The organism is Phenylobacterium sp. (assembly GCF_031984885.1).
In the GTDB taxonomy this organism is placed as follows: Bacteria; Pseudomonadota; Alphaproteobacteria; order Caulobacterales; family Caulobacteraceae; genus Phenylobacterium.
Window position 1 is genome coordinate 115,344 of record NZ_DAMABV010000005.1, and the last position, 54,670, is coordinate 170,013.

The following is a 54,670-nucleotide window of genomic DNA, read 5'->3' on the forward strand; positions in this document are numbered from 1 at the left end:
CCCTGCTGGCGCCCAAGCACCAGTGCATGTTCGACGTCTTCGCCCAGTTCGCCTTCATGCCCGACGCCTGCTTCGTCATGAAGAAGGAGCTGATGTGGATTCCGTTCTTTAGCTGGTACGCGATCAAGGCCAGGATGATCGTCGTCGACCGCGAGGGCCACTCCGCGGCCCTGCGCAAGCTGGTGAAGGACAGCCAGGAACGCTTCGCCGACAACCGCCAGGTGATCATCGCCCCGGAAGGCACCCGCACCGCCCCCGGCGCGCCGCCCGACTACAAGCCCGGCATCGCCGCGCTCTACCGCGAGATCGACGTTCCCGTGCATCCGGTGGCCACCAACGCCGGCGTCCACTGGCCCAAGCACGGCTTCACCCGCAAGCCGGGGACCATCGTCTTCGAGTACCTGGAACCCATCCAGCCCGGCCTCAAGCGCGCCGAGTTCATGCGCACCCTGCAGGACCGCACCGAAACCGCCTCGAACAAGCTGCTGACGCTGTAGCCCGAGACAGGCGAAGACTCGCCCTTCTCCCCTCAGCGCCCCGCCAGCTCGCGCGCCTCGACCATGCCCAGCAGCTTCTCCATCACCGGGTCGTGCACGCCCATCTCGCAGAGGTGGACCACCAGGTCGCGCAGATAGTCGACATTGCGTCCCGACAGGCCATGCGCCCCGGCGATCAGCTCCGCCTGCTTCTCCAGCGACAGCGCCCCGGCCCACTGCGGATGATGCACGTCGGACAGGAAGACCAGCGTCTCGACCCGGTGGCCGTTGGCCAGCCGGATATTGGCCTTGGCCTCGACATAGGTCTCGGTCGGCTGCTCGCGCTCGCGCAGATAGGCGTAGGTTTCGGGCCAGTTCTCCTCGGCCACCCGATAGGCCGCCCCGCGCACCGCGCCACCGGGGGCCAGGCCCAGCACCAGGCCCGGCCGCTGGTAGGTGCCGCGGTGGTGCACCGAATAGATGCAGAAGGCGCGCCGCCGCCCGTGTAGGGTGGCGCCCTGGCGCTCGATGAACTCGAACCCCGGACGCCACATCAGCGACCCGTAACCGAAGACCCAACGCTCAACCGACATGGCCCGCCGCGATAAATCCGCCCCGCCTTCCTCCCCTGTGCCCGATCCCGCGCATCACCGCAAACCCCGACGCATCGCGCTCTATGCGCCCTTCGTCATCGCCGGCGTCGCGGCGCTCGCCTGGAGCGGCCTCTGGGTCCACGCCCGCGGCGAGGCGGCCAAGCGGCTGGACGCCGGCGCCGAGCGGCTGCGCAAGGCCGGCTACGACGTTAGCTGGGGCGAGCGGAAGATCTACGGCTATCCCTTCCGGCTGAACGTCCAGCTCGCCGACGCCCGCATCCGCGAGCCGTCCGGCTGGGCGCTCGCTACGCCCCGGCTCGAGGGCCAGGCCTTCCTGCACGGCCTGTCGACCTGGGTGATCGCCGCCCCACAGGGCGCGACCTTCACCCGACCGGTCGGGGGGGCGGTGAACGTCAGCGGCGAGGTGATCCACGCCAGCCTCTCGGAGCTGGACAAGCCGCTGCCCAACTTCTCGTTCGAGGGGATCAAGCTCCGCTTCGCCCCCGCCGCCGGCGCCCAGCCGTTCGCCCTGTCGGCCGCCGACAAGGTCGAGTTCCACCTGCGTCCCGGCCCCGACGACCAGGCCGCCCTGTTCTTCAAGGTCGACGCCGGCCAGGCCCAGCTCTCGGGGCTGCTGGCCCGCATCGCCGACGGCAAGCCGGTCTCGATCTCCTGGGATTCGCTCCTTTCCAAGGTCAGCGCCTTCAGGGGCGCCGACTGGCCCGAAGCGGTCCGCGGCTGGACCACGGCGGGCGGCCGCATGACCGTGCGCCAGGCCGGGATCACCGCCGGCGAGGCGGTGCTCGGCGCGCAGTCGGGCGTCCTGAGCGTCGGCTATGACGGCCGCCTCAACGGCGCGCTGGACGTGACCCTGCGCGAGGCGCCCAAGGCCCTGGGCGCCATGGCCCAGACCGGCGCGATCCGTCCCGAGGCGGCGATGGCCGCCTCCGCCGTCGCCGCCGCGCGCCAGGGAAACGACAACGTCGCCCGCGCCAACGTCACCTTCCAGGCCGGCCAGACCACGCTCGGCCCCGTGGCCATCGGCCCGGCGCCCAAGGTCTACTAGCACCCGACGTATCATCCCGGTTTGCGCAGCAAGACCGGGACCCATGAACACCAGATGGACCAGAACCCGGCTCGGCCGCGCCCCATCGCCGCTTTCCGGGATGACGCCTCGTGATCAAGCTACGCGCAGGAACGACCCCGCCAGTTCCGCCGCGCACATGGCCCGGAACCGCTCCAGGCCCTCGGCGTGCTCGGGGTGCAGCGCGCTCAGCACCTCGACCGTGAAGGTCACCGGGGCCGAGCCGGCGGCCGTCACCAGCGTCCCGTCGCGCACCGCCGCGGGCGTGTCGACATAGAGGTCCCAGGCGCGATAGCCGCTGGCGTTCTCCTGCACGAAGTCCAGGGCGTTGGAGGTGTGCCGGCGGCTGTCCAGCAGGCCCGCCCGCCCCGCCGCCAGCGTCCCGGCGCAGATCGCCCCCACCACCTTGCCGGCCTCGTCGGCCGCCTGCAGCGCCGCCGAGACGTCGGGCGCGTCCGCGCCGATCCAGGCCGCCGAGCCGACCACCACCAGCGCGTCATAGGCGTCCGGCCTCAGGTCCTCGACCGCGTTCCCGGGGGCGATGGTCATGCCGCCCATCGAGGTCACCGGCTTGCCGCCCGGCGTGTGGAACGAGGTCGAGCCGTCGAAATAGGTGCGCACCGCCGCGCTCAGGTGGGCGGGCTCCCAGTCGGCGAAATCGTCGATGACGATGAAGGCGATGTGCTTGCCCATGAGAATGCTCCTGCTCGGCTTTGACTGAAACGCACCATGCCCCCGGCCGGCGCCCGAACGTGTCAGCAGCTTGGCGCGCTCCGAACGGCCCTCCGCCCCGCCGCCGCTGCGGCAACCGGTTTCCCGTGCAACTTTTTTGCGGCGAAGGGGCCTATTGCGCCTTCGGCTGCGATGACCTATGCGCCGAACCTTCGTTTTCGGGGGAAAGTATGGCCAAGGCCGATCCCAAGACCGCCGCGCCCAGCCTGGAAGCCGTCCGTGCGCGCATCGACGCGATCGACGCCCAGCTCCTGGCCCTGGTCGACGAGCGGGCGGGCCTGGCCGTGCAGGTCGCCGCCGCCAAGGCCGCGGCCGGCGACTCGGGCAAGTTCGCCCTGCGCCCGGGCCGCGAGGCCCAACTCCTGCGCGCCCTGCTCGACACGCCGCGCAACGCCGCCCGCCCCAGCCTGGTGGTCCGCGTCTGGCGCGAGCTGATCGGCGACAGCCTCTCGCGCCAGGGGCCGTTCCACATCTCCGTCTATGGCGGCCGCGAGTCCGGCCGCGCGGTCGAGGGCGCACGCCTGCGCTTCGGCGCCGCCCCGGCCCTGCGCCAGGTCGCCAAGCCGGAAGAAGCGATCGCGGCGGCCAGGACGCTCGGCGGCGTCGCGGTGCTGGCGCTCTCGTCCGAGACGCCCTGGTGGGGCCGCCTGCTGGCCGAGCCGAAGCTGAAGATCTTCGCCGCCCTGCCCTGCCTCTCGGCCTGGGGCCCGCTCGCGGCCCTCGCCGTGGCCGAGGTCGAGGTCGAGCCGACCGGCGCCGACGTCACCTATTGGGTCACCGACGCCCCCGGTTCGGTGCAGGCGATCGAGGACGCGCTGGGCCGCGACGGCGTCGCCGGCGACCTGATCGCCGACGTCGGCGGCCTCAAGCTGTTCGCCCTCATGGGCTTCTACCAGCCGAACGACGAGCGCCTGGCCCGTGCGCCCGGCCGGCTCAGCGGCGTCATCGGGGCTGCGCCGGCGCCGATGGACGTGTAAGACGGCGCCTCCTCCCATCGCCGCCGAGCCCATGTCCGACACCGTTCTCGACCGCGCCGCCGCGCCCCGCCCCACGCCCAAGCCGGGCATCCTCGACATCGCCCCCTATGTGCCGGGCAAGTCGCAGGTCGAGGGCGTCGAGCATCCGCTGAAGCTGTCGGCCAACGAGAACATCCTCGGCTCCAGCCCACGGGCGCGCGAAGCCTTCTCCACCGCCTTCGACCAGTTGCAGATGTATCCCGACGGCCGCAGCACCCTGCTGCGCGAGGCGATCTGCGCCAGGTACGGCCTGGAGCCCGAACGCCTGCTGTTCGGCTGCGGCTCGGACGAGATCTTCCAGTTGCTCAACCAGACCTTCCTCGAGCCGGGCGACAACATCGTCCAGGGCGAGTTCGGCTTCGGCGCCTACGCCATCGGCGCCCGCGCCTGCCAGGCGCAGGTGCGCATGGCGCCCGAGCCCGGCTACCGCATCGACGTGGACGAGTTGCTCAAGCTGGTCGACGAGCGCACCCGCATCGTCTTCGTCGCCAACCCGGCCAACCCGACCGGGACCTGGAACTCGGGCGAGGAGATCCGCCGCCTGCACGCCGGCCTGCCGCCCAGCGTCGTCCTCTGCCTCGACGGCGCCTATGCCGAGTTCTGCGACGACCCGGCCTATGAGGACGGCATGTCGATGGTCCGCGAGTTCGAGAACGTCGTCGTCACCCGCACGTTCTCCAAGCTGCACGGCCTGGCGGCGCTGCGCGTCGGCTGGGCCTACATGCCGCCCGAGATGGCCGCCGCGGTCGACCGCATCCGCCTGCCGTTCAACGTCAACATCCCGGCCCAGCTCGCCGCCGTCGCCGCCCTGGGCGACGACGACTTCCAGCGCCGCTCGCTCGACCTGGTCAACCGGTGGCGTCCCTGGCTGGCCCAGCAGCTCGGCGGCCTTGGCCTCCAGCCCCTGCCCTCGGCCGCCAACTTCGTGCTGGTCGGCTTCCCGGCCACGCCCGGCAGGACGGCGAAAGAGGCCGACGCCTTCCTCAGCGCCCGCGGCCTGATCACCCGCTACGTGGCCGGCTATGGCCTGCCCAACCACCTGCGCATCACCATCGGCCTGGAAGAGCACAACCGCGCCGTGGTCGACGCCCTCGCCGAATTCATGAATGGAGCCGCCGCATGAGCGTGATCTATCCGCGCATGGCGGTGATCGGCTGCGGCCTGATCGGCTCCTCGGTGATCCGCGCCGCCCGCGAGGCCGGCGTGGTCGGCCACGTCTTCGTCGCCGACGCCAGCGAGGCGCACCGCGCCCGCATCATCGAGCTCGGCTACGCCGACGAGGTCACCGGCGACATCGCCCAGGCCGTGAAGGACGCCGACCTCGTGGTCCTCGCCGTCCCGGTCCTGGCGATGGGCGAGGCCGCCCGGGCCGCCGCCGGCGCCCTGAACCCGGGCGCCACGGTCACCGACGTCGGCTCGGTCAAGGGCAGCGTCGCCGACGCCCTGGCCAAGGCCCTGCCCGAAAACGTCTTCGTCGTCCCCGGCCACCCGATCGCCGGCACCGAGCATTCGGGTCCGGACGCGGGCCTGGCCGAACTCTTCCAGAACCGCTGGGTGATCCTGACGCCCCAGGCCCGCGACGACGACGCCTATGTCGAGGCCACCGGCCGGCTGGCCGAGTTCTGGCGCGCGCTGGGCGCCAATGTCGAGCAGATGGACGCCGGCCACCACGACCTGGTCCTGGCCGTCACCAGCCACCTGCCCCACCTGATCGCCTACAACATCGTCGGCACCGCCGCCGACATGGAGGAGGTCACCCAGGCCGAGGTGATGAAGTATTCGGCCGGCGGCTTCCGCGACTTCACCCGCATCGCCGCCTCCGACCCGACCATGTGGCGCGACGTGTTCGTGGCCAACAAGGACGCGGTGCTGGAAATCCTCGGCCGCTTCACCGAGGACCTCCAGGCCCTTTCGCGCGCCATCCGCTGGGGCGAGGCCGACAAGCTCTACGACCTCTTCAGCCGCACCCGCGACATCCGCCGCGGCATCATCGCCGCCGGCCAGGAAAGCGCCGAACCCAACTTCGGCCGCGACCGCGGCAAGCATTAGCTAGGGTGTCATCCCGGTTTGCGGAGCAAGACCGGGATCCATGAACACCCGATGGTTCAGGCCCTGGCGCGGCCGCGCCTCATTCGTCAGGCGCGGCGCGAATGGGTCCCGGACAGGCGCTCCGCGCCTTCCGGGATGACACCAATTGGGTCCTTGTCCCCTAACCCGCGTGCTGCTCGCCCTTCGCCACCTGCTCGGCCAGTTTCCCGGGCAGCTCGGCCATGTGGTCGAACTCGGCGGTGAACTCGCCCAGGCCCTGGGTCAGGCCGCGCAGCTCCATGATCAGGTCCTGGCGCTCGGCCCGGGGCAGGCAGACCTCGATCTCGTCCCAGCCGCTCCAGCCCTCGCGCGGCTGGAAGCCGAGGATCTGGCCGCGCCGCGCCGACACCGCCTGGGTGATCTTCGAGGTCGAGGCCTGCGGCGCATGGATGGTCAGCTTCTCGACCGGCTCCAGCAGATAGGGCGCGGCGGCCCGCAGGCCCTCGCTCATCGCCAGCCGCCCGGCCGCCCGGAAGCTCATCTCCGAGGAGTCGACGCTGTGGTACGAGCCGTCGACCAGCACCACCTCGACGTCGGTCACCGGGAACCCGAAGGCCCCGCGCTCCATGGCGTCGCGCACCCCCTGCTCGACCGAGGGGATCCACTGCTTGGGCACCACCCCGCCGGTGATCTTCTGCGAGAAGGAAAAGCCCTCGCCCCGCGGCCGCGGCCGGATCTCCAGCACCACGTCGCCGAACTGGCCATGGCCGCCGGTCTGCTTCTTGTGCCGCCCGCGCTGGGTGACCGGCTTGCGGAGCGATTCCTGGTAGGAGACCTTGGGCCGGCCCGTCGCCGCCTCCACCCCGAACCGCCGCTTCAGCCGCTCCAGCAGCACCTGCAGGTGGGCCTCGCCGCGGCCGGAGACGATGGTCTCCTGGGTCGCCGGGTCCTGGGCGATGACGATGGCCGGGTCCTCCTCGGCCAGCTTGCTCAGCGCCGCCGACAGCCGCACGTCGTCCTTGCGGTCCCTGGCCGAGATCGACATCGAATAGAGCGTCGCCGGCGGGAAGGCCGGATCGGCCAGCCGCCGCGCCTTGCCGTCCATCGACGCCACCATGCCCGGCATCGCCGCCTCCAGCTTGCCGATGGCGACCACCTCGCCCTCGCCGGCCCTGTCGGTCTTGCGGCCGGCGGGCGAGGAATAGGTGGTCAGGCCGCCGGCCCGGGCCTTGTCGCCCTCGCCCAGCGTCAGCTCCTGGCCGTCGGCCAGCTCGCCCTGCATCACGCGGGCATAGGCGATCTTGCCCGCCTGCCCGGCGTAGGAGGTCTTGAAGACATAGGCGCAGGGCCCGTCCAGCCCCATCCGCGCCGCCGCGGCCATCACGTCCGGCGTCTCGTGGCGCAGCGCCTTCAGCAGCCGCCGGATCCCGAAGCCGTTCAGCGCCGAGCCGAAGAACACCGGGGTGATCAGCCCCTGGGCCAGGTCCGCCACCAGGTCGGCGAACACCGCGTCCTGGCTGGGGCTGAGGTCCGACAATAGCTGCTCCATCAGTTCGTCGTCGAAGTCGGCCAGTTGCTCCAGCATGTGGAACCGCGCATCGGCCTCCAGCGCCGCGACGTCGCCGCTGAGGTCGACCTGCTGGCTCGGCTGACCCGGCCGGTAGACGAAGGCCCGCTCCAGCGCCAGGTCCACGAACCCGGTCACGTGCTCCTTCTCGACCAGCGGGATCTGCCGCGCCACCAGCCGGTTCCCCGACGCCGGGGCCAGGGCCGCCATCAGTTCGTCCAGCCCGCCACGCGCCTGGTCGATCTTGTTGACGAACACCGCATGCGGCGTGCGCCGCGCCTCCAGCTCCTTGAAGATCGGCTGCAGCAGGTGCGCGCGCGTCGGGTTCGGATCGGCGACGATGATCGCCAGGTCCACCGCCGGCAGCACATAGTCCTCGGTCCCAGCGAACTCCGGCGATCCGGGACAGTCGATCACCGCATAGCGGTCGCCCATAAACTCGAAGCCCGCGACGTTGAACTCGATGGACTGGCCGCGCGACCGCGCCTCGGGGCTGGCGTCGCCGACGCTGGCGGCGCCCACCTCGCCCTGGCGCGGAATGGCGCCGGCGGCGAACAGCATGGCTTCCATGAGGGTTGTCTTACCGGCTCCCGCCGCGCCGACGAGGGCGATGGCGCGTGCGGCGCCGGAACCTGGTCTGCCCATTGCAGGCCCTCCCAAACGTGAGGGCGCCCGCCTCTTGGCAGCGGGCGCTTGTGACCCCGACCGCCTATATGCTTCCACCCGCCTTGCGATCAGCACAAGCGCCGAGTTCGATGGGGAGTTGGGATGAACGGTTATGCGTGGCTGGGCCTGGCCATCGTCGCGGAGGTGATCGCCACCACCGCCCTGAAGGCCTCCGACAGCTTCTCCCGGCTCGGGCCTTCGGTGATCACCACGGTCGGCTACGGCTTGGCCTTCTGGTGCCTGTCGCACTCGATGAAGACGGTGCCGGTCGGCGTCGGCTACGCGATCTGGTCGGGGGTCGGCATCGTGCTGATCACCGCCATCGCCTGGGTGCTGTTCAAGCAGCGCCTCGACGCCCCGGCCCTGCTCGGCATGGGCCTGATCCTGGCCGGGGTGCTGGTGATCAACATCTTCTCCAGGAGCGCGGGGCGCTGACCCTGACGGTCAGTGCGGAGCCCCTCCGGTCTCCAGGTCCAGGGCCAGCCGGTCCAGCCCCTCCCTGGTCCCGCGGATGCGTTCCTGCAGGTCGTCATGGCCGTCGAAATAGGCCAGTTGCTCGGTCAGCCGCATGAAGGTCGCCTCGCCCTCGGCGCTGAACTCCACCGTCACCAGCGAGGCGGACAATCGCTTGCCGCCGACCTCGATGTCGTAGGCGAAGACGATCCGCTCATTCCAGACGATGTCGAAGAACACCTTCTCGACGCTCTGCCGCACCCCGCCCTCCAGCACCGCGCGATAGCTCTCGCGGCCGCCGGGGCGGAAATCCATGGTCAGCTCCGTCTGTCCCTCGTCGGTATGGCAGTCCGACCAGCGGCGCTTGGCCTCGATGTCGGCCCAGGCGCCGAACACCGCCGCCGGCGGCGCGGCGAACCGGCGCTCGATCACGAAACTGGTATGGCTCGCCGAGGTCATTGGTCGTCTCCGCTCTTGGTCTGGGCCAGATAGGCGTCCAGCAGATCGAACTGCGCGCTCCAGGCCTGCTTGCGCTTGGCCACCCAGGCCTCCAGCGCCGCGAAGGCGCCGGGCGCCAGCCGATAGGTGCGCACCCGCCCGGCCTTCTGCGAGCTGACCATGCCGCTGGCCTCCAGCACCGCCAGGTGCTTCATCGCCGAGGGCAGCGCCAGGGTCAGCGGCCGGGCCAGCTCGCTGGCCGAGGCCGGCCCCTGCGCCAGCCGGTCGATCATCGCCCGGCGGCCCGGATCCGCCAGCGCCGTGAACACCCGGTCCAGCCCCTCGCCGGCCGCGTTCACGCCTCCTCCAGGAAGCGCGCGGGCATCAGCTCGCGATAGGGGAAGTATTCGAAGAACGGCCGCGCCTCCTCGATCGCCCGGCTCACCGAGGGCCGCGCCAGCAGCCGCTCGAAATAGGCGCCCAGCTCGCCCTGGTCCTCGCCCCACGGCTCGACGATCCCGGCATAGAACAGCGCCGGCGCCGCGGCGCAGTCGGCCAGGCTGAAGGCCTCGCCCGCCGCCCAGGTCCGGCCTGCCATGTGCCGCTCGATCAGGCCATAGGCCATCACCAGCATCTCGCGGGCGTTCTCCACCCCGCGCGGGTCCTTCTCGCCCTCGCCCCGCAGCCGGTCGGCGACGATCTCCTGCATCGGCGTCATCACGTACTGGTCGAACAGGCGGTCCCACAGCCGCGCCTCCAGCCGCGCCTCGGGATCGGCCGGCAGCATCGGCGGCCCCGGATAATGCGCGTCCAGGTATTCGAGCATGATGCTGGTCTCGGGCACGGCCCGCTCGCCGTCCACCAGCAGCGGGATCTTCGCCGTCGGCCACAGCGCCTCGAGGTCGGCCCGGACCTGCGGCTGCGAGAAATCGACCACCCGCGCCTCGAACGGCGTCCCGCGCTCATAGAGCCCGATCAGCACCTTGTGGCAGTAGGACGACAGCGGATGGAAATGCAGCACCAGGCTCATCGGCTCGGCTCCCCGGAAACAATACTTTCCGCAATAGCTAACTATCCCGCAGCGCGTTTGGCAAGCAAAAACTTTCCGCCAGAGCTAAGTATCGTCCGCATCAGAGCTTGGCCTTCAGGAACCGCACCACCTCTTCGTTGAACCGAAGGTGGAAGGCGGCGCGGTCGAACCCCGGCGTCGGCGCGCAGACCTCTGGCGCCGCGGCGGCCAGTTGCGGCGTGCATGGCCGCAGGAAGTCGAAATGGCCGGCCCCCTCGACCCGATGAAACTCCGGCGCCGTCGGCAGGGCCTGGCGGACAGGCTCGACGTACCAGGGCGCCGGCAGCACCTCGTCGCCCGCCGCCTGCCAGAGCTGGACCGGCTGCGCCACCGCGTCCAGCCGCCCGGGCGTAAAGGCGAATCCCAGGGCCGGCGCCGCCACCACCAAGGCCTTGATGCGCGCGTCATGGGTCCAGCGGGGACTTTCCGGCCCGACCGGGCGGGCGGCGATCAGGCGGCAGTCGTAGAAGCCGGGATGGGCGCGGCAATGCCCTTCGATGCGCGAAAGGTCCGCCTCGCCCCCCGCCGCGGTCAGCACCGTGAACCCGCCGGCCGAGAACCCGAACGCGCCGACGCGCTCGGGATCGATGACGGCCCGCCCGTCCCAGTCCGCCAGCATGTAGTCGATCAGCACCGACAGTTGCCGGGGACGACCGGCCACGTCGGTCGCCCGGCTCTGGTCGCGCCAGTTGTCGCCGGTATGAGTCAGGGCCGCGACCACGAATCCCGCGGCGGCCAGGGCCTGCGCCGTATCCTCATGACTTCGGAAGTCGCCGCCGTTGCCATGCGAGATCACCACCAGCGGCAAGCGCCCCGCCACGCCGGGCGGCGACCACACCCCGGCCTCAATGGCCGGCCCCTCGCCGTCGGGTACGACCAGCCGCGAGAAGGCGACCGCGTCGGCGGGCTTCGCCGCCGGGGCCGGCGCAGGCGTCCGGGCGGCTTCGGGCGAGGCGGAGGACAGGGCCGCCAGGGCGGCGATCAGGGGCAGCAGGGACATCTGTAGGCGCTCTCCAGGGGATGTTGCGAGACCGCCGATTGCCGCCAGCCTCTTCCCCCCGCCAGCGCTTCTGCGTGAACGGGCGAACGGGTTCGCCAACGGGCGAGCCGCTGCGGCGCAGGCCCGCCTTTGCTAGGGTCGGCGCATGGAATCGGCGGGCGACAACAAGCAGGCGAAATGGCGATCGGCGGCGACGGGCTTCGCCGCGGCGACCGCCGTCGGGCTGTCTCTCGGCGCGATCGGCCCCTTCGGCAGCTACCTGAACGGAACGCCGCCGGTGCGCATGGCCTACTGGGTCGCCTGCCTGTGGGCGGGCTGGCTGGCCTTCGGGTTCAGCCTGCCGCGCCTGTCGGCCTGGGCCGCCCAGCGCCGCGCGCCGCTCTGGCTGTGGGCGCCGCCGGCGGTCGCCCTGCTGGCCGTGCCGCCCGCCGTGATCAGCCGGATGCTGGCCGTGCGCCTCTGGCCGATCGTCGGCGGGGTCCACTGGCTGGAATGGTACGCCCAGTGCCTGCTGATCAGCGCCCTGATCACCGCCGGCGTCCTCTGGGCGACGCGCCCGCGCGATCCGGCCCAGGGCCGCAACCCGGCCTCGGCCGATCCGCGCGACCGCCTGCCCCCGCGCCTGGGCCGCGCGGTCCTGTGCCTGAAGATGGAGGACCACTACGTCCGGGTGCACACGACCCAGGGGTCGGCCCTGGTGCTGATGTCCCTGTCCCAGGCGATGGACGGCCTGAAGGACCTGGAGGGCGTCCAGACGCACCGCTCGTGGTGGGTCGCCCGCTCGGCCATCACCGGCGTGGTCGAGGATGGCCGCAACCTGCGCCTCAGCCTCAAGGGCGGCCTGCAGGCCCCCGTCTCCCGCGCCCGCGTCGGCCGGCTGCGCGAAGAGGGCTGGCTCGCCGCCGGCGGCTGACGCAGCCATCTCCTCTCCCCTCGGGGAGGGGAACCCGAGCTACTCCCCCGGACCCTGGGCCGGTGGCCCCAGGAACTCCGTCACCGCCTCGATCACCTCGACCAGGCCCAGCCGGTCCACCCGCACGCCTTCGGGCAGGCCCGAGAACAGCCGCGTCGGGGCGGCGGCGTCCAGCATCACGAACACGCCCTTGTCGTCGGCGCGGCGGATCAGCCGGCCGAAGGCCTGGGATATGCGGGCGCGGGCGACGTTGTCGTCATAGACCTTGCCCCCGAACCGGGTGCGGCGGGCCTTGTGCAGGATGTCGGGCCGCGGCCAGGGCACGCGGTCGAAGGCCAGCAGCCGCAGCGAGCGGCCCGGCACGTCCACCCCGTCCCGCACCGCATCCGTGCCCAGCAGGCAGGCGTCCTCCTCGGCGCGGAAGATGTCGACCAGGGCGCCGACCTCCAGCGGGTCGACATGCTGGGCGTAGAGCGCCAGCCCCTTGTCGGCCAGCGGCGCGGCGATCTTCTCGTGCACCGCGCGCAATCGCCGGATGGCGGTGAACAGGCCAAGCCCCCCGCCCCCGGCCGCCAGGAACAGCTCGCGCATCGCCGCGGCCACCTGGCGCGGATCGTCGCGGCCGATGTCGGTGACCACATAGGCCCGGGCATTGGCGGCGTAGTCGAACGGCGAGGTCAGCTTCAGGGTCTTGGGGCGGTCGGGCAGCCTTGCGGCGCCGGTGCGCATCTCGGCCAGGGCGAACGGGTCGTCCAGGGTCGGGTCGGTCAGGGTGGCGCTGGTCACCAGCACGCCGTGCGCCGGGGCGATGACGGCGTTGGTCAGCGGCTCGGTCGGGTCGACCCAGTGCCGGCGGCAGGCGGCGTCCACCACCCGGCCATAGAGGAAGGTGGCGTCGAACCAGTCGACGAAGTCGGGATCGTCCTCGGCGTCCTCGTCGATCGCCCGCAGCATCGAGCGCCAGGCCGGCAGCAGCATCCGGCAGCGGCGGTCCAGCCCGCGCAGCGCGCCCTCGATCCGGCCGCGGTCGCTGGTCACGATCTGGCTGGCTTCCTCGTCCAGCAGGTCTTCCAGATGCTGCGCCAGCGCCAGCAGCGGCGCCTCGATCTTGGCCAGGGCGGCGGCGGCCTCGCGGGCCGTCGTGCGCACCAGGTCCAGGGCCGGGCGCGCGGCGCACTCCATGCCCACGTCCGAGGGCGCGGCCCGCGCCCGCAGTTGCTCGATCACCGCCACCAGGAAGGCCTCGATCGGCCCGATCGGGTTCACCTCGCCATTGGGCGGGGCGATGCGCCCGGACCAGCCCTCGCCCGGCAGGGCGGCGGCCGCGTGCAGGGCCGCGGTCAGCGCCTCGCGCGCGTCCTCGCGATCGCCCAGCATGTCCATCAGCCGCGCTTCCAGCCCGCGGCCGCGGCGGCCCCGGCCCTCCGGCCCGCGGATCCAGCGGCGCAGCTCGGCCGTCTCCTGCCCCGACAGCGCCGCGGCGAAGGCCGCGTCGGCGGCGTCGAACAGGTGGTGGCCCTCGTCGAACACGATGCGCTTGAGCTGGGTGGTCTCGCCGTCGCCCTTCGAGCCGCGCGCCGCCCGGGCGCCGTCGAACGCGGCCTGGGTCAGCACCAGGGCGTGGTTGGCGATCACCAGGTCGGCCTTGCGCGAGCCGCGGATCGCCTTCTCGACGAAGCAGGTCCGATAGTGCTGGCAGCCGGCGTGGATGCACTCGCCGCGGCGGTCGACCAGGTTGGCGGCGCTGGCCTGCCCCGCCGCCGGGACCGCGAACAGGGTCGGCAGCCAGGCGGGGAAGTCGCCGCCGGTCATGTCGCCGTCGCGGGTGGCCCGCGCCCAGCGCGCGGTCAGCGCCATGCCGATCAGGTCGGCCCCGCCGAGCTGGGCGGTGTTGGCCATGTCCTGGAAGTTCAGCAGGCACAGATAGTTCTCGCGCCCCTTGCGGACCACGGCCTTCCTGGCCCGGACCTTGGGGTCGGGATAGATCGAATGGCTCTCGCGCTCGATCTGCCGCTGCAGGGCGCGGGTATAGGTCGAGACCCAGACCGACGGCCCGTTGGCCTCGGCCCACAGCGAGGCCGGCGCCAGGTAGCCCAGGGTCTTGCCGACCCCGGTGCCGGCCTCGGCCAGCATCATCCGCGGCTCGCCCTCGCGGTCGCGCGGCATGAAGGCGAAGGCCGTCTCCTGGGCGTATTCGGCCTGGGCGGGGCGGCTCTCGTCCAGCCCCGAGCGTTGCAGCAGTTCGGCCAGCCGCCGGCCGGCGTCCTCCGGCGCGATCGGCTTGGAGCTGGCCTCGCCGGGCGGGGCCTGGTCCTCCCATTCGGCGATGCGGGTCCAGACGTCCATGCCCGAGGTGCGGAACTGGTTGCCGACCGGGGCCGAGCGCAGGGCGGCGACCACCGACGGCCCCCACGCCCAGCCGGCCCGCATCATGGTCTCGGCCAGGGCCAGGGCTTCCTCGCGGCTCGGCTGCGGGCTGGCGGCCAGCTCCTGCAGGAGCTGGGTGCAGGCCGCGCGCAGGGCCTGCGCCTGGGCCTGCGCGCCCTTGGGCTCGGGCTGGCCCAGCGCCAGGGCCAGGCCCACCGCCGACGGCGCGCAGAAGGTCGCCGGCCGCGTGAAGGCGTAGAGCTCCAGGGCGTCGAACAGGCCGGCGATCCGCGGCGGCGCGTTCAGCCCCAGGCGCCGCGCGGTCATCGAGGCGTGGGCCACCAGCGCCGGCCCCCGCTGGATCAGGTCGCGGGCGTCCGGCGCCCGGATCGCCTGGCCGCCCTGCACGTCGGCGACCGCCGCCCGGGGCCCCGGCAGCACGACCAGGGCGGGCGCCAGTTCCAGACTGTTGGCCGGGGCGTTCACACCGCCTTGCTAGCTGCTTTCGGCAGGAAACGGAAAGGGAACGTTGAAAACCTGCCGATAGGCCGCGGTTACTCGCCGATAGCCTCGCCCGAGCCGCCGAACTCGGCCGGGAAGTCCTTCAGTTTCGGCAGGCCGTCCTGCATCCGCAGAACGGTCTCGGCATAGTTGACGTGGACGCCGGGCGTGAATTCGAGGGTCGGCAGCGTGGCCGCGAACACGTCGATCAGCTTCAGCGGCGGATGGTTGGTCATCAGGTGTCCGCCGCACTTGCTGCAATACTGGCGCTCGCTCATGTCGGTCTTGGCGAAGGTGGCCAGATGTTCCTGCCCGGCCGTCACCTTGACCGCCGACGGCTCCCAAAGACTGAAGGCGTTGACCGGGCCGCCGGACCACGATCGGCAGGATCGACAATGGCAATAGCCCATGGCCGCCGGTTGGCCCGTGACCTCGATCTTCACGGCGCCGCAGAAGCACTCGCCTGGATAGGACTGTGACATGCTCGGCTCCTCGTCAGCCTATGCGCGACGCCCGCAAGTCTACGCCCTCAGCGTGCGCCCGCCACCGACTCAGGGGCGCCGCTGCGCAACCCAAACTTGACTCGAACAAACCACGAACTTATCGCTGGGACGGCAATTCATGCGGGTGGGCAAGATGGGTTTCGCGCTGGACTTGGCTTCGATCGAAGGGCTCGACAAGGACGAGGCCCTGCGCCGCCTGGGATACGTCGATACCGGCCGGCGGACCGACCGTATCGGGCGTGATGTGGCGTGGGCCGCCACCTCCAAGGGCCGAGTCGTTCTCATTGCGCGGCACGGCTGGCTCAAGCCCGCCCGACTGGCGGAACTCTCCGGCGGAGCCTCGCTGGTGGCCGGACGGTTCGAGACTCACGTCGGCGACAGCAACGCCTGGGGCTATCGCGACGGCGCCTGCGTCTGGTCGGTCCTGTGCTCCGAGGAAGGTCGCCACGGCGACCAGCACGGCCTGACGGTCGATGGCGCGCCGCCGCCGGAATTCGCCGTCATCCGCGAACGCCTGCTGGCCGAACGTCGGGCCGAGGCCCACGACGACGACGAGCCCGACGAAGGCCTGCTCGATCTGCCCGAGGAACTGGTCGGCGCCATCGGCGGCTGGACGCCGGAAGGCGACAACAGCGAGGATCTGCAGTTCTTCATCGCGGCCCCGGACGGCGTCGCCGCACAGCGCTCCCCCGGTTTCTTCAGTCGGCTGTTCAAGGGCTTGGGCCGTTCCCGGTAAGCGGCGCTTGCACGAAACGTAACGCGAACATCATATGGGGCGATGGCCGACGCAGCAGCGCTCACGCCCGATCTCTTGCCCGAGAAGTTCGCCGCCTGGTTCCATGAGCGCGGCTGGAGCCCGCGCGCGCACCAGCTCGAAATGGTCGCCCAGGCACGGCAGGGACGCGACGCCCTGCTGATCGCCCCGACCGGCGGCGGCAAGACATTGGCAGGTTTCCTGCCCAGCCTGATCGAGCTGGCGCAGCGTCCGCCGGCCAATACCCCGCGCGGAATTCACACCCTCTACATCTCGCCGCTGAAGGCGCTGGCCGTCGACGTCGAGCGCAACCTGATGGCCCCGATCCTCCAGATGGGCCTGCCCATCGTCGCCGAGAGCCGCACCGGCGACACCGGGCTCTCCCGCCGCCAGCGCCAGCGGGTGAAGCCGCCGGACATCCTGCTGACCACGCCCGAGCAACTGGCGCTGTTCTGCGCCTGGGAAGGCGCGCGGCTCTATTTCGAGAGCCTGTCGTGCGTGATCCTCGACGAGATCCACACCCTGCACAGCTCCAAGCGCGGCGACCTGCTGGCGCTGGATCTGGCGCGCCTGCAGCAGTTCGCCCCGAACCTGCGGCGCGTGGGCCTGTCGGCGACGGTGGACGATCCGGACGTGATCAGGCGCTGGATGGGCTATGGGCGCGAGGCGGACACCCACGAGTCCGTCGCCTTGGTCCGCGGCCCCGGCGGCGCGCAGCCGATCGTCGACATGCTGCTGTCCGAGGGCAAGGTCCCCTGGGCCGGCCACACCGCCAAGCACGCCATGGACGAGGTCTACGAGGCCATCAAGCAGGCCCGCACCGCCCTGGTCTTCGTCAACACCCGCTTCCAGGCCGAGTTCGCCTTCCAGGAGCTCTGGCGGCTGAACGAGGACAATCTCCCCATCGCCCTGCATCACGGCAGCCTGGCCGCCGAGCAGCGCCGCAAGGTCGAGGCGGCCATGGCCCGGGGCGAACTGCGGGCCGTGGTCTGCACCTCGACCCTCGACCTCGGCATCGACTGGGGCGATGTCGACCTGGTGATTCAACTGGCCAGCCCCAAGGGCGCCAGCCGCATGGTCCAGCGGATCGGCCGCGCCAACCACCGCCTGGACGAGCCCTCGCGCGCCCTGTTCGTGCCGGCCAACCGCTTCGAGATGCTGGAGTGCCAGGCCGCGCGCGAGGCCATCGCCGAGAACCGCTTCGACGGCGAGCCGACCCGCATCGGCGCGCTCGACGTACTGACCCAGCACGTCATGGGCTGCGCCTGTTCCGAGCCCTTCGACCTGCTGGCCCTCCATGACGAGATCACCAGCGCCGGCCCCTATCGCGACCTGCCCTGGGAGGATTTCGAGCAGGTCGTGGATTTCGTCTCCACCGGCGGCTACGCGCTGAAGACCTACGACCGGTTTCGCCGGATCGTGAAGACCCTCGACGGCCGCTGGACCGTGCGCAACGCCGAGACCGCCCAGCGCCATCGCCTCAACGTCGGGGCCATCGTCTCACCGGCCATGCTGGCGGTCCGCATCTCGATGGGCCGCGGCCGCGCCGGCCGCAAGATCGGCGAGGTCGAGGAGGGCATGCTGGAGATGCTCGACCCCGGCGACACCTTCGTCTTCGCCGGCCAGGTCTGGGCCCTGGTCGCCGTCACCGGAACCGAGGTTCTGGTCAGCCCGGCGACCAACAAAGACCCGAAGATGCCGTCCTGGGGCGGCTCGAAGTTCGCGCTCTCGACCTTCCTGGCGGGGCGCGTGCGCGAGTTGATGTACGATCAGGCGCACTGGCAGGTGCTGCCCGCCGATGTCCGTGAATGGCTGGAAATTCAAAGGGATCACTCGCTGATCCCGCCGGCCGACGACCTGCTGCTGGAGACCTTTCCGCGCGGCAGGCGCCATTTCATGGTCGTCTATCCGTTCGAGGGGCGGCTGGCGCACACCACGCTCGCCATGCTGCTGACCCGCCGGCTGGAGCGGCTGGGCGTGGGGCCGCTGGGCTTCGTCTGCAACGACTACGCCATGGCGATCTGGGCGCTGAAGCCCATGGACGGCCTCGATTTCGACGACCTGTTCGGCGAGGACATGCTGGGCGACGACCTCGAGGCGTGGCTGGCCGAGAGCTTCATGATGAAGCGCGCCTTCAAGGGATGTGCGATCATTTCCGGACTCATCGAGCGGCGCTTTCCGGGACACGAGAAGAGCGGCCGCCAGGTGACCTTCTCGACGGACCTGATCTACGACGTGCTGCGCCGCCACCAACCCGACCACCTGCTGCTGCGCTGCGCGCGCGAGGACGCCGCCACCGGCCTGATCGACGTCGCGCGACTGGGACAGTTGCTGCAGAGGATCTCCGGCCGCATCCGCCACGCGGCCCTGGACCACCTGTCGCCGTTCTCGGTCCCGATCCTGCTGGAGATCGGCAAGGAGCGTTCGCCTGGCGGCGCGGCCGAGATGATCCTGGCCGAGGCCGAGGAAGACCTGATCGCCGAGGCGATGTCGTGAGCGCGCTGGCCGAACCCTACGCCTTCGCCGCCAGCCCCTGCGGCGGCCTGCGCACGACGCTCAGCGAAACCGCCGTCACCCTGCGGCCAAGCGGCGCCTTGTGGATCGAGGCCGCGCGCATGCTGGTGGTCGCCGACCTCCACCTGGAGAAGGGCTCGTCCTACGCCATGCGCGGCCAGATGCTGCCGCCCTACGACACCCGCGACACCCTGCGCCGGCTGCAGGCCGAGGTGCTGGCCGCCGCTCCCGACGCCGTCGTCCTGCTGGGCGACACCTTCCATGATCGTTCCTCGGAAGACCGCCTGGCCCGCGACGACGCCGAGGGCCTGCGCGCCCTGTCCGGCCTCACCCGGCTGATCTGGGTGGTCGGCAACCACGACGCCGACGGCCCCCGCCGCCTGCCCGGCGAGGTCGCCGGCGAGATCGCGGTCGGGAGCCTGATCCTGCGCCACGAACCCACGCCCGGCCGCCAAGACGGCGAGATCGCCGGCCACCTGCATCCCTGCGCCCGCGTGGTCGCCTCACGCGGCAGCGTGCGCCGCCGCTGCTTCGTCACCGACGGCGCGCGGATGGTGGTCCCGGCCTTCGGGGCCTATGCCGGCGGCCTGAGCATCCGGGACGAAGCCTTTGCGGGGCTGTTCACCCGCCCGCCGCTGTGCGGGGCGCTGGGCGCGGGACGGGTGCATGCGGTCGGCTGGCGCTCGGTCGCCGGCGACTAAGGTCACATCCGCAGCGCCTGCTCCAGCGCCAGGGCCAGGGAGACGCAGGCGCCCAGGGTCAGCGAGGTCATCAGCCGCGGATAGCGGGCCGGCACGTCCGGCGCGGCGTGGTCATAGAGCCATTGCAGGATGAAGGCCGCCATGAAGCCGAAGAGCAGCCACGAGGTCTCGACCGAGCCGCGCGCGAAGATCAGCGTCCAGGCCACCGTCGGCGAGATCACCGAGGCCGCCAGCCGGGTCCAGCGCGGCGTGGCCCGCGCGCTCTCCAGGCCCCAGCGGATGCCGCCCAGGAAGCCGAGCACGATCGCCGACCAGGTCAGCAGCACGGTCAGGGCCGGCCCGCTGAGGTCGCCGGGCCCATAGACATAGATCAGCGCAGCGGCCGGAAACGGCGCGAGCCCGAACAGCGCGATCGCCCATAGGGGGCGCGGCGCGGAGGCCTCGGCATGCACATGGCCGTCGGTGTGGGTCTCCACGCGCTCAGTTCCTCCGGAAGGCGACCGAAGCGGCCCAGCCTGCGGCCAGGGCGATCGCCACCGAAGCCAGACCGTAAGACCATGGCCTTCGATGGGCGAAGAGGTAAAGCATCCGTTCGAGGCCGGCCTTCTCGACCGTCAGGCCGCGCACCCGCTGCGAGACCGGCTGGCCATCCTGGAACAGGAAGATTTCGGCCGAATAGACCCCGATCGGCGCGGCGGTCGGCAGGTCGATCTCGGCCTTGAACAGCCCGTTGTCGACGAAGCTCACCCCGCGCGAGTCGGCGGCGTAGAGCCCGCCCTCCTCCTTCAGCCGGACCACGGCGCGGCGCCAGTCGAGATAGTCGGCGCCCAGCCCGCTGACCACCACGTCGCGGACCCCGTAGCGGGTCTCGGTGCGCTGCTCCATCGGGGCGTTGATGCGCAGGTGGTCGACGCCCGCACCCAGCCTGCGCAGGGTGCTGAAGCTGGCGATCTCGCCGAGCGGCCGGGTCGAGGCGGCCATGTAGAAGCCCGGTGCGCCCTCGAACACCACCGGCCGCGAATTGACCCAGACCCCGGCCACCCGGGTCTTGCGCGCCATGCGGACCGGCGCATCGGGGCCGCGGACGATCACCACCACGTCGCTGGGCCTTTGGCCGGGATCGAGGACGGCGCCGTAGAGCACGATGCGCGCGCCGCGGAAGCTGGAGGTCACCTTGACGTTGGTGGTCGTCAGGGCCGCGGAGACGGCGGCCGGCGGCGGTTCGGGGGGGGCGGCCACGGGCATCAGCCGTTCCCCGCCATCAGCACGAACGGCTCGTCGGGCGTGAAGAACAGGCCCAGCCCCATCCGCAGGCCGACCGCCAGCACGATGATCGCCAGCAGCGCCCGCAGCTCCTCGGCCCGGAAGCGGGACGAGGCCCGCGCCCCGACCTGGGCGCCCAGCACGCCGCCGACCAGCAGCAGGGTCGCCAGCACCACGTCGACGGTCTGGTTGCGGCCCGCCTGCAGCACGCTGGTCAGCGAGGTGGTGATGATGATCTGGAACAGGCTGGTGCCCACGACCACGCCCGCCGGCATGCGCAGGATGTAGACCATGGCCGGCACCAGCACGAAGCCGCCGCCGACCCCCATGATCGCCGACAGGACGCCGACGAACACGCCCAGGAGGATCGGCGGGATGACGCTGATATAGAGCCGCGAGCGCGGGAACCGCAGCTTGAACGGCAGGCCGTAGAGCCAGGGCGGGCGGCGGTCCTTGCGCGGCTTGGGCGCATCGCCGCGCCGCCGCCGCAGGATCGAGCCCAGCGACTCCGACAGCATCAGGGCGCCGATCACGCCCAGGAAGATGAGATAGGATAGCGAGACCACGAGGTCGGCCTGGCCGAGCAGGCGCAGCCAGCGGAACACCTCGACCCCCAGCAGCGAGCCGACCGCGCCGCCGGCCGCGAGCACGCCGCCCATCCGGAAGTCGACCGCCTTGCGCCGGGTGTAGGAGATCACGCTGGAGGTCGAGGAGGCCGCGACGTGGTTGGCCTCGCTGGCCACCGCCACGGCGGGGGGAATGCCCAGGAAGACCAGCACCGGCGTCATCAGGAAGCCGCCGCCGATCCCGAACAGCCCCGAGATGAAGCCCACCGCCGCGCCCAGCGCGATCAGCAGAGGCGCGTTCACCGAGACTTCCGCTATGGGCAGATAAAGGTCCAAGGGCGCCCCTTAAACGGCGCGCGTCACCGCGTGAAGACCTGCAGTCGCGAAAGCGTGGCCGGATCGAGCGATCCGGTCGCGGCCATGCCCTGTTGGCGCTGGTAGGCGGCGATCGCCATGGTCAGCGCCGGCGAGGCGTTCCCGTCGGTCGGCCCCTGATAGTAGTCGAGGCGCGAAAGTGCGCGCTGGGCCGTGGCGACGTCGGCGCTCGAGATCGTCGGAGCCGAGACCGCGGCCGAGGCGTTGGGCGACACCGGGCGGAAGCCCTGGGCCGCCCGTTCGGCGACGCTGCGCGCCTCGGCCGAGAGATCGGCGCGGACCCGCGCGGCGTTGTTCAGGGCGTCCTTGTCGCGATTGCGCGCCGCGATCAGGTACCACTTGTAGGCTTCCGCCGCGTTCTGGCCGACGCCGCGGCCCTGCTCGTAGAGCACGCCGAGATTGAACTGGCTGTCGACCAGGCCCAGGTCGGCGGCCTTGCGGAACCACTGGGCGGCCAGGGTGACGTTCTTCGGCCCGCCCTGCCCTTCGGCCAGGGCGATCCCGAGGTTGTGCATCGCCGCGCGGTTGCCGCCCTCGGCGGCCCGTTCTGTCCAGCGCCGCGCCTCGACCGGGTCCTTCTTCAGGCCCGCGCCGCCGTCCATGTACAGCTTGGCGAGGTAGAACTGGGCCGGCGAGTGCCCGAGGTTGGCCGCCTTGCGCAGTTGGTCCAGGCCGCCGGGCTCGGACGCCTCGATCGCCCGCAGCGCCTCGGCGTAGAGGCCGGCCAGGGCCGCCGGATCCTCGCCGGCGCCGGGCAGGATCGCGGGCGTCGCCGGCCCGATCGGCTGCGGCGCCAGGGCCACGGCCGCGCGCGCCGGCCCCGGGAGCGGCGTGGTGTCGGCCTCCGCGGCCTGGATCTCGCCGGCCTGGTCGCTTTCGAGCACGGCAAGGGCGTCGGCCACCCGCTGCGGCGTCGCGCCGCCGGGCTTGCCGTCGGCGACGAAAAGGCCAGCCGCGCCGAGGCTGAGGAACGCCGCGCCGCCGGCGACGAGCAGGGCGGTCTGCAGCGACGACGATCCGACCGCGCGCTTGCGCAGGCCAAGTCCGGCGAACAGCGAGCGCCCAGCCTCCTTCGCCGGCAGCTTCTCGATCTTGGCGCTGGTCTTGGCGCGCTTGGCGTCGCCCGAGCTGGACGCAGCCCGCGCCGCGGCCCGGGCCTGTTCGATGACTTCGCGGGTCGACAGCGGCCGCGCCGATTCGGCGTCGACCACCGCCTCGGCTTCGGCCTCGGCGACAGGCGCCTCCCGTTCGGCGACCACCTCGACGGGCGGCGTCGGCACGAAGGGGTCGGCGGCCTCGTCCTCGACCAGATCTTGATCGGCCTGTGCGGTCGGAGCCGGCGGCTCGACGGGCGCAAAGCCGTCGGCGGCCTCGAAGTCGACGGCGTCGAAGACCGGCGGACTCGAGGTTTGCGGGAAGGGCGTCGGCGCTTCGGCCTCGTCGGCGGCGGCGGGCTTGGCTTCCCGGGCGAAGGCGCCGGCCGGCAGCTCCGGCGCGGCGAAGGCTTGCAGCGTCAGGCCGTCGGCCGCCGGTTCGACCGGCCCCAGTTCGCGGAAAGGATCATGGCCGAAGGGCGAGGCCGCCGGCTCGTCACGGACCACCCGCGGCGCGGCGGGGGCGGCGGCGGCCAGCGCCTGCTCGCTCATCCGGCGATGGGAGTCGGCCAGGCTGCGGTCGATCTTCTCGCGCGCTTCGTCGAGCAGACGGGCGGTGCGCTCCTCGCTCTGGCGAATGCGGTCGGCGAGATCCTCGGCCGAGCGTTCCTGGCGCTGGCTGATGCGCTCGCTGACCCGCGCGACCTGTTCGCCCACATCGTCGATGGCCTGGGCGGCGCGACGTTCGGAACTGCCGATCCGCTCGGTGAGGCGGTCGGTGATCCGGCCGATCTCGGCGCCCAGCTTCTCCAGCGCTTCGGCGTGCGCGCCCTCGGTGCGGCCGAGACGCGCCTCCATGGCCTGGGCGATGCGGGCCACCTCGCCGCCGACCTGCTCGATGGCGTCGGCGCTGCGGTGTTCGGCCGCCTGGACCTGGCGGTTCAGGGTGTCGGCCATGGTCAGGACCTCGCGGCCCATCCGCTCGATCGCCTCGCCGGAGGCCTGATCGGCCTTACGGACCGTCTGCGCCATCTCGTCGAGCTGGCGTTCCATGCGGTCGAAGCGACCGCCCGCGGCGTCCTGCAATTCCTTGGCGATCTCGCCGCGGACATCCTCGACCCGGCGCGACAGCGTCGCGGCCAGCGCCTCGATCCGGCGCTCGACTTCCGGGCCGATGGCCTTTTCGGCCGCGCCCACGCGGCCGTCCAGGTTGGCGAACGCCTGGCCCAGGTTGACCAGGGCTTCGGAGGTGCGCGTCTCGGCGTCGGTCAGCCGCTCGTCGACCCGGTTGACCACTTCCTCGATCAGGACGGCGGGATCGCCGGCGCCGGAGGCGAAGATCTGGTCGATCCGCTGCTCCATGGCGCGGAGGGTTTCGCGAGTGCGGCCTTCGCCCTCGTAGAGGTGGTTGGCGACCTTGCCGAGCGCGGTCTCCAGCGAGCGCAGGGCCTCGGCCGAACGGGGGCCTGCGGCCTCGGCCTCGACCCGGCGCAGGCGTTCGGCCAGGCGGGTGTTCTCGGCGCGGGCTTCCTGGACCGCGCCTTCGAAGCGCGCGGCGACCGCGACGGCTTCGCGCTCGGCCGCCTCGATGCGAGCCATGGCCTCGTGCATCACCGCATCGGCGGCGATGGCCGGCGGGGTCTTGCGCGGTTCGACGCGGTCGATCTTGCCGCTCAGGCGATCCAGGGCGATGGCGACACGGCCCATTTCATCGCCCGGATGCTGGGGCGCCTCGAAACGGCTGGGCGGCGGGTCGAAGGCGGCGGGAGCCGGGGCGGCTTCCACGGCGCGCGGCGTCTCCAGATAAGCCCGTTCCGGGCGCGCCGGGCGCTCGGAGAAATAGGCCTGGGACGTGATCTCCTCGGGCGCGTCGTCCTCGAGGATCATGCGGTTCAGCCACTCGCCCAGGGTCATGCCGGACCGCCGGGCAAGGTCCTTCGCAACCTCCCTCGCCTTAGGGTCGATCCCCTTGACGCTCCAGGGCGCACCCGACGTCATATCGAATCGTTCTCCCAGCCCATTCTGGACGCTACCACCGATCCCTGGTGTGTAAACGGAAGGTTAACACTAGATATTGCGGCCACCGTGAAAGTCTGTGGATGGCTGCGCAGCCCCTTGGAAAACCAAGCCTCGACATGGTTAAGGGCAGGTTAAGGGTTAACGACGGGTTCACCTTTGCACCCGCGCGCGGGCTGCTATAGGCGCTCGCAGATGGATCTGAACGTCACCCTGGCGCTCTGCGGCGTCCTGATCGCCACGGCCGCCTTCGCCGGATGGCGAGGCTCCAAGCCCTCGAACCCGATGAAGGGCCCGCGCCTGGTGCCGTGGCGCTTCATCATGGTGACGGCGAGCGCCTTCGCCCTCTTCATGATGGTCCACGCCGTCAACCTGCTGGGCGTGACCACCGGCCGCTAGGTCCTCTAGGCGGCGGTCGGCAGGGCCTCGTCGGCCTTCTTGGGACGCTTGGCCAGCCCGCTGACCCCGCCCGAGGTCAGCAGCCCCATGTCGGCCAGCAGCATCGGGATCGCCCACTTGTTCGGCGCGGCCATGTAGCGCGGCCGCCAGACCGGGTCGTACTTGCCCTTGTAGGCGCGCACGCCCTGGAAATTGTAGATCTCCTCGCCACGCTCGAAGATCAGCGCCCCGACCCGCGAGAGCACCGGCGCCAGCGGCCGGTCGTCGAGGCCCGACAGCGGGGCCATGCCGAACTCGATGGCGTGATAGCCCTCGCGCCGGCCCCACTCGATCAGCTCGACGAACAGGTAGTCCATGATGCGCCGCGGCCCTTCCTCGATATAGCGCATCAGGTCCATGGAGAAGGCCGTCTTGTTGGCGGTGATCCAGAGCGTGGCGAAGGCGATGATCTTGCCTTCGAAGCGCACCACGCCGACCGGGAACTCGGCGACGTAGGACGGATAGAAGCCGCCCATCGAGAAGCTCTTGTCGCCCCCGGCGTGATGCACCAGCCAGGCGTCGGAGATCGCCTGCAACTGCGGCATGATCTCGTGCACGCGCTCGGGCGGCACGACCTCGAACGTGGCCCCCGCCTCGCCGGCCTGGCGCCAGGCGCGGCGCAGGTTGCCGCGCTTGGTGCCCTCGATGGTGAAGGTGTCCAGCGCCACGGCGGCGCTCTCGCCGACCTTGGCGATCGCAAAGCCCAGCTCGACGACGTCGGGCAGGTCCTCGGCGTCCAGGCCGTAGAAGCCGGGCCGCGCGGCATGGGCGTCGGCCAGTTCGCGGAAGCGCCAGAGCAGGTCCATGCGCTCGTCCCGGCGGCCGACCGGCGCGCCGAGCGAGATCCACGAACGCCCGCGCACCCCGAACATCAGGAAGCTCTCGCCGGAGGGCGAGAACAGAAAGCGCTTGTCGCCCAGCAGGGCGAGGTTGGAGCCAGGTTCGGCCTCCTCGGCCTTGGCCAGGACGGCGCGGACGCGGGCCAGTTCGGGATCGTCCTCGCCGACCACCTTGGGCGTCGCGGCCGAGGCGAACAGGCGCCAGACTCCGAAGGCCAGCAGCAGGATGGCCGCGCCCACCCAGCCGCGGATGGCGCGGGCCGCGTCGGCGTCGGCCATCACCGCCCAGAACGGCTTGTCGCCGTAGTCCGCATGCTGGAACGACCAGAGGCCCAGCAGGCCCGCGCCGACCATGACCGCGAAGGCCGAGATCAGCCAGCCGGGCGTGACCTCCATGCTGAGCAGCCGCGCCTTGCGGGGAAAGGCCCGGTGAAAGGGCAGCAACAGGGCGGCGAACAGCGCCAGCGCCGTGGCCTCCTCCACCGCGAAGGCCTTGAACAGGGCCAGGGGGCTGGCGATCAGCAGGGTGACGACCGTGGCCCACCAGGCGCCGTCGAGCCTGGCCTTCAGGCCGAAGGCGAGCAGCACGAGCACCAGGCCCAGGATGCTGGACAGGAAATGGCTGACCTCGATCAGCACCACGGGGCTGATCTCGTAGATCTGGAAGAAGCGGTCGGGGATGGTGGGCGTCGCCCCCGAGGCCAGGAGCATGACCCCGGCCAGCAGCGCCAGGAAGGCGGCCGTGGCGGGCGCAGCCGCGAAGGCCGCCGGCTTCAGTTCACGCCAAAACCTCATCAGCCCTCCGATAGTGGTCCCTCGGCGCCGGTATATATCCTGATTTGCGCCCTGGGCAGGCCGATCGGTTGAGTCAAACAAGCGTTTCGTTCCGCTTGCTCTTGAGGCGCCCGGCGCTAATGTGACCGCGCGTAAGGCTTTTCCGATCACGGGAGGATTCCATGGCCGACTTCGGCGGCGGCGATCTCGACGCGTTTCGCGGCGAGGTGAAGGCCTGGCTCGAGGCCAACTACCCGGCGGAACTGCGCGACCCGAAGGCCAAGACCGACCCCGAAGCCGTCTGGGGCGGCCGTGCGTTCGCCGGCTCCAGCGACCCGCAGATCGTCTGGATGCAGCGCATGGCGGCCCAGGGCTGGACCGCGCCGACCTGGCCCAAGGCCTATGGCGGGGGCGGCCTCTCGCCGCAGCAGGCCCGCGTGCTCGACCAGGAACTGAACGCGGGGCGCTACCGCGCGCCGCTGGCCTCGTTCGGCGTCTGGATGCTCGGCCCGGTGCTGCTGGAATACGGCGACGAGGAGCAGAAGCAGGAATACCTGCCCAAGATCGTCCGCGGCGAGATCCGCTGGTGCCAGGGCTATTCCGAGCCGGGCGCCGGTTCGGACCTGGCCGCCCTGCAGACCAGGTGCGAGGACAAGGGCGACCACTGGCTGATCGGCGGCCAAAAAATCTGGACGTCCTACGCCAACAAGGCCGACTGGTGCTTCTGCCTGGTCCGTACCGATTTTTCGAAAAAGCACGAGGGCATTTCGTTCGTGCTGATCGACATGACCACGCCGGGCGTGGAGACGCGGCCGATCCAGTTGATCTCGGGCGAGAGCCCGTTCTGCGAGACCTTCTTCACGGACGTGAAGATCCCGAAGGCGGCGCTGGTCGGCAAGGTCAACGGCGGCTGGGAGATCGCCAAGCGGCTGCTGCAGTACGAGCGCCAGAACATCTCCGGCGGCTTCGGGGGCGGCGGCGGCGCGGGCGGGGCGGCGGGCGACCTGGCCCAGATCGCCAAGGCCTATGTCGGCGTCGACGCCGGCGGCGCCCTGGCCGACAGCGACCTGCGCACCCGCATCACCAAGAACAAGATGGACTTCGACTGCTTCTACAAGACCATCGCCCGCGTGGCGGCGGAGTCGAAGGCCTCCAACGGCCCCAGCGCCGCCACCTCCATCATCAAGTACGCCGCGGCGACCTTCGCCCAGGAGCGTTCGGAACTGATGGTCGAGGCCATGGGCGCGCAGGGGCTGGGCTGGGACGGCGAGGGCTTCAGCCCGCAGGAGCTGACCGCCACCCACGGCTGGCTGCGCTCGAAGGGCAACTCCATCGAGGGCGGCACCTCGGAGGTGAACCTGAACGTGGTCTCCAAGCGCGTGCTGGGCTTGCCCGACCCCAAGTAAAAGTGACCGGCGCCGCTCTGTTCTTCGGGCGGCCCGGCTGTTTCGATCGAACGTATTTTCAGAGGCGAGATTTCCATGGCTGACTTCGGCGGCGACGACCTGCAGGGCTTCCGGGGCGAGGCGGCGGCCTGGCTCGAGGCCAACTTCCCCAAGGCCCTGGCCAAGGACCCGGCCGCCCAGGTCGCCAAGGCGAGCGGCGGCGAAGAGACGCCGGACGCGCTGGCCTGGCGCAAGGCCATGGGCGCCAAGGGCTGGGGCGTTCCGACCTGGCCGGCCGAATACGGCGGCGGCGGCCTGACCCGCCAGCAGGCCCGCGTGCTGCAGGAAGAAATGGCCAGGATCGGCGCCCGCAACCCGATCGGCGGCATGGGCGTGATGATGTTCGGCCCGACCCTGATCGAGTACGGGACCGAGGAACTGAAGCGCCAGCACCTGCCGGGCATCATCAACGGCGACGTGCGCTGGTGCCAGGGCTATTCCGAGCCGGGCTCGGGCTCGGACCTGGCCTCGCTGCAGACCCGCGCCGTCGACATGGGCGACCACTATGTGGTGACGGGCTCGAAGATCTGGACGAGCGGGGCCAATCTCGCCGACTGGTGCTTCTGCCTGGTGCGGACGGACACGTCGAAGAAGCACGAGGGCATCTCGTTCCTGCTGATCGACATGACCTCGCCCGGCGTCGAGGTCCGCCCGATCCTGCTGATCAACGGCACCTCGCCGTTCTGCGAGACCTTCTTCACCGAGGTGAAGGTTCCCAAGGACCAGTTGTTCGGCCCGCTGAACGGCGGCTGGACGGTGGCCAAGCGGCTGCTGCAGTTCGAACGCGACAACATCTCGGCCGGCCTGGGCGGCGGCTCGATCGGCGCGCCGGTCAACGCCCTGACCGTCAAGGGCGCGGCCAAGGACTATGTCGGCCTGGACGAGACCGGCCGCCTCCACGACGCCGACCTGCGCCGCCGGATCACCGAACACCTGATGGAGGCCCAGTCCTTCCAGCTCACCGTCCGCCGCGCGGCCGACGAGGCCAAGGCCGGCAACGGCCCCTCGGCGGCGACTTCGATCATGAAGTATGTCGGCGCCAAGGTGGCCATGGACCGCAACGAACTGATCGTCGAGGCGCTGGGCGCGGCCGGCGTCGGCTGGGAGGGCGAAGGCTTCGACGGACCCGAACTGGCCGCCGTCCGCACCTGGCTGCGGTCCAAGGGCAACTCCATCGAAGGCGGCACCTCGGAGATCAATCTGAACGTCGTTTCGAAACGAGTTCTAGGCTTGCCCGATCCCAAGTGATTTCATACCCCCTGCCCGGAAACGGGAGCGCGCGTTATAATCGTCGCTAAGATAATGAATATTAGGGAGATATTTCATGGCTGACTTTGGCGGCCCCGATTTGGAAGCCTTCCGCGCCGAAGCCCGCGAGTGGCTCGAGGCGAATTTTCCGAAGTCCCTGGCCAAGGACGTGGCGGGTCAGACCGCCGCGCTCATGAGCCCGGAGAAGCCCACCGGCGACCTCGCCGTGTGGAAAGAACGCATGGGCGCGAAGGGCTGGGGCGTTCCGACCTGGCCCAAGGCCTATGGCGGCGGCGGGCTGTCGCCGGCCGAGGCCCGGGTTCTAGCCCAGGAGATGGCCAAGATCGGCGCCGTCAACCCGATCGGCGGCATGGGCGTGGCGATGTTCGGCCCGACCCTGCTGGAATACGGCACCGAGGAACAGAAGCAGAAGTATATCCCCGACATCGCCACAGCAAAGGTCCGCTGGTGCCAAGGTTTCAGCGAACCCGGCGCAGGTTCCGACCTGGCGTCCCTGCAGACCAAGGCAGAAGACAAGGGCGATCACTGGATCGTTAATGGTTCGAAGATCTGGACGAGCGGCGGCCAATACGCCGACATGATCTTCTGTCTTGTTCGCACGGACCAGACCCGCAAGCATGAAGGCATCTCGTTTGTTGTCTTCTCCATGCACCAGCCGGGCGTCGAGGTGCGGCCGATCAAGCTGATCGCCGGCAACTCGCCCTTCTGCGAGACCTTCTTCACCGACGTTCCGGTGCCGAAGGAGAACCTGGTCGGACCGCTGAACGGCGGCTGGACGGTGGCCAAGCGGCTGCTGCAGCACGAGCGCAGCGGCATGAACGGCGGCCGCGCCGGCGGCGGCTCGACCGGCTCGCTGGGCGTGCTGGCCAAGAAGTACGTGGGCGAGGACGACCAGGGCCGCCTGGCCGACCCGGACCTGCGCACCCGCATCATCCTGAACGAGATCGACCAGCGCGCCGTGCAGCAGACGGTGGTGCGCGCGGCGCTGGAGGCCAAGGGCAATTCCGGCCCGTCGGCGGCGACCTCGATCATGAAGAACGCCTTCATGAAGGCCACCCAGGACCGCGCCGAACTGACCCTGGAGGTCATGGGCCACCAGGGCCTGGGCTGGGACGGCGACGACTTCAGCGAGGAGGAGCGCACCGCGGTCCGCACCTGGCTGTCGGGCAAGGCCGGCTCGATCTACGGCGGCTCGAACGAAGTGCAGAGCAACATCATTTCCAAGCGCATCCTGGGACTCCCGGACCTCACTCAGAACCACTAGGGTGCATTCGAACTAACTCCCTTTCCTCCCCCATGCATGGGGGAGGGGACCACCCGCAGGGTGATGGTGGGGGCGGCCCCAGGCTTCGAGCGAGCCGCCAGCCCCCTTCACCGCCCGCGGCGGTCCCCCTCCCCCGCTTCGCAGGGGAGGAAAGGGAAGCGAGTTTTCAAACGACCTTATTTTTCAGGAGACGATTTCAATGGCTGATTTTGGCGGCGGCGACCTCGACGCCTTCCGGACGGAAGTGCGCGGCTGGGTCGAGGCCAACTTTCCCGCGGCGCTGAAGGGCAAGCCCAACCCGATGATGCGGGAAGAGCGGTCCAACCCGAGCCCTGAGCAAGAAGCCTGGCGCAAGGCCGTCGGCGAGAAGGGCTGGGGCACCCCGACCTGGCCGGCCGAATACGGCGGCGGCGGACTGTCGGCGGCGCAAGGCCGCGTCATCATGCAGGAGTTCCAGCGCGCCGGGGCCTATAACCCGATCGGCGGCATGGGCGTCATGATGTTCGGCCCGACCCTGCTGGAATACGGCACCGACGCACAGAAGAAAGAGCACATTCCGCCGATCTGCCGCGGCGATCTTCAGTGGTGCCAAGGTTTCTCCGAACCGGGCGCCGGTTCCGACCTGGCCTCTCTTCAGTGCAAAGCTGAAGACAAGGGCGACCATTACCTGGTTAACGGCCAAAAAATCTGGACTTCGGGCGCTCAATACGCCGACTGGTGCTTCTGCCTGGTGCGCACCGACACCTCGAAGAAGCATGAAGGCATCTCCTTCGTGCTGTTCACCATGCACCAGCCGGGCGTCGAAGTCCGCCCGATCCCGCTGATCGCCGGCAACTCGCCCTTCTGCGAAACCTTCCTGACCGACGCGCGCGCCGAGAAGAAGGACCTGGTCGGCCCGCTGAACGGCGGCTGGACCATCGCCAAGCGCCTGCTGCAGCACGAACGTTCGGGCCTGTCGGGCGCCGGCGGCGGCGGTTACGCCGGCGGCCGCAGCCTGCCCAAGCTGGCCAAGGACTATGTCGGGGTGGACGAGAGCGGCCGCCTGGCCGACAGCGACCTGCGCACCCGCGTGATCATGAACGAGATCGACGGCCGCGCCTTCCAGCAGACCGCCGTGCGCGCGATGATGGAAGCCAAGGGCAATTCCGGCCCCTCGGCGGCGACCTCGATCATGAAGAACGCCGGCACCCGCTGGATGCAGGACAAGGCCGAGCTGACCCTGGAGATCATGGGTCACCAGGGCCTGGGCTGGGAAGGCGAAGCCTTCACCGGCGAAGAACTGGGCGCCGTGCGCTCGTGGCTCGGCGGCAAGGCCACCACGATCTATGGCGGTTCGCAGGAGGTGCAGAACAACATCATCTCCAAGCGCATCCTGGGCCTGCCCGACCTGACGCAGAACAATTAACCCTCAGAACAACCACAGAATTTTCGAGAATAGGATTTAAGACATGGCCGTTCTGAACGAAGAACAGAGCATGCTCCGCGACGCGGCGAAGAGCTGGGTGCAGGAAAAGAGCCCGGTGACCACCTTCCGCAAGATGCGCGATTCCGGCGTCGAGCTGGGCTACGACGCCGCCGCCTGGAACGAGCAGGCGGAAATGGGCTGGGCCGGGGTGATCATCCCCGAAGACTTCGGTGGCTCGAACTTCGGCTACCTGTCGATGGGCCTGATCCTCGAGGAGATGGGCCGCACGCTCACCGCCTCGCCGCTGCTGGCCTCGGGCCTGGCCGCCGCCAGCGCCCTGATCCTGGGCGGCGACGACGCCCAGAAGGGCGAGTACCTGCCGAAGATCGCCGACGGCTCGCTGGTCGCCACCCTGGCGGTCGACGAAGGCGCCCACCACGCCCCTGAAAAGGTCGCCCTGGAAGCCAAGAAGGGCGCCGCCGGCTACGTGCTGAACGGCAAGAAGACCTTCGTGCTCGAAGGCCCGGCCGCCGGCCTGTTCGTGGTCTCGGCCCGCACCAGCGGCAAGCCGGGCGACAAGGACGGCGTCAGCCTGTTCCTGGTTCCCGCCGACGCCAAGGGCGTGACCAAGCAGAACCTGAAGCTGGCCGACAGCCGCGGCGCCTCGAACGTCAGCTTCGACAATGTCGAAGTGGCGGCGAGCGCCCTGCTGGGCGAAGAGGGCAAGGGCTGGGACGTGCTGGAAGCGACCCTCGACCGCGCCCGCGCGGGCCTGGCCGCCGAAATGCTTGGCGCCGCGGTCCAGGCCTTCGAAACCACGCTGGACTATCTGAAGGTCCGCGTGCAGTTCGGCCAGGTCATCGGTTCGTTCCAGGCCCTGCAGCACCGCGCGGCCAAGATGTTCACCGACCTGGAACTGGCCCGCTCGGCCGTCGAAGCCGCCCTGCAGGCGATCGACGCCGGCAGCCCGGACGTGCCGGAACTGGTGTCGCTGGCCAAGGCCAAGATGGGCGACGTCTTCCACCTCGTCTCCAACGAGATGGTCCAGATGCACGGCGGCATCGGCATGACCGACGCCCACGACGCGGGCTTCTACCTGAAGCGCGCCCGTGCGGCCGAGGCGGCCTATGGCAGCCAGAGCTACCACCGCGACCGCTACGCCAAGATCCAGGGCTACTAAGAGCTTCGCGCCCCGGTTCGCCGGGGCGCGGGGTCATGGAGAGCTACGAAACCCCGCTGGCGCGAGCCGGCGGGGTTTTTGTTTGGGGCTAGGTCGGCGCGGCGCCTCACCGGCGGCGGCGGCGCAGTTCCTCGCGCAGTTCCAGCCCGTAGATCGCCGGGCTCCAGGCGTTAAGACCGAGGATCGGGCGCGCGCGCCGCGCCCGCGCCGCGCGCGGCGGCGGACGATAGGCGCCGCTGAGCATGGCGGCGACGAATTGGGCCTGGACCTCGGCGATCGGCCAGAACGAGCCGGTCGGGCGGCTGACTCCGACGAAGAACAGGTCCTCGCGATCGGGCGCGACGACGCCCTTGAACAGCCGCAGGTCTCCCGCGCGGGTGTCGGCGACCGCAGGGTCCAGATAGGGATAGCTGAGCCGATAGCCGGTGGCGCAGAGCACAAGGTCGGCCGGCAGCCGCGAGCCGTCGGCGAACACGACGTGGCCGCCGTCCAGCCGCTCGACCCCGGGCTTGGCCTTGACCGCGCCGCTCTCCAGCGCCCCGAGGATTTCGTCGGAGGTGGTCGGCCGCTTGGACAGCGGATGGTCGGGCGGCGCCGGCAGGCCCATCGCCTGCAGCCGCGCCATCCGCGCGCCGAACAAGCCGGCCATGCGGGCCTTGGCGATGGCCTGGAACGCCGCCTGACGCGCCCAGGCCGGCAGCAGGTTCAGCGGCGAGATCACCGGGTCGGTCGGATGGGTCATCGGCGCGCCGTCCGACGCCGGCGTCCCGTTGAGCGTCTTGGGCAGGATCCAGGTCCCGCCGCGCGCGGCGATGTGCACCGAGGCCGCGCCGCCGGCGGCCAGTTCGCAGGCGAGTTCGCAGCCCGTATTGCCGATCCCGACCACGACCACGTGCTTGCCGCGGGCGTCGAACGGGGTGATCGGGTCGCGATAGTCCTGGGCGTGGAGCACCGCGCCGTCGAAGGCGCCCGGCCAATTCGGAACCCGCGCGTCCCAGTAGCTGCCGCTGGCCGCGACAAGGGCGTCGAAGGCTTCGACGCGAGTCGCGCCGTCCGGCCCGGTCAGCGCCACTTCCCAACCATCGCCCTCGCGCGGTTCGGCCCTCGTGACCGTAGTGCGGGTGTGGATGGCGTGGCGGAAGCCGAAGGCGTCGACATAGGATTCAAGCCAGGCGCGGACCTGGTCGTGGCTGGGATAGGGCGGCCACTCGGCGGGCATTTCGAAGTCGCTGAAGCGGCTCATGTGCTTTGTGGTATTGGTGCGCAGCGAGCGATAGGCGGCCGCCCGGCCATTGGGATTGTCGATCACCCAGTGGCCGCCGACCACCGGCGACATCTCGAAGCCCACGGCCTCGAGCCCGGCCTGCCGGAGAGTCTTGACCGCCGTCAGGCCCGACGGTCCCGCGCCGACGACACAGACACGCTTGCCCACGTGTTCCCCCGCCCTTCGATCATGGCCGCATGCGGCCGGTGCGAGGACAGTCCGATAGTTGCGAATGATTTGCAATAGTGGGCGGAGTGGCGGGCCTCGCCAGAGCATCTGCAACACAGCACCTTCGGCTCGCCGAAACGCCGTCCCTATCCAGAATAGGCCGAAGACGACTTGCGCGACGCCGAGAGGCCGCGGCCACGTCCGTTTCCGACGCCCCGCCGCGCCATACTCCGCGCATGGCCCGCGCTCCGTCCCCACCCCTGCCCGTCATCGACCACACCGGCGGCCATAAGCTCAGCCAGTACCACCCCAACATCGGCTGGGAGATCTGCCAGCGGATGTGCGACGGGCTGACGATCCGGCAGATCGCGGCCGATCCGGCCATGCCGTCCTACGCCACCATCTTTCACTGGCGGCGGATGCATCCGGACTTCGCGGAGATGTACGACATGTGCCGCGACGAGCTGGCCTGGAAGCGTCAGTTCGAGACCGCCTCGCGGGCCAAGGCGCGGGCGTTGCGGCGGGAGGCCGAGGTGGCGGCGGGGACGCGGCGGCGGCGGCCGGCGGGGGCCGGTCGCAAGAGCACCTTCACCCTGGCGGCGGCCGAGGCGGTGTGCGACCGACTGGCGGACGGCGAGGCGCTGAGCGCCATCTGCGCCGACCCGGCGATGCCGTCGTTGAAGGCCGTCTACACCTGGCTGAAGCGCTTTCCGGAGTTCGAGGCCATGTACCTGGCCGCGCGCGAGGAACAGCGCATGTGGCTGGAGCTGAAGATCGAGCACGTGGCCGGGACGACGCACTGGAGCGCGCTGGCCGAGGGCAAGGCGCAGGTGGCGCGTCTGCAGGAGCGGCTGGGGCGGCTGACGCCCAAGCACTATCGCCCGCGCGGGCGGGTCTGGCCGCCGGGCCCCTACTGATAGCGCGACCGGGCCTGGACCCACGCATGACTAGCTGGTGGGTTATGGATGCGCCGGGCGCCCGCGACCTGCTGTTTCGTTCGACGACCTGGAAGACCTGCTGAGGAGGATGGACCAATGACCAGCACCGCCCCCCGGACCCGCGGCGCCGGCGCGACGACGCCCGGCAAGGCGACGGCCGAGGGCCCGAAGCTGCTTTCGGGCGGCAATCCGCAGATCCCCAAGGGCGAGGGCGACGCCCCGGTGCAGGCCTATATCGCCGCCATGCCGGGCTGGAAGCGCCAGGTCGGCGCGCGACTGGACGCGCTGATCGTCGCGGCGGTCCCGGGCGTGCGCAAGGCGGTGAAGTGGAACTCGCCGCTGTACGGGGGACCGGGCGAAGGCTGGTTCCTCGGCCTCCATTGCTTCGCCCGGTACATCAAGGTGTCGTTCTTCCGCGGGGCGGGGCTGGAGCCGGTTCCGCCGGTGGCGTCCAAGCATGCGCAGGTCCGCTACCTCCACATCTACGAGGACAAGCCGCTGGACGAGGCGCAGTTCACCGACTGGGTGCAGCAGGCCGCCGCCCTGCCCGGCGAGCGGATGTAGGCCCCGCCGCTAGAGCCCGAAGGTCACGTGGCCCTGGTCGTCGATCGCCCAGGCCGGGTTCCAGGCGATCTCCCAGGCGTGGCCGTCGGGGTCGGCGACATAGCCGCGATAGCCGCCGTGCGGCGGGGCCTGGCCAGGGCGCAGGACCTGGCCGCCGGCGGCGGCGAGGCGTGCGATCAGGGCGTCCGCCGCCTCCGGCCCCGCCACGTTGTGCGCCAGGCTGAAGGCGCTGGGGCCGGGTCCGGCCGGCCTTTGCATGTCGCCCTCGAGCTCCGGGCGAATCCATGTGCCCAGGACCAGGCCGTTCATCTGGTAGAAGACGATCTCGCCGTTGTCGAAGACCGGGGTCCAGCCGAAGCCGTCGACATAGAAGCGGCGCGAGCGCTCCAGGTCCTGGACGCCGAGGGTGATGACCGAAATCTGCTGTTGCATGTGACACGTCCTTTGGCGCGCCCGCGCACCATGCGCAGACGCCTGAAGGCCGTGGGACTCAGCGCCGGGCGGCGCCGGACAGACCCGCAGATGCGAGGGCTGGGCTAACCACACCAGCCTGCCTTTTCCGACGCCGCGACCATAGCAAACGCCGCGCGGCGGGGAAGCCCCGCTCAGCGGCGCAGGGTCTTGCCGGTGGTCACCGCCGAGCGGGCGTGGATGAGGTCGGACCAGGTCCAGTCGCCGTCGCCGAGCGCGATGTGGGCGGCGCCGGCCCCGTCGCGCAGGGAGATCAGCACCAGGCCGCGGACCCGCTCGGCGCGGCAGGCCTGCGGCGCATAGGCGATCTCCCAGGTCATGATCTCGCGCACGGCGGCCAGGCCCCCGCCCTCCTGGCCCGGATGCACGACCCAGTCGCCGTTCCAGACCATGACCGGGCGGCCGCGATGGGCGCCGGCCATGGCGGCCTGGACGCGCCGGTCCTGGCGCAGCTTGGCCTGCAGCCAGCGCAGCATGTCGCACTCGCCGCCGCCGGCCCCCTCGCCCGAGCCGGAGCCGGACCCGGCGCGGGCGGCGCCGGCGATCTGGGCGTCGGTGAGCTCGACGCCCGAGCCGACGCCGGCGGTCTCGACGCGGCTGGCCGGGACGGTGACCACCTCGGGCGGCGGCGGCCGCGGCGTGGGGCGGCGCTTGGGCGGCGGCTTGGCGGGCGTCGGCTCGGGGGTCTCGACCGGCGCGGCGGCGGGGGCCGGCGAGGGCTCCGGGTCGGGCGCCGGCGGCGAGAGGATCGGGATCGGCTTGGGGATCTCGACCAGTTGCACGACCATGGGCGGCGGCTCGGGCGGCATCGGCTCGGGCTGGCGCGCCAGCATCGGCAGCACGATCAGGCCGTGGGCGACGGCGCTGAGGACGGCGACGATCGGGCGGCGATGACGGGACGCCCAGGCGCGCAGGCCAAGCTCCGCCCCCGCCCACGACGGCAGATCGTCAGTGATCCTCGCGCCGCCGCCCGCCAAACACACCTCCGCGCGGCAGGGGGCCGCTGAACCGTCCCTGCATTCCCCGCGAAAGGGGCGAATTGTGGGCGCCGCCGAAAGGTCGCAGCTAGAGCCGGCGCGCCCGGCCAAGGCCGCGGACGACGCCGACGCAGATCAGGAGCTGGCCGAAATAGTAGAGGCCCCAGATCGCCAGCCCGACCCAGGCCGCCCCCGCCAGCGGCCCGGCGCGGCCGAAGATCAGCAGGTCGGAGACCACGAACATCGCCGCCCCCAGCCCGACCAGCGTGCGCGGGAAGCGGCTGGCCCAGGCGCAGGCGGCCATGATTGCCAGGCCCAGGGAATAGAGCGCCGCCCCGGCCCCCAGACTGCGGTCGGCCGGCAGCAGATAGGCGGCGATCGCGACGGCCGGCACGAGCACGGCGAGCGCCAGCTTGTCGGCATTGCTAAGGCCGCGGCGGCGATGGCGCAGATAGAGGCCGATGGCGATCAGATGGCCGACCAGGAAGGCGATCGCCCCGACATTGAGGCCGTGGGTCTCCAGCAGCACGTCGCCCAGCGCGCCGAAGGCCATGACCGCGCAGATCAGCCAGCCATCGAAATTGCGCGCGCGGAGCCCGGCATAGACCGCCAGCAGCGCCACGCCCGCGCCCTTCCAGGCCGTGCCGACGCCCTCCGGCAGCGCCATGTTCCAGGAGGCGACATAGCTGACCCCCGCGATCACCGACGCGGCCAGCACCAGCCCGGCCAGCGGACTTTTCCGGTCCATCTTGGTCTCCCCCCGTTTGCGCCAAGTCTAGCTGCGCCGTGGGCGCGGCGTCACCACCTGGTGCGTCGGATGGCGACCGCCCGACGCGACGCCGGTGCTGTCCTGCCGGGCCGGGCGGGCTAGGGTGTCGCCCATAAGGGCCAGGCGCCCACCGATTCATTAGGAACGAAACACGCCCATGATGATCATCGATTTCGAATGCGACACCCCGACCAAGGAAGCGGTCGAGGACACGATCCGGCTGATCAAGTCCGGGCGCGGGTTCGACAAGGAAGGCTACGCCCAGCAGATGGCGCCCGGCTGGGCCGCCCAGATCGGCATGAGCCTGGAGGAGTTCAACGCGGCCAAGGCGAGCGAGGGCCTGACCTCGCTGGCGCTGAAGCTGTGCGAGGTCGACATGGGCCGGGCGATGAGCCACGAGCAGGTGATCGGCATGCTCGACACCGCCCAGGTCCGCCATGCCTGCATCGGCAACGCCGGGCGCCGGGCCAGCAACGAGGACGTGGCCCGGTTCGCGGCCGAATATCCCGACCGGCTGATCCCCTGGTTCCGCATCTGGGGCGACGAGGGCGCCGAGGGCGTGGCGGCGCTGGAGCGCGGGGTGCGCGAGTGGGGCTGCAAGGGCTTCGAGATCTCGTCCTACCGCGAGGGGCGCTACATCAACGATCCGGCCTACTGGCCCTTCCTGGCCAAGTGCGTGGAGCTGGACATCCCGGTGCGGATCACCGCGGGGCTGCACCTGCTGTCGGACCGGCCCTACGACTACGCGCACCCGAAATACCTGGACGAGGTGGCGGTGCGCTTCCCCGAGCTGCGGATCGTGGCGGGCCTGACCGGCTGGCCGTGGGTGGCCGAGACCTGCGCCATCGCCTCGCGTCACCAGAACATCTACATCGACTTCGCCTGCAAGCGGGTGAAGCACATGCTGGCGCCAGGCGCCGGCTACGAGGCGCTGATCTATTACGGAGCGCGCAACCTGCAGGACAAGATCATCTTCGCCACCGGCTGGGGGACGCTGAACGTGCCGCTGCACCAACTGGTCGCCGAGACCGACGAACTGCCGCTGAAGCAGTCCGTCCGCGAGAAGTGGATGGGCGGCAACGCGGCGCGGGCGCTGGGGCTGGACCGCTGAAGGCGCTGGCCCTCCTGCTGGCGGCGGCGCTGATCGCGCCGCCCGCCCATGCCGCCCCGCGGCTGACCAAGGCGCAGGCGCGGGCCTTCGCCCAGAAGCAGGAGGCGGCCTGGAACGCCCGCGACCTGGACGGCTACTTCGCCCTCTTCACCAAGGACGCGGTGTTCGTCGACCAGACCCGCGACATCAAGAACGGCGGCATGATCCCCTATGGCCGCAGCAGCGTGGCGCAGGCCCGCGCCCAGGCGGCGAAGTTCCTGGCCGGCGCGACCTCGACCGAGCGCGGCGTGGTCGACAAGGTCGAGATCGCCGCCGACGGGCGCAGCGCCAGGCTGACCGGCCGCGAGGTCACCACCATCCAGAGCCAGGGGCGCACGCGCCGGGCCTGCGCCGACACCGAGCAGACCCTGGTGCTGGTCGGCGGCGAGATCCGCTCCAAGGGCCAGACCGACACGATCACGCGCTGCCGGTAGGGTGCGTTCAGTTCGCCGGCGCGGCGATCGGCCTGGCGTCCTCGATGCGGTAGCGGTCGTAGACGCTGGGCGGCTCGGACTTCAGGGACTTCAGCAGCGCTTCCATCGGCCCCTGGCCTTCCTGGATGCCGCCCCGGCGCGGCCGGTCGATGTCGATGATCAGCATCAGCGACATCGAGAGCAGCAGCAGCATGAACACCGCCGCGGCGCGGCCGCGCGAACCATCGAACACATAGCCCAGCACCCCGGCGGTCACGACCAGATAGACCACCAGGATCACGAACACCTCGGTCGGCACGCGCACCTGTCGCGCCGCCTTGCGGGCGGCGTCGAGGTCGATGAGGTTGTTCATGCTGTCGAGATAGGTGCTGGAGAAGTCCAGGCCCTTGATCGTCAGGAAGGCCGAGGAGGTGGCGGCCCAGAGCTCGGTCACCAGGCGGTCGTTCCTGGCCAGCAGGTCTCGCCCTTCGGGAAACTCGGCTTTGGCCAGGGCGAGCCGGTTGTCGGCGTAGTCGACCAGCAGGCCGCTGATCCGCGCGCGGTGCGGTTCCTCCAGCAGTTGCGTGCGCAGGTAGGTGGTGCCGATGGCGTTGGCTTCCTGCAGCACCAGGGCGCGGCGGGTTTCGAAGCGATCCACGGCCAGCGCGAAGGTGAAGCCCAGCAGCAGGGCCAGCAGGCCCAGCACGCCGGAGACGATGTAGCCCTCGCCTTCGCCGAGCGCCTCGCCCTGGCGGTCGCGTTCGTGCCGCCGCCGGATCGTCGCGCCGGTCAACGCCGCCAACAGCATCAGCACCAGCACGGCGACGCCGAGGATAAGGATCGGCGCGCCGTCCACCCAGCCCTTCAGAACGTCCATGAACGCCTCCTGATCGAACCCAGGATCGTGCGGCGCAGCCTGGCGGCCTATCGGGGGAAACCCCTAGATAACGGCGTAATATCAGCGTGCTAGGATGGCCCTCCATCGATGGAGGAGCCCATGAGCGCCACCGACCGGGCTTTCGTCGGATCGATACCGGAGGTCTATGACCGCTGCCTCGGCCCGATGCTGTTCGAGCCCTACGCCATCGAGATGGCGGACCGTTTCAAGGGATTTGCCGGCGCCCTGCTGGAGACCGCGGCCGGGACCGGCCGGGTGACGCGGCATCTGGCGCGCGCGGCGCCGGGGGCCAGGATCACGGCCACCGACCTCAACGAGCCGATGCTGGCCAAGGCGGCCGAGCTGATCGCCGCGCCCAATGTCGAGTGGCGCCAGGCCGACGCCCAGGCCCTGCCGTTCGAGGACGCCAGCTTCGACGCCGTGGTGACCCAGTTCGGGGTGATGTTCTTTCCCGACAAGCCGGCCGGCTATCGCGAGGCGCACCGGGTGCTGAAGCCGGGCGGCCGGTTCGTGTTCAACGTCTGGGACGCCCTGGAGGCCAACGACGTCTCGAAGATCGCCAACGAGAGCGTCGCGGCGCTGTTCCCCGACGATCCGCCGGCGTTCCTGGCCCGCACCCCGTTCGGCTATCACGACGAGGCCCATATCCGCGCGGCGCTGGCGCAGGCGGGCTTCGGCGGGGTGGAGATCGAGACGGTGTCGCGGGAGATACGCTCGGACTCGGCGCAGGCGGCGGCCGAGGGGCTCTGCACCGGGACGCCGCTGCTGGGCGAGATCGAGGCCCGCAGGCCAGGCGGCGCGGGCGAGGCGATCGCGGCGGTGGCCGAGGCGCTGACCCGCGCGCTGGGAAGCGGCGCGATCGTCGGCAAGGGCCAGGCGCTGGTCGTGACCGCCAGCGTCTAGAAGGTGTGCGGCGCCCCCCGAGGGAGGCGCCGCAGCCGGTCAATCGTAGACGAGGGCTGGTTCGTCCAGATCAACCTTGGGCAGTTCGTCCTTCTCGGTCCAGTAATCCTGGGTGTGGCGCCATTCCGGCTTGTCGATGCTCTTGGGCAGCAGGTGCATGCCGCGCATCAGGTAGCCGGGGTTGAAGTTTTCCGGGTCGATCCAGGGCAGCAGCTCGGCGTCCCGATCCTCGGGCCGCAGTTGCGGGACGACCTTCTTGGCGCCCTTGTCCTGCATGTGCGCCAGCAGGCGGGCCACGAAGTCGCCCATCAGGTCGGCGCGCAGGGTCCAGGAGGCGCGGAAGTAGCCGAACACCCAGGCGAGGTTCGGCACGCCGGTGAACATCATGCCGCGATAGGTGACGGTCTTGGCCCAGTCGACGGGCTTGCCGTCCACCTCGAACGGAATGTCGCCCATCACGCTGAGGTGGAAGCCGGTGGCGCTGACGATGATGTCGGCTTCCAGCTCCTGGCCCGACTTCAGCAGGATGCCCTTTTCGGTGAAGCGCTCGATCTCGTCGGTGACCACCGAGGCCTTGCCCGCCGCGATGCCGCGGAACAGGTCCCCATCGGGAATGAAGGCGATGCGCTGGCGCCAGGGGCGATAGCGGGGGGTGAAGTGCTTGTCGACGTCGAAGTCGGGGCCCAGGAACATGCGCACGCCGGCCAGCAGCTCGGCCTTGACGGTCTCGGACTCCTCCTGGGCGCGGCGGGTGAAGGCGTCCTGGTCGAACAGGATCTTGCGGCGGACGATCTCGTGGATCCAGGTCTCGTCGATCTTCAGCTCGCGCAGGGTGTCGGCCAGCTCGTTGGCGTTGCGGCCGGGGATGAACCAGGTCGGCGAGCGCTGCAGCAGGGTGACGTGCGCCGTTTCGTCGGCGATGTTCGGCACCAGGGTCGCGGCGGTCGCGCCCGAGCCGATGACGATGACCCGCTTGCCCTTGTAGTCGAGGTCTTCCGGCCAGGTCTGCGGATGGACGATCTTGCCCTTGAAGTCCGCCATGCCTTCCCACTCGGGCGTGTAGCCCTCGTCGTGCTTGAAGTAGCCCTGGCACATGAACAGGAAGTTGGTGGTGAACTGCAGCCGCGCGCCGTCGGTCCGCTCCACGTCGACGGTCCAGAGATTGTCCTGGCTGGACCAGCTCGAGCCGACGATCTTGTGCCCGTAGCGGATGTGGCGGGCGATGTCGTTCTCCTCGATCACCTCGCTCATGTAGTTGAGGATTTCCTGGGCCGTGGCGATGGGCGTGCCGGTCCAGGGCTTGAAGCGATAGCCGAAGGTGTAGAGGTCGCTGTCCGAGCGGATGCCGGGATACTTGTGGGTCACCCAGGTGCCGCCGAAGCTGTCCTTGGTCTCCAGGATGACGAAGCTGGTCCCCGGGCGCTGGGTCTGGAGATGATAGGCCGCGCCGATTCCGGAGATCCCGGCTCCCACGATGAGGACGTCGAAGTGTTCGACGGCGGCCGGGCTGGGGCGCTCGGCGATCATGTCGGTGGCGGTCATCTGTTCCCTTACCCTAGGTGCGGACCGCTCATCGCGGCCTCATAAGTTATCGCTGATAATGAACAAGCCGCAGACGCCGCGTCAAGGGTTTGCGTGACGCGGCGCCACACCCGTTCTTCGAAAAATCGACGGCCGCGGCGGCCGTGCCCCTCCGTAGGGTCAGGCTTCCGCGCCCGTCCCCGGCGGGACTAAGCTCGCCGCCAGATCAAGGGAGAGGACCAATGACGCAGGAACTGGCGGGCAAGACGGCGTTCGTGGCCGGGGGATCGAGCGGGATCAACCTGGGCATCGCCAAGCGTTTCGCGGCCGCGGGCGCGAACGTGGCGATCATCAGCCGCAGCGCCGAGAGGGTGGAGGCGGCGGTCAAGGAGGTGCAGGCCTTCGGCCCCTGCATCGGCGTGGCGGCCGACGTGCGCGACTACGCCGCGGTCGAGGCGGCGCTGAAGCGCACCCACGATGAGTTCGGCCCCATCGACATCGTGCTGTCGGGGGCGGCGGGCAACTTCGTGGCTCCGGCCCTGGGCATGAGCGCCAACGGCTTCAAGACCGTGGTCGACATCGACCTGATCGGCACCTTCAACGTGCTGCGCGCCTCGTTCGAGTTCCTGCGCCGGCCGGGGGCCTCGCTGATCTCGATCACCGCCGGCCAGGGCGAGCGGGCCTCGATGTTCCAGGCCCATGTCTGCGCGGCCAAGGCCGGGATCAACATGCTGACCAAGTGCCTGGCGCTGGAATGGGGACCGGCCGGGGTGCGGGTCAACGCCATCTCGCCCGGCCCGATCGCCGACACCGAGGGCATGGCCCGCCTGGCCCCGACCCCGGAGGCCGAGGCGCGGGTGAAGAGCCGCAACCCGATGCGCCGCTATGGCCAGAAGGACGAGATCGCCGACATGGCCATCTTCCTTTCCACCGACAAGGCGGCCTATGTGAACGGCGCGATCATCCCGGTGGACGGCGGCAGCGGGGCCGGCGACGCCAGCGGCGATGCGCTGGCGAACTACGCCTCGGCCAGCTAGCCGGCGGCCGCGTCCTCGGCCGGGCGGTAAAAGAGGCCGAGCTTGAAGCTTTCGGCGATGCGCGCGGCCCTGGCCTGGAGGCCCTGGGCGATCGGCGGGACGTAGGTCTCGTCGGTCGCCTGCTTCCACAGCGCCAGCCAGCGGTCGAACATCGGCGGGGTGATCGGGTGGCGCATGTGCGCGGCCATCGGCCGGCCGGTGAAGCGGCCGGCGCCCAGCAGGCCCGCGGCCCAGAACTGGGCGATATGGTCGAGGTGATGGTCCCAGTCGTCGATGGCCGCGTCGAACACCGGGCCCAGCAGGTCGTCTTCGCGCGCATGGCCGTAGAAGCGGCCGACGAGTTCGCGCAGGTTCTGGGGCGTCACGTCCGAATGCATAGGCGCCAGATAGGCGCGCGGCAGCCGGGACGAAAGTCCGGGATTGTCCGGGGGTCCGCCTGCGGGCCTGAGCTTGGCGATCGTCGGCCGGCTCCAGATCGACCCGAAAACGCGAATCCATTTCGTTAGATATCAAACGACCGATCCGTACGGTTTTTCGGGACGCCCTGGCGGAGGAGGCTGCACGCACCCTTGCGCGAGGGGGGCGAAAGCCGGTCGTTTGAGGCCAAATCTTGCGATTCCGCGGCCGGTCATAGGCCGCCAAATTCGCTTTTCAAGAGCACCGCTTCGAAGTGTGACTGACCGGTCACACCCTTCGCAGACCGGCGAAATCCGAAGGCCCGAACCATTGTGACGGAGGGATGACAGGCATAGCTGGGCCTCAGTGTTTCAAGCCCAAAAGGGGACAAGAACGTGAAGACCCAACTGATCGCGACGGCCGCAGCGGCCGCCTTTTTCGCGCTGACCGGCGCCGCTCAAGCCCAGACCGTCGGCCATGTCGGCGCCAACTATAGCCGCGTCGAAATCGACGCCGGCGTGCTCGGCGACACCGACGCCGACGTCATCCAGGGCGAAGGCGCGGTGGCCTTCGACGTCGGTTCGTCGCTGCGCGGCGCCGTCGATGGTTCGGTGACGAACTTTGACACCGACGGCGGCGACGCCACCACCTGGGCCGTGACCGGCCACCTGAACAAGACCTTCGACGGCGGCCTGGCCGGCGGCTTCGTCGGCGTCAGCAAGAGCGACGACGTGACCCTGTGGGCCGTGGGCGCCGAAGCCCAGTACAATGTCGCCCCCAAGGCCACCCTGTACGGCCAGATCGGCTATGGCCAGTCGGACGACCTGGACGACGTGGACTTCTGGGCCGGCCGCGCCGAACTGCGCTACTTCGTGACCGACAACTTCAAGCTCCAGGGCTCGGCCGGCTACACCAAGGCCGACGCCAAGGGCGGCGACCTCGACATCTGGAACGTCGGCGCCGACGCCGAGTACCAGTTCGCGAGCACCCCGTGGAGCATCACCGGCGCCTACGAGCATGGCGAGATGGACGATGTCGACCTGAAGTCGGACACTTTCAAGATCGGCCTGCGCTACACCTTCGGCGGCAGCCTGCGCGACCGCGACCAGGCCGGCGCTTCGCTCGGCTCGGCCACGAACCTGTTCGGCGGTTCGCTGGGCCAGGGCGTGATCTCCGCGATCGGCGCGGCCTTCTAAGCTTCGATCGCCAGATCGGACGCAGGGCGCTCCCGGCTCACGCCGGGGGCGCCTTTCTTTTGCAGGCAAGGCGCTCCTGTTCCTCCTCTATCGTGATGGGGGTATCGCCTATGAATTTCCCCCTCTGGCTCGTCATGGCCGGGCCGCCCGGCCATCCATGGACGCCGAGGTCCGCCGGCGATCCCAGGCGCGTATGGATCCCCGGCACGCCTGCGCGGCCGGGGATGACGATCGCAGGAGGTGGGCGAAGGCGCCTTGCCTAAAGGGGGAGGACGTGGGGTCCGTGATCCCTAGACCGGCTCGACCGAGACGGTGTTCAGGCTGGCCTCGAAGTCCATGAAGATGTCGATCAGCTCGTCGACGGCGATGCGCTGCAACTGGCCCGGCGGGAAGCGGAAGCGCCAGAAGCTGGCCACGTGCTCGATGCTGCTGAGCCGCTCGCCCAGGCTGTTGAACATGGCCGGCGCGCGCAGCAGGAAGTCGCGGAACGAGGCCGGGTCGCTCTTCTGGGTCAGGGCCGCATAGGCGGTGTCGTAGGTGGCCAGCGCCTCGGTCACCGCGCCCGTCGCCGCGAAGATCCAGCCGCGCAGGTCCTTCTTGATGCGGGTGACGTAGACCCGGTCCTCGGGCTCCATGGCGCCGACCGGGCGGATGACGGCGATCTCCTCGACCACCTTGCGGATGCGCGGCAGCAGGTCGCGCAGTTGCCATTTGTAATAGAGGAAGGCCTTCCAGCAGAACACGCCCTCGCGGAACTGCTGGGCGTCCATGTTCATGACCCGGCGCAGGGGTTCGAGCTCGGCGCTGCCCGCGTCGGACAGCAGCTTGGAGAGCAGGGTCGCCGACTTGGCCGCGAAGGCGTGGCCCGAGCCGAACGACATCCGCACCAGCGGCTCCAGCTCCTGGCGGGCCGAGGCCGACATCCGCTCCACGTCGCCGTCCGAGAGGTTGAAGTAGCAGCTCGCCGGGGTGAAGCCGTTGGTCTTCAGGCTCTCGCGCATCAGGAACGGGTCGAGCGAGGGCAGGCCGGCGATGATGTCGAGCACCAGCCGGTCGCGCGATCCGCGCCGCAGGTCGTCGGCGAAGGACGCGGAGGCGACCTCCTCGAAGTCGCGCTGGCCGACGAACAGGAAGCGCGCGCCGTAGCGCAGCTCGCGCTCGGCGATCGGCAGCAGGATCTTGGTGGCGGTCTGGACGGGATAGTCGAAGAGGTCGGCCTCCCCGCCCCGCACCCGATGCTTGAGGATGATGCTGCGATTGAGCAGCGAGTTGCGGAAGAAGGGGTTCTGCTCGTGGTCAGGCTTGGCGCCGTCACGCAGGGCGATCTGCCAGAGGTTCAGCACACGAGACGTGGCCGCGCTCTTCTTGAGGTATTCGAGACTTCGGAAGGTTCGATCGCGCGACACGGTACAATAATCCCCCAGACTCCGCGTCCTAGGATCGTCCGCGGCCTCCTTCAAGGCACAATCAACAATTGCAACGCAGCCGCCGACTGAGCGGTCAGATGCGGACGTCCAGCAGATGGCCGTCGTCGCGATCTTCGAGAGGGCGGCTCGACACCACCCGGGCTTCATCGGCGAAGCCGAGTTCCTGCAGGGTCTTGGCCAGGTGCGCGGCCGCCAACTGCGTCATCGGGGCCGCCCGGCTCCAGAGGCCCTCGCCCAGGAAATGGAACTCCACCTTGAACATCGGACGATCTTTCTAATCGCGACGTAGGGGAAGCTTGCGCCCTTATGGTTAGCGACAGGTAAAATCTGCGGATGTTCCGCGAACTTCGTTCGCTGAGCGCGCCCTAAGCCGTTGCGATCGCGAACGATCGACCTGGAGAGGAAGGGCTTTCGCCCCTCCTCCGAAGTCGGCGCCGTCGGCCCGTTCAGGCCTGCTGCGTGGTGGCCAGCGGCGTCGGCATGGGCGCGCCCGGCGGGCGGCCGATCCAGATCTGGCCCGAGCGGGCCATGACCTCGCCGGCGCCGTCGAACAGCGCGACCCCGGCGAAATGCTTGCGGCCTTCGACCTCGCGGGCCCAGGCGACGACGACATAGGTCTCGCCCGCCTTGGGCTTGCGCAGCACCTCGCCGGCCATGGTGCCGAGCAGGCCGACCGGCGAGCCGGTCTTGATCCACCAGGCCATCGAACCGGGGCAGTCGAGCGCGCCCCAGGTGATTTCGTCGGGGATGGTTCCGTCGGCGTCGGCGAAGTTGGCGTGCGGCGTCCAGGTTCCGGCGCACTGGCCGAGCGGCGCGCCGTCGATCTGGCCGACATGGACGCCCAGGCCCTCGCCGGCCTCGCGCTCGATGCAGCACGAGAAGCAGCCGCGGTGCAGGGAGCGCTGGGCGAACGGCGAGGCCGACGCGAAGGCCTTGGCCTCCTCGATGGTCGGCGGCGCCGGCGGCGGATTGGGGATCTGGCTGTCTTCGGCCGGCCGGGCCGAGCCGAGGACCGCGCCCTCGGCGTTGACCAGCAGCACGCCCTCGCCCTCGCCGGGCTTCAGGGTGACGGCCGTGTCGAGCGGCACGCCGGCGCGCAGCATCGCCACGCCGCGGCCGCCGACCGCGCCGGACAGCACGCCGCAGATGTAGCCGCCATTGGCCGTGAAGGGAGGCCCGCGAAATTGGCGGGGGACGACGATCTCGCTCATCTAAATGATCTCAACTTTGAATCGGCAGTCGAAAGAATGGCCCATCATGGCCCAGCCGCCGCCGTCCTGGGAAGCGTGACGCAAGGGAAAGGTGATGCTTGGCGTCGGAACCTCGGCCGTGCTTCCGGGTTCAATGGAGACCGCGTCAGCGAGGAGCCGTCATGAACATCGACATGAACGACCGCGCCGCCGTCGAGCGGAAGCTATGGGACGACATCGAGCGCCATCAGGTCGGGATGCTGGGCCTGGCGGGCGAAAGCGCCCTGCAGCCGATGACCGCCTTCGTCGAGCGGGAGGGCGAGCGGCTGTGGTTCTTCACGGGGGCCGACACCGAGCTCGCACGCCAGATCGGCGAGGGCCGCCAGGGCCTGTTCGTCTTCCAGCACCGCGAACTGCAGGCCTGCATCACCGGCGAAATGACGCTGCAGCATGACGAGGCGCGGATCGCCAAGTATTGGAACGCCGTGGTCGCCGCCTGGCGCCCGCAGGGCAAGGACGACCCGCGGCTGACGCTGATCTGCCTCGATTGCCGGGACGCCGACGTCTGGTGTTCGCAGACCGGGCCGGTGACCTTCGCCTGGGAAATCGCCATGGCGAACGCCAGGAAACACGAGCCCCACCTGGGCGGGCGGGCGAACCTGCACTTCCACTGATCGGCTCGCGCCCGCGCGCGGACATGCTTCAGTCCAGGATATACTTCGGTCCAATATGAGTTTCCAAGAACGGCGGTCGGTCTTCGCCAGTTCTCGCGCCCCTGCTCGCGCGGTAGTTTAATTTCACCTCCTCACCGGCGAAGTTGTGTCGTGTTCACGACAGTCATCAGGATGCGGGCGGACTAGGTTAACGCCAAGCCCCAAGGCGACGCTTGATTCTCCCCCACGAAGGTCTCCGAGTTCAGTGCAAAACCGCTTACTCGCCGCACTGCCTCCGGAGGACTACAGGCTGGTGGCGCCGCACCTGACCCACATGGACCTCGAGCGGGCTCGCCTATTGTACGAGCCCGGCGACCGGGTGGACGTCGTCTACTTCCCGCACGACGGCGTCATCTCGATGATGACCTTGATGGAGAACGGCGCGGCGATCGAGAGCGCGACCATCGGCCGCGAGGGCGCGGTCGGCCTGTCCTCGGCGGTCGCCCCGCGCCACTCGCTCTCGCGGGCCATCGTCCAGACCCCCTGCCGCTGCTCGCGGATCGGCTCCAGCCAGTTGCACGACGCCTGGGAGAAGAGCCCGCGCATCCGCGAGATGGTCGACCGCCACGCCGAGGCGCTGCTGGGCCACACCACGCAGTCGGCCGCCTGCAACGCCCTGCACTCGGTCGAGGCGCGGTTCTGCCGCTGGCTGCTGACCTGCCACGACCGGATCCCGACCGACACCGTCGCCCTGACCCAGGAATTCCTGGCCGACATGCTGGGCGTCCAGCGCACGACGGTGACGGCGGTCGCCCGCGCCCTGCAGGACAAGGGCCTGATCCGCTATCGCCGCGGCATCGTGGACATCGTCGACCGCGAGGGCCTGCAGTCGGCCGCCTGCGAATGCTACGAGGTCGTGCGCCGCCACTATGAACGGCTGCTGCCCGAGACGCCCCCCGCCGAGACGGCCCGCTCCTAGAGCGAAAAGACCAGGTGCGCCGTCACCCCGCCCGGCTGGGTGTCGAGCTTCAGGTCGCCGCGCACCTGGGCGGCCAGGCTGCGGACGAACCAGAGGCCGAACCGCTCGCGGCCGGTCGGCGAGGCCGGATCGAAGCCGCGGCCCTGGTCCTTCACCATCAGTTCGTAGCGTCCGGCGTCCGGCGTCCGCGAGAGGCGGACCTCGACCTGCCCCGGCGCGCCCTCCGGATAGGCGTGGGCCAGCGCGTTGGCGACCAGTTCGTGAACGATCAGCGCCAGGGTCGAGGCGGCCTGGTCGGGCGTCACGATGGGCTCCAGGGCGACCACGACCTCGGTCGCCTGGCGGCGACGCCAGATCGGGGCCATCTCGAGCAGATACTCCTGGAAGTCGACGCCGCCCTCGCACCGGTGCCGCTCGAGCGCGCCCAGGGCGCCGATCGCCTCGGCCATCCAGACCAGTTGGCGGCGCGCCTCGGGCTCGGCGGTGCGCTGGCCGCGCATCCGGGCCAGGGCCGATATGAGCTGGAAGGTGTTGGCGGCGCGATGGCGCATCTCCGCCGCCCGGACGTCGTCCTGACCTTCGTCCGTCATCTTGTCGCCTGACGCCCCACGTCTTCTCACCCCGAGATAAGTATATCCACAGCCGCCCGCGTGATCTGACTGCGAAGCGACAGTTATCTCAGGGACTCAAACAGTATGCGGCGCGACAGCGCTGCGAAAGCTGAATAATTCCCGTCCAGGTCGTGGAGTTTGAACCCGATTCTCAGTGTTCGGAAACCTGTCCGGCCGCCCAGGCCAGACTGGCGGCGACGCCCAGGGTGAATCCCAACTCGAAAAGCTGCTCGACCGCGCCGAGCACGTCGCCGGTATAGCCGCCCAGCAACCGCCGCGCGGCCAGGGCCAGCAGCAGCGCCAGGCCGGCCCCAGTCGCCAGGCCGCCGAGGACCACGCCGCCGGGCGACAGGGCCAGCGGCAGGGCGGCGATGGTCAGGGCGGCGAGCACCTCCCAGAAGCTGAGATCCGAGGGCGCGGGCTTCCACTTGCCGGCGTCGATGTCGCGGACATAGGTCAGCACACGCATGGCCAGCACCGCCGCGCCGCGCCCGGCCGCATGGGCGGCGATCAGGGTCCAGGCCCCCAGGGCCGGCGGCAGCGTGGCCAGGGAAGCGGCCTTCAGCGCCAGGACCAGGCCGAGGGCGAGGGCGCCGTAGGTCCCGATGCGGCTGTCCTTCATGATCTCCAGGCGGCGCTCGGGCGTCGAACCGCCGCCCAGCCCGTCGGCGGTGTCGGCCAGGCCGTCCTCGTGGAAGGCGCCGGTGACCAGCACCCCGGCCGCGATGGCCAGCAGGGCCGGTAGCCAGCCGCTCCAGAGCTGCGAGGCGGCCCAGAACACCGCCGCGCAGAGCGCGCCGACCAGCAGGCCGACCAGGGGGAAGTAGCGGGCGCTGCGCGAGATCCAGTCCGGCTCGAACTCCCTCAGGGCCGGGGTCGGCGCGCGGGTCAGGAACTGCACCGCGCAGAGGAAGAGCCGCAGTTGATGGACCGCGAAGCTCACAGCCGGCCGGCCAGCACGTCGTCGAGGCTGGCGACCTCGCTCAGCAGGGCGGCGGCGGCGCGGACCATGGGCAGGGCCAGCAGCGCGCCGGTCCCCTCGCCCAGCCGCATGGAGAGATCGACCAGCGGCTCGGCGCCGGCCGCCTCCAGCACCAGGGCGTGGCCCTTCTCGGCCGAGCGATGGGCGAAGATGCAGTAGTCGGCGGCGGCCGGTTCGAGGCGGATGGCCGCCAGGGCGGCGGTCGAAGCGATGAAGCCGTCGACCAGCACCGGCGTGCGGGCCGCCGCCGCCCCCAGGATCGCCCCGGCCATGGCGATGATCTCCAGGCCGCCGAACTCGGCCAGCACGCCTGGAGGATCGCTGGCGTCGCTGCGGGCGGCGGCCTGGGCGAGGACCGCGTGCTTGCGGGCCAGGCCCTCGGCGTCGTGGCCGGCGCCCAGGCCGATGCAGTCGGCCAGCGGCGCGGGGGCCAGGCGGTGCAGGATCAGGGCGGCGCTGGCGCTGTTGCCGATGCCCATCTCTCCGACCGCGAGGATGTCGAAGCCCTCGGCCTCGACGGCGCGGCGGGCGACGGCGGCGCCGCGGGCGAGGGCCGACTGGACCTCGTCAGGCGTCAGCGCCGGCTGGCTGGCGGCGTTGCGGGTGCCGCGGCGCACCTTGGCGTCGACCAGGGCCGGATGCGGGGCCAGGTCCGCGGCGACGCCGGCGTCGACCACGCGAACCTCCGCCCCGACCACCCGGGCGAAGGCGTTGGCGCTGGCGCGGCCGGCCAGCAGGGTGGCGACCATCGCCGTGGTCACCGCCGAGGGATAGGCCGAGACGCCGGCCTGGTTGAGCCCGTGGTCGCCGGCGAAGACCAGCAGCAGGGCCTTGTCGAAGCTGGGGTCCTCGCGCCCGGAGATCAGGGCCAGGCGCACGGCGAGATCCTCGATGCGGCCGAGCGCGCCGAGCGGCTTGGCCTTGCCGTCGACCAGGGCGCGCAGGGCCGCCTCGCGGCTGCGGTCGAGGGGGACGACGGGGATCATGGGCGCTGCTCCAGGCCGGCGATGGCCGCCAGGCGGGGGATGTCGAAGGATTGCTGGAGGACGGCGGCGATCTCGTCCAGGGCGGCGTCGACGCGGGCGTGCTGGTCGAGGCCGTCCGAGGCCGCGCCCAGTTGCGCCAGCAGGGCGGCGCGGGCCTCGGCGCGGTCGAACAGGCCGTGGACATAGGCGCCGGCGATGCGGCCGTCGGCGGAGACCGCCCCCTCGCCCGCCCCGTCGTCGCAGATCAGCAACGGGCGTTGCAGGTCCGGGCCCAGGGTGCGGCCGACATGGATCTCGTAGCCGGCGAAGGCTGCACCGGAGACCAGGCGGCCGGTCGTCGGCCGCAGGACCTTGTCGCCGGTCAGCACCGTCTCGACGTCGAGCAGGCCCAGCCCCGGGGCCGCGCCCGCCGGCCCCTCGACGCCCTCCGGATCGCTGATCGCGCGGCCCAGCATCTGGAAGCCGCCGCAGACCCCCAGCACCCGCCCGCCGCGGCGGACATGGGCGGCGAGGTCGATGTCCCAGCCCTGGGCGCGCAGGAAGGCGAGATCGGCCAGGGTGGCCTTGGTCCCGGGCAGGATGACCAGGTCGGCGTCGCCCGGCAGCGGCGAGCCCGGCGGGACGAAGCCGAAGTCCACCTGCGGCTCGGCGCGCAGGGGGTCGAAGTCGTCGAAATTGGCGATACGCGGGAACATGGGAGCGACGATCCTCACCCTGCGCGCCCGGCCCGGGCCGGCGCGGTCCAGCACCACGGCGTCCTCGGCCGGCAGGCGGCGGGCGGCGGCGAGCCAGGGCGCCATGCCGAGATCCGCCCAGCCTGTGCGGGCCGCGATCTCGGCGCGGCCGTCGTCGAACAGGCTGGGATCGCCGCGGAACTTGTTGATCAGGAAGCCGGCGATCATGTCGCGGTCGGCCGGCTCCAGCACCGCATGGGCGCCGACCAGGGCGGCGATGACGTGGCCGCGGTCGATGTCGCCGACCAGCACGACGGGAACCTGGGCGGCGCGGGCGAAGCCCATATTGGCGATGTCGCCGGCGCGCAGGTTGGTCTCGGCCGGGCTGCCCGCGCCCTCGACGATGACGAGGTCGCTCTGCGCCTGGAGAGCGCGGAAGCTCTCCAGCACCACGTCCAGCAGGGCGGCCTTGCGCTCCTGGTAGCCGCGCGCCTGCCAGGTCCCGGCCATCTTGCCGCGGACGACGAGCTGGGCGCCGACGTCGGACTGCGGCTTGAGCAGCACCGGGTTCATGTCGACGCTCGCCGGCGTGCGGCAGGCGATGGCCTGCAGGGCCTGGGCGCGGCCGATCTCGCCGCCGTCGACGGTGACCGCGGCGTTGTTCGACATGTTCTGCGGCTTGAACGGGCGCACGCTCAGGCCTTGGTTGGCGAACAACCGGCAGAGGCCGGCGACCAGCACCGACTTGCCGACGTCCGAGCCGCATCCCTGGATCATCAACGCGGCCAAGCAAGTCCTCCCAGGGCGAGCGCGGCGGCGAGGAGCGCGCAGGCGCGCAGATAGAGCCCAAGCCCGCGGTCCAGGTCCAGGGGCGAAGGGCGCGGCCCGTCGCCGAACACCGGGCGATCATGGGCGATCCCGTCATAGCTGGCCGCGCCGCCCAGCCGCACGCCCAGCGCCCCGGCCATCGCCGCCTCGGGCCAGCCGGAATTGGGCGAGGCGTGCCGGGCCGCGTCGCGCAGCATGATCCGCCAGCCGCGGCCGGCGGCCAGGGCGACGAGCGCGCCGGCCAGGCGGGCCGGGATCAGGTTCATCAGGTCGTCGGCGCGGGCCGCGGCCCAGCCGAAGCAGCGATAGGGCTCCTCGCGGTGGCCGATCACGCTGTCGGCGGTGTTCACCGCCTTGTAGGCGAAGAGGCCG

Annotated in this window: 54 protein-coding genes (2 of these 54 only partly in view); 25 read left to right on the plus strand and 29 right to left on the minus strand. The window is 70.6% G+C overall.

Annotated elements, in window-relative coordinates:
• Positions 1 to 497: the 3' portion of a lysophospholipid acyltransferase family protein gene (locus tag RTL41_RS09555; RefSeq protein ID WP_312163706.1), read on the plus strand. Its footprint begins 214 nt before the window's first position; only the last 497 of its 711 coding nucleotides appear in the window; the start codon falls outside the window, past its left edge; the stop codon is at positions 495 to 497.
• A gap of 32 nt (positions 498 to 529) precedes the next feature.
• On the opposite strand, the gene RTL41_RS09560 is transcribed toward RTL41_RS09555, so the two are convergent.
• Complete coding sequence (locus tag RTL41_RS09560) at positions 530 to 1,069, minus strand: gamma-glutamylcyclotransferase (protein WP_312163708.1); 540 nt, start codon at positions 1,067 to 1,069, stop codon at positions 530 to 532.
• A gap of 37 nt (positions 1,070 to 1,106) precedes the next feature.
• Between RTL41_RS09560 and RTL41_RS09565 the strand changes: the two genes are divergently transcribed.
• On the plus strand, positions 1,107 to 2,135 hold the full coding sequence (locus RTL41_RS09565; RefSeq protein ID WP_312163710.1) for a DUF2125 domain-containing protein: 1,029 nt from the start codon (positions 1,107 to 1,109) through the stop codon (positions 2,133 to 2,135).
• A 114-nt stretch (positions 2,136 to 2,249) separates the two neighbouring features.
• Here RTL41_RS09565 and RTL41_RS09570 read toward each other — a convergent pair whose 3' ends face one another.
• Positions 2,250 to 2,846, minus strand: a complete 597-nt coding sequence (locus RTL41_RS09570) for a DJ-1/PfpI family protein (protein WP_312163712.1) — start codon at positions 2,844 to 2,846, stop codon at positions 2,250 to 2,252.
• 209 nt (positions 2,847 to 3,055) lie between these two features.
• Between RTL41_RS09570 and RTL41_RS09575 the strand changes: the two genes are divergently transcribed.
• Genes RTL41_RS09575 through RTL41_RS09585 form a run of 3 tightly spaced genes read left to right on the plus strand, consistent with a single transcriptional unit; the run spans position 3,056 to position 5,950 of the window.
• Positions 3,056 to 3,862: a chorismate mutase gene (locus RTL41_RS09575; RefSeq protein WP_312163713.1), complete on the plus strand. Its 807-nt coding sequence runs from the start codon at positions 3,056 to 3,058 to the stop codon at positions 3,860 to 3,862.
• Positions 3,863 to 3,893: 31 nt separating this feature from the next.
• Positions 3,894 to 5,024, plus strand: a complete 1,131-nt coding sequence (gene hisC, locus RTL41_RS09580) for a histidinol-phosphate transaminase (RefSeq protein WP_312163715.1) — start codon at positions 3,894 to 3,896, stop codon at positions 5,022 to 5,024.
• Positions 5,021 to 5,950 carry a prephenate/arogenate dehydrogenase family protein gene (locus RTL41_RS09585; RefSeq protein ID WP_312163717.1) on the plus strand — a complete coding sequence of 310 codons (930 nt, stop codon included), beginning with the start codon at positions 5,021 to 5,023 and terminating at the stop codon, positions 5,948 to 5,950. The genes hisC and RTL41_RS09585 overlap by 4 nt, the downstream gene beginning before the upstream one ends.
• A gap of 160 nt (positions 5,951 to 6,110) precedes the next feature.
• Here the strand turns inward: RTL41_RS09585 and RTL41_RS09590 are convergent, their stop codons facing one another.
• Positions 6,111 to 8,141: an elongation factor G gene (locus RTL41_RS09590; RefSeq protein ID WP_312163719.1), complete on the minus strand. Its 2,031-nt coding sequence runs from the start codon at positions 8,139 to 8,141 to the stop codon at positions 6,111 to 6,113.
• A gap of 123 nt (positions 8,142 to 8,264) precedes the next feature.
• Here RTL41_RS09590 and RTL41_RS09595 point away from each other — a divergent pair, with 123 nt between their 5' ends.
• Complete coding sequence (locus RTL41_RS09595; RefSeq protein WP_312163721.1) at positions 8,265 to 8,597, plus strand: SMR family transporter; 333 nt, start codon at positions 8,265 to 8,267, stop codon at positions 8,595 to 8,597.
• Between the two features lie 9 nt (positions 8,598 to 8,606).
• Here the strand turns inward: RTL41_RS09595 and RTL41_RS09600 are convergent, their stop codons facing one another.
• From RTL41_RS09600 to RTL41_RS09615, 4 genes are all read right to left on the minus strand, one after another.
• Positions 8,607 to 9,074, minus strand: a complete 468-nt coding sequence (locus RTL41_RS09600) for an SRPBCC family protein (protein WP_312163724.1) — start codon at positions 9,072 to 9,074, stop codon at positions 8,607 to 8,609.
• Positions 9,071 to 9,412, minus strand: coding sequence for a metalloregulator ArsR/SmtB family transcription factor (locus tag RTL41_RS09605; protein WP_312163727.1), 342 nt, complete (start codon positions 9,410 to 9,412; stop codon positions 9,071 to 9,073). The genes RTL41_RS09600 and RTL41_RS09605 overlap by 4 nt, the downstream gene beginning before the upstream one ends.
• Positions 9,409 to 10,083, minus strand: coding sequence for a glutathione S-transferase family protein (locus RTL41_RS09610; protein ID WP_312163730.1), 675 nt, complete (start codon positions 10,081 to 10,083; stop codon positions 9,409 to 9,411). Before RTL41_RS09610 ends, RTL41_RS09605 begins: the two co-directional genes overlap by 4 nt.
• 100 nt (positions 10,084 to 10,183) lie before the next feature.
• Positions 10,184 to 11,122 (minus strand): prolyl oligopeptidase family serine peptidase, encoded by a 939-nt coding sequence (locus tag RTL41_RS09615; protein ID WP_312163731.1) that lies wholly within the window; start codon positions 11,120 to 11,122, stop codon positions 10,184 to 10,186.
• Positions 11,123 to 11,267: 145 nt separating this feature from the next.
• Here RTL41_RS09615 and RTL41_RS09620 point away from each other — a divergent pair, with 145 nt between their 5' ends.
• On the plus strand, positions 11,268 to 12,035 hold the full coding sequence (locus RTL41_RS09620; RefSeq protein WP_312163732.1) for a LytTR family DNA-binding domain-containing protein: 768 nt from the start codon (positions 11,268 to 11,270) through the stop codon (positions 12,033 to 12,035).
• A gap of 39 nt (positions 12,036 to 12,074) precedes the next feature.
• Here the strand turns inward: RTL41_RS09620 and RTL41_RS09625 are convergent, their stop codons facing one another.
• Both RTL41_RS09625 and RTL41_RS09630 read right to left on the minus strand, forming a co-directional pair.
• Positions 12,075 to 14,888, minus strand: coding sequence for an ATP-dependent DNA helicase (locus RTL41_RS09625; protein ID WP_312163735.1), 2,814 nt, complete (start codon positions 14,886 to 14,888; stop codon positions 12,075 to 12,077).
• Between the two features lie 68 nt (positions 14,889 to 14,956).
• Entirely contained in the window at positions 14,957 to 15,385 is a 429-nt protein-coding gene (locus tag RTL41_RS09630; protein ID WP_312163737.1) for a GFA family protein, read from the minus strand.
• Between the two features lie 139 nt (positions 15,386 to 15,524).
• Here RTL41_RS09630 and RTL41_RS09635 point away from each other — a divergent pair, with 139 nt between their 5' ends.
• Genes RTL41_RS09635 through pdeM form a run of 3 tightly spaced genes read left to right on the plus strand, consistent with a single transcriptional unit; the run spans position 15,525 to position 19,375 of the window.
• Positions 15,525 to 16,142: a hypothetical protein gene (locus RTL41_RS09635; RefSeq protein WP_312163740.1), complete on the plus strand. Its 618-nt coding sequence runs from the start codon at positions 15,525 to 15,527 to the stop codon at positions 16,140 to 16,142.
• A gap of 42 nt (positions 16,143 to 16,184) precedes the next feature.
• Positions 16,185 to 18,656: a ligase-associated DNA damage response DEXH box helicase gene (locus RTL41_RS09640; protein ID WP_312163741.1), complete on the plus strand. Its 2,472-nt coding sequence runs from the start codon at positions 16,185 to 16,187 to the stop codon at positions 18,654 to 18,656.
• Positions 18,653 to 19,375: a ligase-associated DNA damage response endonuclease PdeM gene (gene pdeM, locus RTL41_RS09645; RefSeq protein ID WP_312163744.1), complete on the plus strand. Its 723-nt coding sequence runs from the start codon at positions 18,653 to 18,655 to the stop codon at positions 19,373 to 19,375. The genes RTL41_RS09640 and pdeM overlap by 4 nt, the downstream gene beginning before the upstream one ends.
• Before the next feature lie 2 nt (positions 19,376 to 19,377).
• Here the strand turns inward: pdeM and RTL41_RS09650 are convergent, their stop codons facing one another.
• Genes RTL41_RS09650 through RTL41_RS09665 form a run of 4 tightly spaced genes read right to left on the minus strand, consistent with a single transcriptional unit; the run spans position 19,378 to position 24,587 of the window.
• Positions 19,378 to 19,851: a DUF3429 domain-containing protein gene (locus RTL41_RS09650; protein WP_312163747.1), complete on the minus strand. Its 474-nt coding sequence runs from the start codon at positions 19,849 to 19,851 to the stop codon at positions 19,378 to 19,380.
• A gap of 4 nt (positions 19,852 to 19,855) precedes the next feature.
• A complete protein-coding gene (locus RTL41_RS09655) occupies positions 19,856 to 20,620 on the minus strand; it encodes a TIGR02186 family protein (protein ID WP_312163749.1) in 765 nt (254 codons plus the stop codon).
• On the minus strand, positions 20,620 to 21,540 hold the full coding sequence (locus tag RTL41_RS09660; RefSeq protein ID WP_312163751.1) for a sulfite exporter TauE/SafE family protein: 921 nt from the start codon (positions 21,538 to 21,540) through the stop codon (positions 20,620 to 20,622). The genes RTL41_RS09655 and RTL41_RS09660 overlap by 1 nt, the downstream gene beginning before the upstream one ends.
• A 23-nt stretch (positions 21,541 to 21,563) precedes the next feature.
• Entirely contained in the window at positions 21,564 to 24,587 is a 3,024-nt protein-coding gene (locus tag RTL41_RS09665; RefSeq protein WP_312163753.1) for a peptidoglycan-binding protein, read from the minus strand.
• Positions 24,588 to 24,884: 297 nt separating this feature from the next.
• Between RTL41_RS09665 and RTL41_RS09670 the strand changes: the two genes are divergently transcribed.
• On the plus strand, positions 24,885 to 25,088 hold the full coding sequence (locus RTL41_RS09670; protein ID WP_312163755.1) for a hypothetical protein: 204 nt from the start codon (positions 24,885 to 24,887) through the stop codon (positions 25,086 to 25,088).
• A gap of 5 nt (positions 25,089 to 25,093) precedes the next feature.
• Here the strand turns inward: RTL41_RS09670 and RTL41_RS09675 are convergent, their stop codons facing one another.
• A complete protein-coding gene (locus RTL41_RS09675; RefSeq protein ID WP_312163757.1) occupies positions 25,094 to 26,761 on the minus strand; it encodes a bifunctional lysylphosphatidylglycerol flippase/synthetase MprF in 1,668 nt (555 codons plus the stop codon).
• 161 nt (positions 26,762 to 26,922) lie between these two features.
• On the opposite strand from RTL41_RS09675, the gene RTL41_RS09680 reads away from it, so the two are divergent.
• The 5 genes from RTL41_RS09680 to RTL41_RS09700 all read left to right on the plus strand — a co-directional run bounded on the left by RTL41_RS09680 (position 26,923) and on the right by RTL41_RS09700 (position 33,303).
• Positions 26,923 to 28,146, plus strand: coding sequence for an acyl-CoA dehydrogenase family protein (locus RTL41_RS09680; protein WP_312163760.1), 1,224 nt, complete (start codon positions 26,923 to 26,925; stop codon positions 28,144 to 28,146).
• A gap of 75 nt (positions 28,147 to 28,221) precedes the next feature.
• On the plus strand, positions 28,222 to 29,433 hold the full coding sequence (locus RTL41_RS09685) for an acyl-CoA dehydrogenase family protein (protein WP_312163762.1): 1,212 nt from the start codon (positions 28,222 to 28,224) through the stop codon (positions 29,431 to 29,433).
• Between the two features lie 76 nt (positions 29,434 to 29,509).
• The gene (locus RTL41_RS09690; RefSeq protein ID WP_312163764.1) at positions 29,510 to 30,718 is read left to right on the plus strand and encodes an acyl-CoA dehydrogenase family protein; all 1,209 of its coding nucleotides are present in this window, start codon (positions 29,510 to 29,512) and stop codon (positions 30,716 to 30,718) included.
• Between the two features lie 199 nt (positions 30,719 to 30,917).
• Positions 30,918 to 32,123 (plus strand): acyl-CoA dehydrogenase family protein, encoded by a 1,206-nt coding sequence (locus RTL41_RS09695; protein ID WP_312163767.1) that lies wholly within the window; start codon positions 30,918 to 30,920, stop codon positions 32,121 to 32,123.
• A gap of 43 nt (positions 32,124 to 32,166) precedes the next feature.
• Complete coding sequence (locus RTL41_RS09700; RefSeq protein WP_312163770.1) at positions 32,167 to 33,303, plus strand: acyl-CoA dehydrogenase family protein; 1,137 nt, start codon at positions 32,167 to 32,169, stop codon at positions 33,301 to 33,303.
• 106 nt (positions 33,304 to 33,409) lie between these two features.
• Here the strand turns inward: RTL41_RS09700 and RTL41_RS09705 are convergent, their stop codons facing one another.
• Positions 33,410 to 34,735 carry an FAD-dependent oxidoreductase gene (locus tag RTL41_RS09705; RefSeq protein WP_312163771.1) on the minus strand — a complete coding sequence of 442 codons (1,326 nt, stop codon included), beginning with the start codon at positions 34,733 to 34,735 and terminating at the stop codon, positions 33,410 to 33,412.
• A gap of 236 nt (positions 34,736 to 34,971) precedes the next feature.
• On the opposite strand from RTL41_RS09705, the gene RTL41_RS09710 reads away from it, so the two are divergent.
• Together RTL41_RS09710 and RTL41_RS09715 are read left to right on the plus strand one after the other, a co-directional pair.
• Positions 34,972 to 35,652, plus strand: a complete 681-nt coding sequence (locus RTL41_RS09710) for a hypothetical protein (protein WP_312163772.1) — start codon at positions 34,972 to 34,974, stop codon at positions 35,650 to 35,652.
• 117 nt (positions 35,653 to 35,769) lie between these two features.
• Entirely contained in the window at positions 35,770 to 36,237 is a 468-nt protein-coding gene (locus RTL41_RS09715) for a DUF1801 domain-containing protein (RefSeq protein WP_312163773.1), read from the plus strand.
• 9 nt (positions 36,238 to 36,246) lie between these two features.
• On the opposite strand, the gene RTL41_RS09720 is transcribed toward RTL41_RS09715, so the two are convergent.
• The 3 genes from RTL41_RS09720 to RTL41_RS09730 form a co-directional block, all read right to left on the minus strand.
• Positions 36,247 to 36,669, minus strand: a complete 423-nt coding sequence (locus RTL41_RS09720) for a VOC family protein (protein ID WP_312163774.1) — start codon at positions 36,667 to 36,669, stop codon at positions 36,247 to 36,249.
• 173 nt (positions 36,670 to 36,842) lie between these two features.
• Positions 36,843 to 37,685 carry a hypothetical protein gene (locus RTL41_RS09725; protein ID WP_312163776.1) on the minus strand — a complete coding sequence of 281 codons (843 nt, stop codon included), beginning with the start codon at positions 37,683 to 37,685 and terminating at the stop codon, positions 36,843 to 36,845.
• 88 nt (positions 37,686 to 37,773) lie between these two features.
• Positions 37,774 to 38,433, minus strand: a complete 660-nt coding sequence (locus RTL41_RS09730; RefSeq protein ID WP_312163778.1) for a lysoplasmalogenase family protein — start codon at positions 38,431 to 38,433, stop codon at positions 37,774 to 37,776.
• A 178-nt stretch (positions 38,434 to 38,611) separates the two neighbouring features.
• Here RTL41_RS09730 and RTL41_RS09735 point away from each other — a divergent pair, with 178 nt between their 5' ends.
• Together RTL41_RS09735 and RTL41_RS09740 are read left to right on the plus strand one after the other, a co-directional pair.
• Positions 38,612 to 39,565: an amidohydrolase family protein gene (locus RTL41_RS09735; RefSeq protein ID WP_312163782.1), complete on the plus strand. Its 954-nt coding sequence runs from the start codon at positions 38,612 to 38,614 to the stop codon at positions 39,563 to 39,565.
• Complete coding sequence (locus RTL41_RS09740) at positions 39,520 to 40,038, plus strand: DUF4440 domain-containing protein (RefSeq protein ID WP_312163785.1); 519 nt, start codon at positions 39,520 to 39,522, stop codon at positions 40,036 to 40,038. The genes RTL41_RS09735 and RTL41_RS09740 overlap by 46 nt, the downstream gene beginning before the upstream one ends.
• A 7-nt stretch (positions 40,039 to 40,045) precedes the next feature.
• Here the strand turns inward: RTL41_RS09740 and RTL41_RS09745 are convergent, their stop codons facing one another.
• Complete coding sequence (locus tag RTL41_RS09745; protein WP_312163787.1) at positions 40,046 to 40,894, minus strand: hypothetical protein; 849 nt, start codon at positions 40,892 to 40,894, stop codon at positions 40,046 to 40,048.
• A gap of 120 nt (positions 40,895 to 41,014) precedes the next feature.
• On the opposite strand from RTL41_RS09745, the gene RTL41_RS09750 reads away from it, so the two are divergent.
• Positions 41,015 to 41,818 (plus strand): methyltransferase domain-containing protein, encoded by an 804-nt coding sequence (locus RTL41_RS09750; RefSeq protein WP_312163790.1) that lies wholly within the window; start codon positions 41,015 to 41,017, stop codon positions 41,816 to 41,818.
• 39 nt (positions 41,819 to 41,857) lie between these two features.
• On the opposite strand, the gene RTL41_RS09755 is transcribed toward RTL41_RS09750, so the two are convergent.
• The gene (locus RTL41_RS09755) at positions 41,858 to 43,360 is read right to left on the minus strand and encodes an NAD(P)/FAD-dependent oxidoreductase (protein ID WP_312163792.1); all 1,503 of its coding nucleotides are present in this window, start codon (positions 43,358 to 43,360) and stop codon (positions 41,858 to 41,860) included.
• Positions 43,361 to 43,581: 221 nt separating this feature from the next.
• Between RTL41_RS09755 and RTL41_RS09760 the strand changes: the two genes are divergently transcribed.
• Positions 43,582 to 44,376, plus strand: a complete 795-nt coding sequence (locus tag RTL41_RS09760) for an SDR family oxidoreductase (protein WP_312163795.1) — start codon at positions 43,582 to 43,584, stop codon at positions 44,374 to 44,376.
• Here RTL41_RS09760 and RTL41_RS09765 read toward each other — a convergent pair.
• Entirely contained in the window at positions 44,373 to 44,753 is a 381-nt protein-coding gene (locus tag RTL41_RS09765; RefSeq protein ID WP_312163797.1) for a group III truncated hemoglobin, read from the minus strand. The genes RTL41_RS09760 and RTL41_RS09765 overlap by 4 nt on opposite strands.
• Before the next feature lie 414 nt (positions 44,754 to 45,167).
• Between RTL41_RS09765 and RTL41_RS09770 the strand changes: the two genes are divergently transcribed.
• The gene (locus tag RTL41_RS09770) at positions 45,168 to 45,968 is read left to right on the plus strand and encodes a hypothetical protein (protein ID WP_312163799.1); all 801 of its coding nucleotides are present in this window, start codon (positions 45,168 to 45,170) and stop codon (positions 45,966 to 45,968) included.
• Positions 45,969 to 46,258: 290 nt separating this feature from the next.
• On the opposite strand, the gene RTL41_RS09775 is transcribed toward RTL41_RS09770, so the two are convergent.
• From RTL41_RS09775 to RTL41_RS09785, 3 genes are all read right to left on the minus strand, one after another.
• A complete protein-coding gene (locus RTL41_RS09775; protein ID WP_312163801.1) occupies positions 46,259 to 47,374 on the minus strand; it encodes a hypothetical protein in 1,116 nt (371 codons plus the stop codon).
• A 94-nt stretch (positions 47,375 to 47,468) separates the two neighbouring features.
• Positions 47,469 to 47,657, minus strand: coding sequence for a hypothetical protein (locus RTL41_RS09780; RefSeq protein ID WP_312163802.1), 189 nt, complete (start codon positions 47,655 to 47,657; stop codon positions 47,469 to 47,471).
• A 184-nt stretch (positions 47,658 to 47,841) separates the two neighbouring features.
• Entirely contained in the window at positions 47,842 to 48,606 is a 765-nt protein-coding gene (locus RTL41_RS09785; protein ID WP_312163803.1) for a hypothetical protein, read from the minus strand.
• A 161-nt stretch (positions 48,607 to 48,767) separates the two neighbouring features.
• Between RTL41_RS09785 and RTL41_RS09790 the strand changes: the two genes are divergently transcribed.
• A complete protein-coding gene (locus RTL41_RS09790; RefSeq protein ID WP_312163804.1) occupies positions 48,768 to 49,259 on the plus strand; it encodes a pyridoxamine 5'-phosphate oxidase family protein in 492 nt (163 codons plus the stop codon).
• 292 nt (positions 49,260 to 49,551) lie between these two features.
• Positions 49,552 to 50,217, plus strand: a complete 666-nt coding sequence (locus tag RTL41_RS09795) for a Crp/Fnr family transcriptional regulator (RefSeq protein ID WP_312163807.1) — start codon at positions 49,552 to 49,554, stop codon at positions 50,215 to 50,217.
• On the opposite strand, the gene RTL41_RS09800 is transcribed toward RTL41_RS09795, so the two are convergent.
• The 5 genes from RTL41_RS09800 to cbiB form a co-directional block, all read right to left on the minus strand.
• Positions 50,214 to 50,807, minus strand: coding sequence for a sensor histidine kinase (locus RTL41_RS09800; RefSeq protein WP_312163809.1), 594 nt, complete (start codon positions 50,805 to 50,807; stop codon positions 50,214 to 50,216). The genes RTL41_RS09795 and RTL41_RS09800 overlap by 4 nt on opposite strands.
• Positions 50,808 to 50,979: 172 nt before the next feature.
• Positions 50,980 to 51,771, minus strand: coding sequence for an adenosylcobinamide-GDP ribazoletransferase (cobS, locus tag RTL41_RS09805; protein ID WP_312163812.1), 792 nt, complete (start codon positions 51,769 to 51,771; stop codon positions 50,980 to 50,982).
• A complete protein-coding gene (cobT, locus tag RTL41_RS09810) occupies positions 51,768 to 52,796 on the minus strand; it encodes a nicotinate-nucleotide--dimethylbenzimidazole phosphoribosyltransferase (RefSeq protein ID WP_312163813.1) in 1,029 nt (342 codons plus the stop codon). Before cobT ends, cobS begins: the two co-directional genes overlap by 4 nt.
• Complete coding sequence (locus tag RTL41_RS09815) at positions 52,793 to 54,259, minus strand: cobyric acid synthase (RefSeq protein WP_312163814.1); 1,467 nt, start codon at positions 54,257 to 54,259, stop codon at positions 52,793 to 52,795. The genes cobT and RTL41_RS09815 overlap by 4 nt, the downstream gene beginning before the upstream one ends.
• Positions 54,247 to 54,670, minus strand: the 3' end of a protein-coding gene (cbiB, locus tag RTL41_RS09820; protein WP_312163815.1) for an adenosylcobinamide-phosphate synthase CbiB. Its footprint extends 500 nt past the window's final position; the window shows 424 of its 924 coding nt (coding positions 501–924); its start codon lies off the right edge, out of view; its stop codon occupies positions 54,247 to 54,249. Before cbiB ends, RTL41_RS09815 begins: the two co-directional genes overlap by 13 nt.

What these genes read in the sequence shown, in the direction of transcription:
- RTL41_RS09785 (WP_312163803.1), bottom strand. Translation starts at nt 48,606, where the DNA reads ATGAGCGAGATCGTCGTCCCCCGCCAATTTCGCGGGCCTCCCTTCACG.
- RTL41_RS09685 (WP_312163762.1), top strand. Translation starts at nt 28,222, where the DNA reads ATGGCTGACTTCGGCGGCGACGACCTGCAGGGCTTCCGGGGCGAGGCG.
- RTL41_RS09575 (WP_312163713.1), top strand. Translation starts at nt 3,056, where the DNA reads ATGGCCAAGGCCGATCCCAAGACCGCCGCGCCCAGCCTGGAAGCCGTC.
- RTL41_RS09665 (WP_312163753.1), bottom strand. Translation starts at nt 24,587, where the DNA reads ATGACCCTGGGCGAGTGGCTGAACCGCATGATCCTCGAGGACGACGCG.
- RTL41_RS09745 (WP_312163787.1), bottom strand. Translation starts at nt 40,894, where the DNA reads ATGGACGTTCTGAAGGGCTGGGTGGACGGCGCGCCGATCCTTATCCTC.
- RTL41_RS09680 (WP_312163760.1), top strand. Translation starts at nt 26,923, where the DNA reads ATGGCCGACTTCGGCGGCGGCGATCTCGACGCGTTTCGCGGCGAGGTG.
- RTL41_RS09560 (WP_312163708.1), bottom strand. Translation starts at nt 1,069, where the DNA reads ATGTCGGTTGAGCGTTGGGTCTTCGGTTACGGGTCGCTGATGTGGCGT.
- cobT (WP_312163813.1), bottom strand. Translation starts at nt 52,796, where the DNA reads ATGATCCCCGTCGTCCCCCTCGACCGCAGCCGCGAGGCGGCCCTGCGC.
- RTL41_RS09755 (WP_312163792.1), bottom strand. Translation starts at nt 43,360, where the DNA reads ATGACCGCCACCGACATGATCGCCGAGCGCCCCAGCCCGGCCGCCGTC.
- RTL41_RS09655 (WP_312163749.1), bottom strand. Translation starts at nt 20,620, where the DNA reads ATGCCCGTGGCCGCCCCCCCCGAACCGCCGCCGGCCGCCGTCTCCGCG.
- RTL41_RS09690 (WP_312163764.1), top strand. Translation starts at nt 29,510, where the DNA reads ATGGCTGACTTTGGCGGCCCCGATTTGGAAGCCTTCCGCGCCGAAGCC.
- RTL41_RS09750 (WP_312163790.1), top strand. Translation starts at nt 41,015, where the DNA reads ATGAGCGCCACCGACCGGGCTTTCGTCGGATCGATACCGGAGGTCTAT.
- RTL41_RS09620 (WP_312163732.1), top strand. Translation starts at nt 11,268, where the DNA reads ATGGAATCGGCGGGCGACAACAAGCAGGCGAAATGGCGATCGGCGGCG.
- RTL41_RS09600 (WP_312163724.1), bottom strand. Translation starts at nt 9,074, where the DNA reads ATGACCTCGGCGAGCCATACCAGTTTCGTGATCGAGCGCCGGTTCGCC.
- RTL41_RS09590 (WP_312163719.1), bottom strand. Translation starts at nt 8,141, where the DNA reads ATGGGCAGACCAGGTTCCGGCGCCGCACGCGCCATCGCCCTCGTCGGC.
- RTL41_RS09710 (WP_312163772.1), top strand. Translation starts at nt 34,972, where the DNA reads ATGGCCCGCGCTCCGTCCCCACCCCTGCCCGTCATCGACCACACCGGC.
- RTL41_RS09730 (WP_312163778.1), bottom strand. Translation starts at nt 38,433, where the DNA reads ATGGACCGGAAAAGTCCGCTGGCCGGGCTGGTGCTGGCCGCGTCGGTG.
- RTL41_RS09570 (WP_312163712.1), bottom strand. Translation starts at nt 2,846, where the DNA reads ATGGGCAAGCACATCGCCTTCATCGTCATCGACGATTTCGCCGACTGG.
- RTL41_RS09630 (WP_312163737.1), bottom strand. Translation starts at nt 15,385, where the DNA reads ATGTCACAGTCCTATCCAGGCGAGTGCTTCTGCGGCGCCGTGAAGATC.
- RTL41_RS09610 (WP_312163730.1), bottom strand. Translation starts at nt 10,083, where the DNA reads ATGAGCCTGGTGCTGCATTTCCATCCGCTGTCGTCCTACTGCCACAAG.
- RTL41_RS09670 (WP_312163755.1), top strand. Translation starts at nt 24,885, where the DNA reads ATGGATCTGAACGTCACCCTGGCGCTCTGCGGCGTCCTGATCGCCACG.
- RTL41_RS09760 (WP_312163795.1), top strand. Translation starts at nt 43,582, where the DNA reads ATGACGCAGGAACTGGCGGGCAAGACGGCGTTCGTGGCCGGGGGATCG.
- RTL41_RS09595 (WP_312163721.1), top strand. Translation starts at nt 8,265, where the DNA reads ATGAACGGTTATGCGTGGCTGGGCCTGGCCATCGTCGCGGAGGTGATC.
- hisC (WP_312163715.1), top strand. Translation starts at nt 3,894, where the DNA reads ATGTCCGACACCGTTCTCGACCGCGCCGCCGCGCCCCGCCCCACGCCC.
- RTL41_RS09640 (WP_312163741.1), top strand. Translation starts at nt 16,185, where the DNA reads ATGGCCGACGCAGCAGCGCTCACGCCCGATCTCTTGCCCGAGAAGTTC.
- RTL41_RS09735 (WP_312163782.1), top strand. Translation starts at nt 38,612, where the DNA reads ATGATGATCATCGATTTCGAATGCGACACCCCGACCAAGGAAGCGGTC.
- RTL41_RS09765 (WP_312163797.1), bottom strand. Translation starts at nt 44,753, where the DNA reads ATGCATTCGGACGTGACGCCCCAGAACCTGCGCGAACTCGTCGGCCGC.
- RTL41_RS09800 (WP_312163809.1), bottom strand. Translation starts at nt 50,807, where the DNA reads ATGACGGACGAAGGTCAGGACGACGTCCGGGCGGCGGAGATGCGCCAT.
- RTL41_RS09715 (WP_312163773.1), top strand. Translation starts at nt 35,770, where the DNA reads ATGACCAGCACCGCCCCCCGGACCCGCGGCGCCGGCGCGACGACGCCC.
- RTL41_RS09695 (WP_312163767.1), top strand. Translation starts at nt 30,918, where the DNA reads ATGGCTGATTTTGGCGGCGGCGACCTCGACGCCTTCCGGACGGAAGTG.
- RTL41_RS09635 (WP_312163740.1), top strand. Translation starts at nt 15,525, where the DNA reads ATGCGGGTGGGCAAGATGGGTTTCGCGCTGGACTTGGCTTCGATCGAA.
- RTL41_RS09585 (WP_312163717.1), top strand. Translation starts at nt 5,021, where the DNA reads ATGAGCGTGATCTATCCGCGCATGGCGGTGATCGGCTGCGGCCTGATC.
- RTL41_RS09700 (WP_312163770.1), top strand. Translation starts at nt 32,167, where the DNA reads ATGGCCGTTCTGAACGAAGAACAGAGCATGCTCCGCGACGCGGCGAAG.
- RTL41_RS09780 (WP_312163802.1), bottom strand. Translation starts at nt 47,657, where the DNA reads ATGTTCAAGGTGGAGTTCCATTTCCTGGGCGAGGGCCTCTGGAGCCGG.
- RTL41_RS09615 (WP_312163731.1), bottom strand. Translation starts at nt 11,122, where the DNA reads ATGTCCCTGCTGCCCCTGATCGCCGCCCTGGCGGCCCTGTCCTCCGCC.
- RTL41_RS09720 (WP_312163774.1), bottom strand. Translation starts at nt 36,669, where the DNA reads ATGCAACAGCAGATTTCGGTCATCACCCTCGGCGTCCAGGACCTGGAG.
- RTL41_RS09790 (WP_312163804.1), top strand. Translation starts at nt 48,768, where the DNA reads ATGAACATCGACATGAACGACCGCGCCGCCGTCGAGCGGAAGCTATGG.
- RTL41_RS09675 (WP_312163757.1), bottom strand. Translation starts at nt 26,761, where the DNA reads ATGAGGTTTTGGCGTGAACTGAAGCCGGCGGCCTTCGCGGCTGCGCCC.